Raw genomic sequence first — 57,671 nt, 5'->3', positions numbered from 1 at the left:
ATGCGTACACCCGCCCTCTCCTTTTCTGACTTCGACGTCAATTAAAAGCAGGTCCGGATTAAAAACCGGTACACTAAAATTCCGCGCCCGCAAATAGTATTCAGCAGTCAAGAAGCAAGGCATCTGTGAGCCCATATTATCCGTTATATTTTCATTTTCGATAAAGTACCGCTTATCAATGAGATAAGGTTTATTCAGGAGCTTATCCGCAGCGGTCTTTGCAATCCCCGTTTTATATTGTAACGGGTCCCTTACCTGATCATCAGGATCAAAAGCAATAAAATCGTAGACAATTGCATCGGTTACGGTAGGATCAATGCCAGGGAACCCACTATAATCAGCAATCAGGCCACCTTTCGGATCATAAACTTTTACAATTCCGGAACCGGTTTTAGAAACAGAGAACCTGACATATTCCCCAACGGCCGCCTTTACAGGTATTTTTACGTCAGTTTTGCCTGCAGGCACCGTTACCGTTTTTTCCGTTTCCAGACTTGTTCTAAACTTTACAACCATTGCCTTATCCGGGCTAAATGAGTTATCTACCTCTATAATATATGCATTAGACAAGTCCGGCTCTTCCCGATTATTCGATTTAGAACAGGCCAGCATTAAAAGTGGCGTTACCACAATGAAAATCGCTTTCATTTTTTTCATAACGGTATTAAAGTTGTTTGTATCCAATGTATTAGCAGTAATTTCTTATTAATCAGTACTCCTCACTCAGTTAGTTCAAAAATAATTGTTTTTTCTAAATAATCAAAGTCCAGGCAGAGCGCCCTTTATGCAGGAGAACAGGGCTACCCGTTACAACCATATGGAAGGCTGAGGAATAGGGCTTTAGGCTGCGGTATTTACGCCCCCTTCACAGGCACGCAACAAACCGTTGCACCCGCTAACATTCGTTTCATTTACAGACGATTTCCTATATTTGAATAGACATTAAAAACGCACCTAAAGCTATGAACAACCCAATTACCCGTATAAAAGAAAAACTAACGATCCTGAAGGACTCGGACCCGCAAAGGACCATTTTCGGTTCCTCAAAGCATCAATATAAGCTGAACACATGCTTGCCCATAGAGCAAGTTCGCCAATTTGAGGCGACACATAACATTCAACTACCGGAAGAATTTATTACATTCTATACAACCATCGGGAATAGCGGTGCCGGTCCGTTTTACGGTCTGGAACCCTTTGAAAACATGCTTTTTAGTGACCTGGATTATAAAAGAGAGGACAACCTGTTGAACCCGTCAGCGCCGTTTTTACACACGCAACCGTGGAACATGGAATTTGTTTCAACCGTCAGCCAGAGGGAAAACGAGGTGCTGTATGAAAAGGGACGCGAGGCTTTTTACGATAAATACTACGCAAATGAGCAGAAGCATTGGTCGGAAAAAGAAGCCGCAGCATTTGTGAATTGGGTTTCTGCAATCTTGGCCACTATTCAAAGACACCCGGAGATGTGCAGGCCATCCCACAAAGGATAAAATGTACACATTGGGATTTTAGATAAGCACACTCAAAAGGGTATCACTGTTTGCCCCGAAAAAAGCAAATAGAAGTTCTTTTGTTTTGGGGAATGAAACAGGATCCGGGAAAATTCAAATACTAAACGCAGCAAGAGCGATTATATATATAAGAAAATTTTCGACCAAAAGACCAACTAACGGCTCTCCCATTTACACCGGAATTCCTTACCCAACTTAGGGCTGGGCCCGAACTTCATTAGAAAATTAAACTTAATTTTTTAGAAGGTTACAGAGGTAGTAGTTATACCACGCGCGATTTATGTACCTTCGCCGGCCTTTGAAATAAAACAAGACGTTGATAAACTTGATGATTTTTTCCCAGATGTTGCATTTAATAAAAAACATCCGTCTTAAATAAGCAAAGATAAAATAGTAACTATGAAATCCTTTATTGCTAAAGCCACACTGTTATTTTGCGTTGTTACCGGATTGCCCGGCCTGTTTATTGCTTGTAAAAAAGATGCCGATAAAGGCGAACTAATTGGAGGCAGCACAACATATCAATATTTCAAGCTAAAATCCCTTACTGCCAAAAACGGAGATAAAAGTAATACCACGGGCGAAGCCAAAACGAGTATAAAAAAAGAAGACTATATCATTCGTATCACTAACGAGGTTGAGATGACATCCAAACCTTCTGCAACCACTGCTGTTGCTTCATTTTTTATCAATGCGGCGCACGCCGAGAATCTGGTTCTTGTCAATATAGATACAGTTAAAGCAGTAAAAATTGTGACCCTTAAAAATTTTGACCAAAACCTTTCTGCGGGTAGTGATGTCACAAATAAATTCGGGATTGGTGGAAAAACATTGCAGGATTGGGAAATATTGCGCATACTTAGTGTTAAGCCCCACTCCTTTCTATCAGTTATACCTATCACCCTAATAGGCGTCCCGGAAACTGAAATAAAAGGGGCACAATTCAAAGTTATTTACACGCTTGCCAGCGGCCGCCAACTTGAAGCGACCACTCCTGAAGTGGATTTGCTGTAAAGGTCCTATATCAAAATAGATAGCCCGGCAGGAAATAGTATATACCCCCTAATAAAAAGCAATTATGTAACAGAGGCGCCTGGGGGGCAACTAATTTGAACTGTAAAACAATAAGGAAGGTTGTTCCAAACTCAGGCGATAACCTTTTTACCTTTTGGGACAGGTTTAACCTAATGTCACTAAAATTCGTGACAGGTAAATAATTTAAAAAAAATGGAATACATATTTTTTTTGTTCCCTTTCAAAAGCATTGTAAACCTACTTTAGCTTCCCCGGAGATCGTTACTACCAGTACTGGGGATGCTATCTTTTTAAAGAAAACAAGCCTGCGAAGGTGCTGCATTTGTAAGATAATGATATATACGGGCAGATTTAATTTGCGAGGTCGAATGGCCGTTCTTAGGATCAGCTATTATTTTTAATCGCACGATTGTAGTTAAGGCTTCCACCACTTTTTAAAAACCTGTGTACTGTCCTTTAGTAAAACAGGCTCACCTATCATCGGTGTGATTAAGTTAAAACCATACTTCCCCGACGCATCTGAAATGTTTTCCAGGGGCTCGTACCAAGCATGCCTCCCTAGCGCATATTTGGAATTGTGGACGGTCATTACTTTTTTGGGTTGGAGGTCTTCAACGGCTTTTACCAGGTCATCGGGCATAATATGGATGTATTTCCAGTCCTCATTATACTGTCCATTTTCCAGAATTGCGAAATCAATGGTTCCAAATTTCTTTTTTATGGCAAGGAAATGCTCATCATATCCTGTATCTCCGGATATAAAGATATTACCCAATGAACATTGAAGCATATATGCCGTCCAGAGTGATTGATTCGCCTTTAGTCCGCGACCAGAAAAATGTCTTGCAGGTAACGATGTCAGTTTGATATCGCCATCGAGGTCCAGACTATCACTCCAGTCAACCTCAGTAATCTTTTGAGAATTAAAACCCCAATGTTCAAAATGAGCGCCAACACCTAAAGGGCAAATAACCATTCTGATCCGATCCCTGATCTGTATCATTGTTCCATAATCCAGATGGTCCCAATGATCATGCGTAATCAGTAAATAATCTACCTCAGGTATATTTTCAGGTGTGTATCCGTCTGAGCCTTTGAACGCTTTGTTATAAAAGGAGAAGGGTGAAGCCGAAACAAGTACGGGATCCACCAGTATGCGCTTGCCGTTGGTCTGTAAATAAAGCGATGAATGCCCCATCCATACCAATACATCTTCATCCTTAGCAAATTTTGTAAGGTCGGTCTTTATACTTGGAAGATTGCCTATCGGTCGAAGATCTTTATCTTTCTCAGCAAAAACGGAACCCAACCACGCCTGAAGGATCGATTTATCTCCCACCAACAAAGGAGTATGATTAAGATTCTGAAATTTACCATCTTTGTAATTGGGCGATTTTTTGATCCTTTTAAGACGCTCGCCCGACGGCAGTTTCCCAAAACTCGGCTGGTTTACAACAATAACTCCAATAACACCCATCACCAAAAGTATTACTACAATGCTCCAGAGCATACCCTTCAATATTTTCTTTGTCCTTATTTTCATTTATATATCTCCATTCAATTATTTTCTGCTACCAAGCAAAAGAATATCCCTGGTTTCGAGGATGTTCTTCCCGTAACCCGATTTCGTAACCCAGATCATCGCTTTGCCCACTTCTTCCAAGGTAAGAAAAAAGGATTTGCTGAATAAACGCAGAAAAGGGTATAAAGAATTGATTATTTTATAAAACCCTTTTACATTTTTAGCACCTTTAGTTGGTTTCATAAATGCGGGCCGGAAATTGTAAACAGCTTTGAATGGAAGTTTCATCAGATCATTTTCGGTCATTCCTTTTACTCTTGCCCACATGGTACGTCCTTCCTCCGTGCTGTCTGTTCCTCCTCCTGAAACGTAGCAGAATGTCATTTGGGGATTTATCGACGCCAAAGATGATGCAAAATTCAGCGTGAGGGTGTAGGTGAATTTGGCATATTGCTCTTCACTTAGACCTACGGAAGAAACACCTGCACAAAAACAACAGGCATCATAACCTCTTAATTTTTCAGCTATTTGTGAAATGTCATTAAAGTCGCTATGCAGCAGTTCTTCAACTTTGGGGCCCGAGTATCCACTGGGCTTACGGTTGACAAGCAAGATATTTGTCACCATTGGATTGGCAATACATTCCTGCAAAACCCCTTCACCCACCATTCCGGTGGCTCCTGTAATTATAATTTTCAAATGCTATATTTTAAATTGAGATAAATTTCCTCATGGCTTGCTGAACTGCAACAGGCTATGCTATTTGATTACTTTTGTTGCCAATTGATCCACATACCCCTGGCGTCCCAGTTCTTCGTATTGAGCAAAATGCCGGTTCACATCTTCACCGGCAACATAGCGAAGCTGCTTCTTGCCATCCGTAGCGGCTTCATATACAATATCAGCAATCATTTCAGGGGTGGAAAAATAGCTCCTGAAATCAAATGACGCCATTGATCTGTCAAATGCCTCTTTATATTCTTCCCCGACCGCCCATATTGCATTTTCTCCGAAATGTGATTTGATGATGCCGGGCGCAACTGTTTTTATTCCAATATTGAACAGTCCCAGCTCATAGAACATCCCTTCTGTCCACCCTTCGATGGCAAATTTTGAAGCATTATATATTGTATTGAAGGGAACCGCCATTAGCCCCGCCATTGAGGTCGCGGCAATAAACAGGCCCTGTCTTCTTTCCTTAAAGTGAGGGACAAATGCTTTGGTAACACGTATGGTACCGAGCATATTGGTATCGAACAGCTGCACGATTTCGCTATCTGTCAGGTTTTCAAGTGGGCCACCCAGGCCATATCCGGCGTTATTGAACACTACATCTACCGCTCCCAGCGTCAATGCTTTGGCAGCCGTTTCCCCGATCTGTGCCGGATCGGTTACATCAAGTGAGAGTACGGTAATATTCTCCAGCTTCGCCAGGTCCGATCCTTTGGTCACATCACGCATGGTAGCGATAACTTTCCATCCTTTGGAATGAAATAATAGGGCGGTCGCCTTTCCCAATCCGGTAGATGCTCCTGTAATAAATATTGTCTTCATTTTTCTTATTTCTACTGCTTTAAATAATATTGGCCAGGAAGGCCCTGTAATTTTCAAGATCCTTTTTTGGTGTGCCGTTCTTCACGACATCAAAGCTGTTAAATCCGGGAAGTATGCCTGCGCCACAGAATGCATAGTTGCTGGTAATGTTCAATAGCAGATCGGCAGTTGTCTTTCCTTTCATCAGATTTTGATCACTGTTTCCAAATGCTTCCCCCGGAGCGTTCCAGGTAGCCGATACCATAAATCTTTTGCCATGCAGTTTGCCACCGGAACCATATTGCCTTGTCGGGTCCTGCCGGCTGCGTCCATCGCCTTCCAGAAATTCACGTTTGGCATGACCCGCCTCAAAAAGTTCATCCGCATATTTCTTATAGATCCAGGGAGCGCCGAACCAATTGATCGGTGTCTGGAGTATAATGATGTCCGCTTGCAAATGCTTCCGGACTTCCTCTACCGGATCATAGCCATCCTCCACTTTTGTTTCAAGCACCAGGTACCCATCGGATTTAAAGTAGTCTCTTGCTACTTCCTGCAGAGATGCATTCAGCTTACCTTCAGATCTGTTCGGATACTTTAAATGGGCATTGATCAGCAGTACTGTTTTTTTTCCGTTCCGTTGATTATTTAACTTTATCATTTCTGTGATTTACACAATGGTGTCGTCAAAACAAATAAACCCAGATGACGACTTCCGCCCACCCTATCTGTTTGATACATGTACATGATCTGCGGATTGATCCATCTAAATAATTTTATGTCTGCGCCAACTATTGCCCGGTTTCTTGTTAAACCATTTCCGTTCAGACTTAGATACATTTCGTCATGGACAAACAAGCTTGCCTGCTTTTTGAAAAGGGAGATATAGTGAGCTATTCCCAATCTGTTCCTGTAAAATGACAGGTCCGGGGCATTTTGCCGGAACCTGTGATAGAACATATTACGGTCAGTAATTACCCATTTTTTTCCGAACGGGTAATTTATAGTTACAAAGCTGGTGATCTGATGCTCATTAACGGAATTTCCACTTTCGGGATGGGTATTCACAAATGTATATCCGGGAGTAAGTGACAGGAACCTGTTCATGGTAAAGGTCGATAGTACGATCAGTGCCTTAATATCATCTGTAGGGCTGTATCCGCCATAAACCGTTGTCTTGTTATAGCGATTAATGTCCGCAGAAGCACCTGCAAGAAAGAAACTGGTTTTACCATCAACATCCTGAGCCTTTAGGCCCAAATCTGCAATCAACAGTAAGATTAAAGAAAATAGTATGCGCATAGGTTACTTATTGCTGTATGCACCCATATTTACTAGATCTCCTTTGAAACACCATTGAATACAAATCCTCCCTTTTCATCTTTTGAAACCAGTCCAAAGGAAGGGGATCTGAAATGTGACCCGCCAAACAATATTGGCGTACCCGATAATTCTGAAAGCACTTTTCTTCTGGTTGCTTCCGATTGTTTTTGGTCAGAATCCAGCGCCAATGCCCATTCCGGATGAGCAAACTGACAGGGATGGTGCGCCATATCCCCGCCAATAATAAAGATTTCCTCCCCGGCCTCTATGCGCACACTGATGTGCGAATAGGTATGCCCGGGTGTTGGAAATACCGATATGCCATCACCAAGGTCAGCATCCATATCAATATAATTTACCAGTTCGGCATCAACTACGGGAGTGATGCTTTCCTCGTAAGCAATGGCCATCGCCTTTCCAAAAGCAGTATCCTGGGTGCCGTATTCTTTCCAGTAATCATATTCTTTCCTGGCAAAATGATACCTGGCGTTCGGGAATGTCGGGAACCATCTGCCATCTTTCTTATAAGTATTCCAGCCGATATGGTCAACATGAAGATGGGTACAAAGCACGTCCGTAACGGCATTCCTGTCAAAACCAATACTATCCAGGGTTTCCAAAAATTCAAGCTGAAAAAATTGCCACTGTGGTGCTTCTACCAGGTTTTTGTCATTTCCTATACAGGTATCTACAACCAGGATGCGACTATTGATCTTAACAATGAAGCATTGCGAGCTGGCTGCAAGGCTATAATCGTCATTGCGATAGGGCGCTTTTAACCATCCGATTGATTTTACGTTTTCCGGGGTGGCATCCGGAAGGAGATCCCTGAAGGAGGCGCCGATTTCACATTCTACTACCTGTAGAATTTCAGCTGTTCCAATTTTAGATTTAATGACTTCCAATGGCATAACAAATAGATTAATAGTTAATAAGGTTTAATAAAAAGCCGGCTTATCTCCATAAACTCCGGGCTTATTTACGCCCACGCTTGCTTTTATGTCCTTCTCTGTATGCAGAATGACATCAGCAATATAGGCAGCTACAGCCTTTCTTGCTACTTCGGTTCCCCGGAACGGTTCTCCTTTTTGGGTGGTCTCATAGTCTGTTTCATCCCTATCGGTCAACCACGAGGGACGAACAATGGTATAATCCAACCCCGACTTCTCTACAATGCGCGTTGCTTTGCTGTAGCGTGTCAGATCCGACCCAATCATACGGTTGTTCCATTCGCCAAACTTACCTTCAACCTCATCATAAACGCCGAGGCAGGTCACGAAGATCAGCCGTTTAACCCCATGCTTCTCCATCGTTGCTGAGATCAGCGTTGCCATTTTATCGACATCACCCGCAAGATTGGCATAAACAATATCCTGCCCTTTGATAGCACGGTCCAGATCATTTTGGTTCAATACGTCTCCCTCGAAAATAAGGCTGGATCCGGTATCATTTGTTAGCTGCGATGCATTTCTTGCAAATAGCGTTAGTTCGATATCTTTATTTTTCTCCAGGAAGCCAACAACATGGCGCGCAATGGCGCCACCGGCGCCTAGTATCAAAACTTTTGTTTTCATCTGTATATCTTATTGTAGTGATTAACGATTGTATTGATCCTTTGATACGGGTTCCATCCAATCAGCGACTCCTCTGTCCGTACCTATCAGGATGTTGGTGTGCACCATGCCGGTATTTCTTTTTCTGTGCACATTTTTAATTGAAACTGAACAAACCAATGACTTTACCAATCGATAAAGTCATTGGCGTTATTCATCGTTTTTGATGGTTAAAGATTTTCCTGGTAGAAGGGGATTAATTTACCCAATGCTATCTTCACTGGTTCCGGCTTATCATAAAGATCATAATGTGACCAGCCTTCTACTACCACCAGTTCCTTTTTTATAGATGCAGCGCGACGAACGATCTCAAATCCATCTCTATATGCTCCAAAAGCGCCCGGTTTGCTGCCCACAATTACCAACAATGGTTGCGTTAATAATTTTTCGGCCAGGTTGTAGGCATCCCAGGTCAATGCCGCTGCATTGTGTGAAAACAAGGTTTTGTTTACTCCGTTCGCACTTTCACCGCGCGATGTACGGTAGTATTCGGTTGCTTCCAAAAGGTCAATATCGGCACCTGCTTCTTTTGCCATTTCATAAGTTGGATAGAGCCCCTGGTCAACTCTTAAGGCGGCACCTCTTGCTTCGGCAGTTCTTTGTTCTGCGATGGCTTCAAGGTTTGCGATGGGGTCACCGAACTCACGCATTACGCGACCATAGTTTGCTCCTGTAATTGTGGCTACTGCCTTGATGCGGCGTTCTTTCATGGTAGCATTGATAACATACCCGCCGGCACCACAGATACCTAAAGCACCAATACGATTTTCGTCAACAAAAGGAAGTGTTACCAGATAATCACAGGCATAGCTGTAATCTTCTACACGAAATGAAGGATCTTCCAAAGACCTTGGTTCACCTCCGCTGTTGCCCTGGAAAGAAGCATCCGGAACCAGTACCACAAACCCTGCATCGGCAAATGCCTGCCCATAAACATTGCCTGAAGTCTGCTCTTTGCAACTTCCGATAGGGTGTGTACTGATGATGGCTGGATATTTTTTGTTTTCGTCAAAGTCGGGCGGCAGCAACAGGTCTGCTGCGATATCCCAATAAAGCGCTTTGAATTTTACTGATTTTTTCATTGTTCTAAATTTTTTTCATTTTAATTTGATAAAACAAAGCTACAAAGGCCGAAAGCCGATGCTTGAAAACAAATCACTTTAAAAACGAAACTTTTCACTGATTTCGATACGATTTTGGTGAATCCCTGTCTTTGAACGGAAAAAACGTGTAAAATAGGTAGGATATTCAAAGCCCAGGCTGTAGACTATTTCACCTGGCTGAAATTTGGGCAGGCAAAAACAGCGGCTCACAAAAGAAGAGTACCCACTCCTGAATGTTTCATGACCGTTGAGAATATACGGTGATTTACGTATATGGTATACCGACAGTTCGTTTCTGTTGATTAATACACTACGAACAATTCGTATCTTTATTAAAATATCGTTTGTGAAAAAGTTGTTTTTGGTGTTGGGTTTGCTCTGTTCGTCAATGACGTATTCCCAAATTATTATACACGCTACCGTGAATGGATATGGAAATAAGATGGTTATCGGGTACTGGAAAGACTTCACCTATGTCAGTGATACCCTTCAGCTAAACAGGAATAAAGCTCATTATAAATTCGACTCTTCAGAACCTGTATATTTTAAACTTCAAACAACAGATCCTGACACCTATACCCCGTTTCTGATTGCTTTCCCGGGCGATACCATTTCTATTGAAAAAGATACGAAGCACCTTGTGATAAAAGGCGGAGCCGAAAGTTATAATACCTTTTTGACCCGGCTTGGAGCAGAAATGAGGGCGAAATTTGCCGGAATGCCTCCCGACTACAATGCATCAACACAATATTTGCTGGACCGTTCAGAAGATTTCTTTTCAACGTTTAAACATCCCCAAAAGCAGCTGATTAAGAATATCCATACCCAGTTCATAGTAACAAACTATAAGCTATCCCCAATAATGGTAAAATACAGTAGCGAAGCAACTATAATGAACGGCATCTCTACCATAATAAAAAGTCAGGGTGTGCCCGGGGCAAATGGAGATGCCAATTTGAAGTACCTGGATAGAGTGAATTTCAGTAATCCCAACATTGGCTTCGCAAACTTACCTGATATCATAACGATGAATAATTTAATCAGGATATTGCGCACGCATGCTATAGAAAAGGATACTGCCTTAAAAGATACTGATGAATATGTTATAGAAAACAAAATCATAAAAGAGCTTTTCAAAGAAAGCCGGTATCGTTCAAGACTGCTTGCGTACAATTTGTATTACAGAATCAATCAGTATACGCAATACCCCATGCAACTGGCGGGGGTAGAAGATTTTGTTGCAGGCTTCCGAAAGGAAAATTTCAGCACAGATCTTCTTCCTGCCATTGAAAAATCATATTTAAGTCAGGTGGCTTCAATAGGTGCTCTTTCAAAGGGTGCTGTTGCGCCTGCTTTTAAGTTGCCTGATACGAAAGGGAAATCGGATCTTCAGGTTATGCGCCAGGGCATTAAAATCAATTCCCTGTAGTCTTCTCTTCCGGCCATTAAGTGCTAACGCAAGTTCATCTTTATCATCGGGCATAGCTAATTTTGTGCACAGCAGGTCATATGCAGGTGACAGGATCGTTGCATTGCCAGCTGTGGTAAGAAGCGCAAAATTCTTTGAACTGAAAAGCGCAGCAAAAATAGCGCTGATGATGGATGGAAACTACTTGTTATTTGATCGTCAAAAACAGCGGTAGAAAGCGTAAAAAGTGTTAAAATCTGACAAGCACAAAATAAAATAGCTTTGCAAATCAATGACTTACAAAGCTATTTAGTGCCCAGAACAGGAATCGAACCTGCACTCCGTTGCCGAAACCAGATTTTGAGTCTAGCGCGTCTACCAATTCCGCCATCTGGGCTTATTTTAGTTCCAGGTTTGAAAGTGTAATGTTCAGCATTGAACGCTAACTTTCAATCCGTTCAAACGGGCTGCAATATTACAAAGTTTCGATGGAAAACTGCATTTCCGGAAGATATTTTTTACAATCCCTCCACAGCTATTTGCAACAGCTTTTCTTCGGCAGCAGGATGCTCTTTAAGATGGATACTATTTTATTCAGTACTTTCATTGTCCTATCTGTAAAATTACAATTAAATCCCCTTATTGTTTCATCAAAAAACAGGTGGCCATGAAACAGGTTAAGATCGGGCTCATACGGGAAGGAAAAATTCCCCACGACAGCCGGGTAGCGCTTACCCCGGCACAATGTAAATGGCTGCAGGCCCACCGGCCCGGCCTCTCGCTTGTTGTGCAGCCCTCGCCAGGGCGTTGCTATAAAGATGAAGAATATGAACGGGCCGGGATTCTCCTTACAGAAGATCTGACGGATTGCGACATCCTGCTGGGCATTAAAGAGGTTCCTGTAACCGATCTGATCGGACAGAAAACCTATCTTTTTTTTTCCCATACCAAAAAAAAACAACCGCATAATCAGAAATTGTTGCAAGCGATACTCCAAAAAAAGATCACGCTGATCGACTACGAATGCCTGGAACATGAGGATGGAAAGCGGATCATTGGTTTTGGCTTTTTTGCAGGCATTGTAGGCGCCCATAACGGGCTGATGGCCTATGGCAACCGGACGGGGCTGTTTCACCTGGAGCGGGTATATAAACAAAAAAATTTTAAGGAACTGATCCATACCTATTTTGGACTGCGGCTTCCTAATCTGAAAATTGCCGTTACCGGCAGCGGCAGGGTAGCGCATGGCCTGCTGGAGATCATGAACCTGATGGGTGTGCATGAAGTGGAACCGGATGAATACCTCGAACGGCGGTTCAATTATCCTGTATACACGCAATTGAAAGGCCCGGATCTTTACAGGCACCCGGCAACCGGCACATACAACCGGCTAGATTTTCATGAACATCCGCAACAATATGTAAGCAAATTCCACCCCTATACCCGGCAAACGGATATTTTGCTTAATGGCGTTTATTGGTATGAAGGCGTACCACGCCTGTTTGAAACCGGGGATATCAGGCTGGATGATTTTATTATTGAGACCATTGCCGATGTGTCTGATGATGAAAACGGCTCCGTCCCCATCAACAAACAAACACAAACCATTGATGCCCCCGTTTATGGGATCGACAGGGAAACAGGGGCCGTTACAGCCCCCTATCTGAAAAGCTCCATCGATATTATGGCGGTGGGCAACCTCCCCAATGAACTGCCCAGGGATGCCAGTCGTTATTTTGGCGAACAGCTGATCAAGTTTGTACTGGACGACCTGCTGCATGATGGAAGCACACTCCTGGCAAGAGCTACCATTGCCGGTAACGGAACCCTGGGAGCCTACTATACCTATCTCCAGGACTATGCGGATGGTACAATACAGGAACATCTGTAAGCCGCACCCCGGAAAGGAGCATAAAAAGCGGCTCCTTTTCATTAAATTTGACAGGGCTTCCCCGGCATTAATATGGAAACTTACGGAAAGATATTGTTGATCGCCATTCCCGCATTCCTGCTGCTGGTATTGCTGGAAATGGCCTATGCTTACCACAGGGAACGGAAGGCGATGCGCACCAATGACGTGATCAGCAGCCTGCTCAGCGGGGTCACCAATATTACGAAAGATGTGCTGGGCCTTAGTGTGGTTATCTATTCCTATTCCTGGATGGTGCACCATTGGGCACTGACACATATTCAGCCTGCCGGGATCACCTATGTGGCGGCCTTTTTGGTTCTGGATTTTTCCGGCTACTGCGTTCACCGGATCCAGCATGAATACAACTTCTTCTGGAACGGCCACCTCATTCATCACAGCAGCGAGGAGTTTAACCTCGCCTGCGCGCTCCGGCAGAGCATTTCCGGCTTTGCAAATATCTTCGTTATTTTTCTGCTGCCTGCAGCCCTGCTGGGCGTGCCGGAGCAGGTCATCGCTGTTGTTGCTCCTCTGCACCTCTTTGCACAGTTCTGGTATCATACCACTTTTATAAAAAAAATGGGGATCTTCGAAAAGATCATCGTTACTCCCTCCCTGCACCGCGTGCATCATGCCATTAACCCCGAATACCTTGATAAGAACTATTCCCAGATCTTCATTTTCTGGGACCGGCTATTCGGAACCTACCAGAAGGAACTGGCAGGCACACCCCCTGTGTACGGGATCACAAGACCGGTACAGACCTGGAATCCTGTAAAAATCAATTTCCTGCATATAGGACTCCTGCTGAAAGATGCCTGGCGCACGCGTAGCTGGAGGGACAAATGCCGCATCTGGCTGATGCCCACCGGCTGGCGGCCGGCTGATGTTCGCGAAAGATATCCTGTTTATAAGATAGCAGATGTTTACCAGTTTGAAAAATATGATCCGCCGTTAACCACCAATACCAAAACCTGGCTTTGGGTGCAGCTCGCCGTGCTCCTATTTTTTATTTGCTTCCTGTTCGGGAACATAGCCGCCATCCGTTCCCCCGGCATTTTTTACTATGGGCTTTTCATCTTTCTTTTTGTATACGCGCTGGCCGAACTGATGGACGGGAACCGGCACGCCTGGATATGGGAAATGCTGAAAGCGCTTTGCGGCGCGGGACTGCTTTATGCTTATCAGGACTGGTTTATACTGAAAAGCTATTTCCCTGGCGGATGGCTTTTTGTAGCAGGCTATCTTTTATTTTCCTTTTTAATAACATGTTACCTTTCCAAAAAACATTAAGTTTTTTTGGTAAACTTTTTGTTACCTGACAGGTGTACGATCCGGCCGCGGCCTGTTATAAACGTACATTATTTTAATATTCTTACTCGGCACTTCAATAACCACCTGGTATATGAAAAATACATCTGTCCTTATATGGCTCCTGATCTTGGTCTGCTCCTGCTCAAAAACAACGGATAATCCCACTGCCGCGCGCGAAGCGGCGGTATACAGGGATGTATCTTACGGCGTGGATCCACAGCAGAAAGCCGATATTTATCTGCCGGCCAACCGGACATCCGTTACCACCAGGGTCCTTGTACTGGTCCATGGCGGCGCCTGGGCTGGTGGTGACAAGACAGAATTTGACCCGTTCATCAATAATTACCTGCTTAAGGAGCTTCCGGACTATGCCATCATCAACGTTAACTACCGGTTATATAAAGAAGGCGCCAATCAGTTTCCCACCCAGGAAAAGGATGTAAAAGCCGCCTGTGATTTTTTAAACTCAAAAAGAAAGGAGTATGCGGTCTCTGAAAAAACCGCCCTCCTGGGCACCAGTGCCGGTGGCCATCTTGCCCTGCTCACTGCTTATAAAAACAATCAATCCGGTACTATCCGTGCGGTCATCTCCATTGCCGGCCCAACGGATCTTACCGCTTTGTACGACAGCAATACTGTTGTAGCCAATACCTTATTGGTCCCCGTCATAGGAGGAACACCCGCGCAGGTACCGGATCTTTACATACAAAACAGCCCGATCAGCTTTGCAGGGACGGGCGCAGCCCCCACCCTGTTGTTCCAGGGCGGTAAAGATCCCCTGGTGCCCCAGTCCCAGGCTGAATTGTTGATAAACCGGCTGCAGCAGCTCAATGTCCCGTTCCAGAAAGTGATCTATCCGGATGCCGGCCATGGCTGGGGCGAACCGGAGCTGACAGACACTTTTAATAAATGCCGCGATTTCCTGAAGCAGCACCTGCAATAAGTCGTTCTCCCTGCTAAATAAATTAGTATTATCTTTGAAGGCTAATTCCATTTATTATGACCCCACTGGCAGAGCGGCTAAGACCCCATCGTTTGGAAGACCTCGTCGGACAGGAACATCTTACCGGTAACGGCAGCATCCTTCAGAAGTCGATCGCCACCGGCAATATTCCCAGTATGATCCTATGGGGACCTCCCGGCGTTGGCAAAACGACCATTGCTACCATTATTGCCCATACGGTTAACCGCCCCTTTTTATCATTAAGTGCCATTGCAGCCGGTGTAAAGGATATCCGTGATGCCATTGCCACAGCGCATGCCGCACATGGAGCCATCCTGTTCATAGATGAGATCCACCGTTTTAATAAAAGCCAGCAGGACGCGCTGCTGGGCGCTGTCGAAAAAGGGATTATTACCCTGATCGGTGCCACCACGGAGAATCCTTCTTTTGAGGTCAACAGTGCTTTACTCAGCCGCTGCCAGGTTTATGTGCTGAAAGCACTGGAGGAAAAAGACCTTGTAAAATTATTGCATCTTGCGATGGAGCAGGACGAGCAGATCCGCAATAAAAAAGTGCAGCTGAAAGAAACAGGTGCTTTAATCAATATTTCGGGAGGCGATGCCCGCAAACTTTTAAATCTTTTTGAAATTGTTTGCGAAGCGCTGGAGCCCCCGGCGATTGTTACGGATGAAACAGTGATGCGCATTGCTCAAAAAAAAGTGGCTTTATATGATAAATCCGGCGAGCAGCATTACGATATTATTTCGGCTTTTATAAAGTCCATCCGGGGTAGCGACCCCAATGGCGCCGTATACTGGCTGGCGCGTATGATTGAGGGTGGTGAAGATATAAAATTCATCGCCCGCCGCATGGTCATCTCGGCCAGCGAAGATATCGGCATGGCCAATGCCAATGCTTTATTGCTGGCTAATGCCACATTTGAAGCCGTTAATAAAATAGGGAACCCGGAAGCCCGGATTATTTTATCACAATGCGCCATCTACCTGGCTTCTTCTCCCAAAAGCAACAGCGCATACCTGGCCATTGACAGTGCCCTGGCGGCTGTACGGCAAACAGGCGACCTGCCGGTTCCCCTGCATATCCGCAATGCTCCCACAAAACTGATGAAGAACCTCAATTATGGTAAAGGCTATCAATATTCCCATAGCTATGAAAACAATTTCAGCGAACAGGAATACCTGCCGGAAAGCATTACGGGCACAGCCTTTTATGACCCCGGAAACAACGCCCGGGAACAGGAGCTGCGTCATCATTTAAAAAAATTGTGGAAAGACAAATACAGCTATTAATGCAGCAACAACCGGATATCGGATGGGTATGCAGGTCTTTTGACCAGTTAACGCTTACTGAATTATACGCGATCCTACAGCTGCGCGCAGCGGTATTTGTGGTGGAGCAAGCCTGCATGTACCAGGATGTGGACGGAAAGGATCCCAATGCTTTTCATTTAACCGGCAATTATAACGGAGCCGTTGTAGCTTATACCCGCTTGCTGCCCCCCGGGATCTCCTACAGCGAGCCCTCTATCGGGCGGGTGGTGGTGGCTTCATCGCACCGGGCTTTGGGGATCGGGAAGATGCTGATGCAGCGCAGTATAGAAGAATGCCACCGGCTGTTTGGTGAAAAACCCATTCGTATCAGCGCCCAGTTATACCTGAAAACGTTTTACCGGTCCTTTGGATTTGAGCCTGCAGGTGACATATACGATGAGGATGGCATCCCACATATCGAAATGGTAAAAGGCAGTTAACAGCTCTTCTGCATAGCTGTTGATACTGCACACCGCTATTTATATGGGCAAAGGCCCAAAAACTATTGGCCAACGGGTATGTTTACTATCACAGAACCCGCACGCAAACCTGGCATCAGACCTGCTTAAAAGATCTTATCCGTATCAAGTTTATCATAAATCCTGATCGTATCCCGGACAACAGTTGCCGTCTTTTTTGAGGAAATGGCAGCACCATCTTCCCGCGCCCGGAAAACGATCCGGAACTCGTCTGCTTTTTTCGCAGCCGGGGTAGCCTCAACAGTATAGTTAACAGCAGATCTGAAGGTAACAGCCTTACCGGTAGTCTGCGCCGGTTCTGCCAAACGCACGGTGGTAGCTGCAGCCCCTGCTTTTTCATTTTCCTTATATCCGACCACGGTTACCGCCTGCATTGAGGTTGTTCCCGCAGGCGCAGGCTTCTTGCCCTTTATGCCATAGCCCACTACAACCACCTCGTTCAGTGACTTTACCGGCCTGGAAGCAGGCCTGTCATCATTATTTTTTTTCGTGCGTACCTCAATCACCCCGTTCTTTGCTTTTTCTCCATATTCAGCTTCCTTAACTTTATCTCCTTTAAACACATTAATGGACTGAATATGATCCCCCGGAAGCGCCTCCAGGGATTTTGCCTCCTGCACGTTCCCGTCTACCACATACACTCCTTCAAATTTTCCGGCAGGAGAAACCGCAGCGGCTTCCGAACGTATCACACCGGTTCCGCCGGGCCTATGCTCGCCGCTTGCACTACTCTTTGCTGCGATACGCACGCCGCTGACCCTGCCTTGCAGCGGAAGCCCCCTTAAATGCGATGAGTCGCTGGTATAACGCAGTTCCAACCGGTACCGGGAAGTATCGCTGGTAACGAATGTTCCTTTTTTTGTGGTGATGATTATTACCCCGTTCTTTGCATCTGTTCCATACAAAGACGTTGCAGAAGCGTCTTTTAAAACCGAAATGCTTTCAATTGCTTCGGGCTTCACCCTGCTTATATCAAAATCCTTTGACTGTGTTACCCCATCTAGGACGATCAACGGGTCTATATCCTGCTTTGCCATGATATTTTGCAAACTGCTCTTTGCGCGCGGAATCTGAGAAGCCGGAAGAGTATCCTCCATCGGTTTGTTCTTGGTGGGGAATTTTCCTGTACCGGATAGCAGCAATAAATTTTCTTTAACTCCCAGTGTCTCGTAGGCATAGCGCTTAGGCATAGCGCCTACTCCCTTCAATGTAAACCGGTTGACCTTTTTGTTTGCCTCATCCATCCCTATAATCTTACCATCAAACCATACCTTAAAATCCCCGGGACCTGCAATATCGCTCTTATCAAAATACGCCATAGAACCGTTGCTTATGGCAACTGGTATGCCCTCTACCATCCAGATGGGTTTGGGCGAGTCCCCCGCCAGCTCAAGGGCCTTCGATGCAAGATCATCATCGGCCGGTCGATTTTTTGGCTGATCGTTCGCAGACAGGGTCATTTCCTTTTCCGTACCGATCACTTCCTTCCGGAATGCCAGTAATAGTACCGCTACAACCGGCAGCAGGAATAAAAATTTAGTCAGATGGATCCTTGCCGATTTAATGGTATTCATCATAGCGATCCTGTTTTTTAACGAAGAGAAATTAAAATGATTGGCAAACGCAAATTGTTTGTTGCCCATAACTTTTAGTAATAAATACTGGTACTCCTTTTTATCCATACCGTTCTGAAGCACCTGCTTGTCCGCAAGGAATTCAAGGTTCTGCTTCAGGCTTTTGCGCAGCAGCCATACAAAGGGATTAAACCACAGCAGGATGCATAACAACTCGCTCCAGACAATATCAATGGTATGTTTTTGCCGTACATGCACAAACTCATGACGAATGATCTCTTCCAGTTCTTCCCCGCTGTGCAGTTCGGTGTTGATAAAGATGGCATTCCCAAAGGAAAAAGGACGCATATCTTCATCCAGCTGGTAAATACGGGTGTGGGCATCAGAGATTAGCTGCGCCCTCTTTTTAACCCGTAAAAAGGAAAGGAACATCACAAAAAAGCGCAGCAACAGCACCAATGATCCCAGCGCTGCGGCAATCATGACCCAATCCCAGGCGGATAAGGATTCCAGCAGCGAAGGATCCCCTGCAGCGGATGTAAACCCAAAGGCAGGGATCATTTGTACCCATGCATTGCGGTCCAGTTCCTTCCGCTGTAGTTCCGGCATAATATCAATGAGCGGAATCAGGAAACTCAGCACTCCGTACCCCAACAGGTACCAGCGGTTCCAGTTATAAAAGGTAAGCCGTCTTAAAAACAGCTGGTAAAACAGGTATACAACGGCCAAACAAATACTTAGCTTGAGGATATAATCAATAATGACAGGCATAGTATAGGAGTTGAGATTCGAAAATTGAGATTTGAGATTCCAGATTCCAATAGCTTTTAGCCATCAGCTCACAGCCGAACGTCCAGGGCTCAAAGCTGCTGGCTGACAACTGATAGCTATTTCTTCTTACCGCTTTCAATCATCTTTACAATATCTTTCAGTTCCTGGGCCGACAATTTTTTCTGATCTACAAAAAAACTTACCAGCTCTTTATACGAATTGCTGAAATAGTCTTTTACGACGGAGCCCATGAATTTTTTCTTATACTCCTCCTCCGAAAGGGCCGGCTTGTATACATATACGTTCCCAAATAGCCGCCCGGAAACATACCCCTTTTTTTCCAGGTTCTTAATAGTGGAGGCTACCGTTGTATAAGGAGGCTGCTCCGGCAACTGCTCCATAAACGCTTTTACATTTCCCTCTCCCACCTGCCAAACGGCAATCATTAATTGCTCTTCCTGCGCGGTTAACTTCTTCATCTTTGATACGATTTTGAAGTAAATTTACGAAACATTCGTAATAAACAAAATTTTTTTAGCCTTTTTAAGGCAACCCTCTCAACCGAATCTGCATCCTATTGTTATCTTTGGTAGCATTTATTTTCATAAAATCAACAAGATGAAGTATTTATTATTATTACTGATCACCATTATGAGTTTTGGCACCGCCCGCAGCCAGTCCCTTCCCCCTTATAAACAATACAAGACCATTCCATCCGTACGGTTGCTTTCTGCGGATAGTACCGGCTGGGAGTTAAAAGCCAAACTGCAAAAGAACAAACCCGTAATGATGATTATATTCAGCCCGGAGTGCGACCATTGCAAACACGAAACTGAAGAACTGATCAAGAATATCGATAAGTTCAAAGACATACAGATCGTTATGGCTACCCCCCTTCCTTTAAAAGAAATGGCAAAATTTGCAGCACACTATAAATTGCATCAATATCCGAACATCCTGGTGGGTAAAGATTATGCTTTTGCCCTGCCCACCTATTACGACATCCGGAACCTCCCTTTTCATGCCTTCTATGGCAGCAACAAACAGCTGATCAGTGGCTTTGAGGGATCGATGTCCGTATCAAGTATTTTAAAAGTTTTCGGCAAATAGTTTTTTTAATTGTTTTTTGAAACGAGGGCCTGGTAGAAGAGCGGAAATTCTTTTCTCCAGGCTTCTTCATTATGCCGCCCGCCACTGCGGATAACCGCCGTAAGCCGCGATCCTGGGGCTTTTTGCAGCTCCTGCACCGCTTTTAACAGGTCCTCCGGCATGGTGTCTCCTTCCTGCATCCCTACATAAAAATAAAGCGCGGCCCTTAAGAAGGCGCCATTTTTGCGGATATCCTCATAGATCTTTTTTTCCGTTACCCAAAAGGAAGGAGAAAATACGCCAATACCACCGAATACCCCGGGATATTTTAATGCTGTGTACAGGGAAATAAGTCCGCCCATAGAACTTCCGGCAATAGACGTATGCCGCTTTTCCTTCATCGTCCGGTAATGGCCGTCGATATAGGGCTTTAGCGTCTTTACCAGAAATGCGGCATACCGGTCGCCTTCGGCCCGGGGGATCCGCTTCACAGGGTACGGCTCATACTCATTCAGCCGCAGCCCGCCTCCGTTGTCAATGGCCACTACAATACAGGAAGGCAGCTTTGTATGATCCAGGTACTCATCCACGGCCCACTCCCCTGCATAAGCAGTGTACGCGTCAAAGACATTCTGCCCATCCTGCAGATACAAAACGGGATAGCGCTTTTGCGGCGTGCTGTTATACCCCTCCGGCAAATAAATGCGCAGGTTCCTGCTCCGGCCCAGCTGAGGCATATAAAAATTTTCAACCACCCGAACATTCGGACTTGCCGTATGTCGTTTCTCCGGCAACAGAAAATGATCCTGCCAGCCGGCAACAGTTATCCGTATGACAGAATCGGACACCAATTCGATTTTCCGGTTCGTCATTGCCGCTCCCGCAGCAGTGGTCTCCACTTTCGACCAATCGCCTCTTGTAATTTTAAACTCAAGGGGCCCTGCTAAGCCCGCAATGGTTAACTCATATGCCTGGGCCTTGGTTTTATGAAACCGGTATCCGCCGGCGCCGGGCTGCCAGCCATTGAAATTTCCGGCGACAAAAAACACAGTATCTGCAGCAGCATGCGGGGTAACCGGATCCAGCCGGATGGTGAACCGGTACCCCTGTGCAGCAACAGATCCCGTAAGACAGGCGGCTATGATCAAAAGCAAAAATCGCTGTTCCATATTTTGAAATTATCGAAATTCTGTCAGATGCCACCATTTGTTCAGCCACCCACTGCCCGCAGGCATCTATTGTTCAACTAAACTTTACATAAATGCTATGTTTTATCCCCCCTGTTTCACTATTTTTGGACAAATTGATTATCACGATGAAAAAGATTCACCTTTTACTGATTGCGCTCATTGTTGCCATCGCCGGGTTTGCACAAAACGCGATAAAACGCCCGAAACTGGTTGTCGGCATCGTAGTGGACCAGATGCGCTGGGATTACCTTTACCGCTACGCAGAACGTTACGGCACCGGGGGGTTCAACCGGATGTTAAAGGAAGGATATACCTGTGAAAATACATTCATCAGTCATCTGCCTTCGTTTACTGCCGTAGGGCATACCACTGTGTTTACCGGGTCTGTTCCGGCCATACACGGGATTACCGGTAACGACTGGGTAGACCAGTTAACGGGAAGATCCGTTTACTGTACGGACGACTCTACTGTGCAGGCAGTAGGCAGTAACTCAAAAGCAGGAAAAATGTCTCCCCGCAATAACCTGGCCACCACCATCACGGACGAATTGCGCCTGGCAACCAATTTCCGCTCAAAAGTAGTAGGGGTTTCACTTAAGGACCGGGCATCTATCCTGCCTGCAGGGCATAACCCCACCGGCGCTTTCTGGTTTGATGATGAAAGCCGCCAGTTCATCACCAGTACCTGGTACATGAAAGAGCTCCCCCGCTGGGCAGCACAATTTAATGCCAGGAAAGAGCCCGAGGCGCTTACCTCAAAACCCTGGACCACATTATACCCGGTTAACACCTATACACAAAGTACGGCTGACGATGTAAAATGGGAGGGAAAATTCAAAGGTGAAAAAACCACCGGTTTCCCGCACGACCTCAGTGAAATATTCAAACAGGACCCGGACGTGATCCGCAGTTCTCCCTACGGGAATACCTTAACCCTCAATTTTGCAAAAGCTGCTGTAGAGGGGTACCAGCTGGGAGCGGGATCCTTTACCGATTTCTTGACCATCAACTGTGCATCTACCGACTATGTCGGACATAAATATGGTCCCAATTCTATAGAAGTGGAAGACGTTTACCTGCGGCTCGACAAAGACCTTGACGCCTTTTTTAAATACCTCGATCAAAAAGTAGGAAAAGGGAACTACCTCGTATTCCTGACGGCAGATCATGGCGCAGCGCATGCCATCGGGTTTATGCAGGAGCATCAGATGCCCGCCGACTTCTTCCAGAATGGCAAAGTGATCCGGGAGCTGAACGACCGGCTGAAAGCTGAGTTTGGGGAGGAAAAACTCGTTCGCTCAGGCGCCAACTACCAGGTTCATTTCGATAATGACCGGATCGAAAAAAAGAAGCTTGATTTTGCCGCTATCAAAAAAGCTACCGTTGCATTCCTGCAAAAACAGGATGGCGTGCAGTTTGTGGCAGATGTTGAGAACATTGGCAACGCATCCATACCCGAACCCATAAAAACAATGATCATTAACGGTTATAACCCCAAACGTTCCGGCCCTGTTCAGATTGTGCTGGATCCTGCCTGGTTTAGCGGCAGCCCTGGAGGTACGGGTACTACACATGGCACCTGGAATCCTCACGATACCCATATCCCCCTGCTTTGGTTCGGATGGGGTATTAAACCCGGCAAGCTGACCCGCGAAGTGCATATGACCGATATTGCTCCTACCCTTGCCGCCCTGTTACATATTCAGCGGCCCAACGGATGTATCGGAAGCGTGATCCCTGAAGTAGGACAATAATCATATGAGGAATCAGTTCTGGTCATTGCTGCTTGCCGGCCTCTTGCTTGGCAGCAATGTAACGGCACAAACGGACAGTTCACAGGCCAATGCAATGGGAGTTTCCCCTGCTGACACCCTGGTTAAAGAGGCGGACCATACGGCGTTGGCGGTAAAAGATGAACAGGTTTATCACCTGAGGAAGGGGATCACCCTGATCTACCCCAAACCTAAGAATTTCGGCTTTATAACAGACCTGCCGGGAGATGGCTGGCAATATGTCAAGAACAGTTTTTCACGGGAAAGCATCAAGCCCTGGATCATGATCGCAGGGGCAACCGGTGCGCTGCTGGCATTGGACCAGCCCATTGCGGATGAGCTGCACCGTTTTTCTGACAGGATCCATTTTCACCGTGATAACTCTTATAAAACAGTTTGGGAGGTAAAGATCGGCGGTTCAAAAACCAGCCTGCTGCGGATCCCCAATAACCTGAACAGTGCCTTTTACCAGATGGGACAGGGTTATATAAGCCTGCTGGTGGGCGCCGGTTTATTCACTTATGGGAAAATAGCCAACGACTACCGGTCAAGGAGTACCGCCAGTCAACTGCTGGAATCTTTTTTCCTGATGGGCGCCAGTACCCAATTGGTAAAGCGGATCTCCGGACGGCAATCGCCCTTTATGGCCAGCAACCCGGGCGGCAACTGGCATCCCTTCCCTTCCATAAAAGAATACCAGAAAAATACGCCTAACTACGATGCCTTCCCTTCCGGCCACCTGGCCACTTTAATGAGCAGCGTAACCATACTGGCGGAGAATTATCCCGAAAGCCGTTTTATCAAACCGATAGGCTATAGCATGGTAGCGCTCCTGGGACTTTCCATGATCAACAATGATGTGCACTGGGCCAGCGATTACCCCCTGGCACTGGGCATGGGCTACCTGAGCGCCAAAACCATAGCCAACCGGAGCCGGAAGCTGTTAAAATCGGTGGGCATGAATAAGAATGACCGATCCTCCCTCTCCTTCACATTTGTACGCTTAAACAACCAGCTGATCCCTGGCTTTATCTATTCTTTCTAAGGCGGGTAGATCAACCCCTTCTCGATACCGCGCCGGCTTATTACCGGTGCTTCTTGACGCCAGACAAGAAATTGCCGCCATTGCGCAGCATCACACTACAAACTGTATTTTTAATACCAATAAATCTGCAAAGTATGGAACTCAATCAGCAATTTGAAGCGGCGGTGGCAGCCAGCAAAACCCTGGCCGAAAAACCCTCCAATGATGTGTTACTGCAATTGTACTCCCTGTACAAACAGGCCACCGAGGGTGATGTGCATACAGAAGCGCCTTCCAACCCGTTCGACTTTGTGGCCAAAGCCAAATACAATGCCTGGGAAGAACAAAAAGGAAAGTCAAAAGAAACGGCAATGCAGGAGTATATTGACCTGGTTGGCAAATTGAAGGGGTGATCATCCGAACAGATCCTGCATGGTTACTTCCGATACAATACGCCCGGTGTAGTATCTATTCTGCATAGTACCATAGGTTGTGATCATGGTAGGAAAGATCGTTTTCTTCGTTTTTGTCCGTTCCTTAAAGACACTTACTTTATTGTCAAGCTCGGCTGCATACTTTTTATCAATAACAAACGCTTTGTCCGAAAATTTCATTTCACAGATATTGATACAATGATCCTGTCGATCCAGCAGCAGATCAATTTGAGCGCCGGCTCCCCCCTGTTTCGAGATATATCGCCAACCCGACGCTTCGGTGTATACGCTTCTGATACCCAGGGCTTCCTTTATTTGCGGTACATGTTTTTGACAAATGGCTTCAAAAGCATAACCGCTCCAGCTATTATAAGATTGCCCTGCTGCCATCTTGTGCCAGGTGCCAGAGCCCATAGCACGGGCGCGGTCTACAAATTTCAGGTAAAACAGGGAATATTCATCAGACAGCTTATAGACAGCATCCCTTGAAGTTTTTTCAAATGGTATATATTGAGCAATAAACCCCGATTGTTCCAGTTCCTCAAACAACCGGGTCGTTGTTCCTCCCGTCGTAAATCCGCAAGCTGTTATGACTTCCGTCCGGCTCATTCCACCCGGCTTTTTAGCAAGCTGGCGTACGATCGACTCATGATAACTGGCATTGTTAAACAGCGACCGGTAAAGTACACTAAACTCCGTTTTAAGCATCCCATTCCTTTCAAAGAAGAGCTTATCGATAACCTGGGTTGCACTTTCCCCTTTGTCAACCTGTTTCAGATATTGAGGGATCCCGCCAATTGCCATATAGAGCTGTAATACCTGGTAGCGGTCTAACCGTATGCCACGACTTGCCAGATAAGCTTCGGATTCCCTCAAACTAAAAGGCAGGAGCCGGATTATACGGCTGACCCGGTTATGAAGACCGCCCCGATTATGAAGTACGTTTTCAACCATCCAGGATGCTGCGGAACCGCAGATAACGACTTTTAGTTGCGGCTGACGCGATGCCCAGGTGTTCCACCAATGTCCAAATGCCATTAAAAACCCGGATTTAGGCGTGTGCATCCATGGAAATTCATCAAACAATACAACCACCGGTTGCGCTTTAATTTTTGTTTGTAGGAAATCGCTGAGAAAGGTGAATGCCTGCATCCAGCTATCCGGGGTCGCCGGTGGAATCGCAGACTGCATGGCCTGTTGAAGGGCCTTGCTAAAATTCAATAATTGTTCCGCCAGGCCAGCCTCATGAAGTCCCGTACACTCAAATACAAGCTGTTGCTGATAATACCCCCGCACAAGAAACGTTTTTCCTACCCGGCGGCGGCCCAGGATGGCAATCAGCTCCGCCTCCTTCGAGCCCAGCATGTCTTTCAGTATTTTCTTTTCGGCATCCCGGCCAATGATTGCTTCTCCCATATAGTTACGGACAAATATATTTTTTTATTTTCGTCCATAAATATACTCTCAAATACAGTTATGGACAAATATGCTTTTTTATTTTCGTCCACATCCTAAAAAACCTCATCCTTCTATGATTTCTGAAACCAGCTCCGTCACCCGTTCTGAAGCACTTTTACGGTTACTAACAGCTGGCCAGTATGCCGCATCGTGTGCTCTGCGGCATGAAAACAAAGTCCGATCACTGTTGAAGGAAGTCCGGCTCTTCCTACCGGCCGGGGCTCCGTCAGCAACGGGGAACCAAACTGTTTATAGCGATCGATGGTTGCTGAAATAGCCCGACTGACCTGTTCCAATAAGGCGTCCGTTGTCATTTCATCCGCTACCGGTTCATTTTTCAGGTAGGCCAGTTGCTCCGGCGACAGCATTTTTCCTTCGGCATAGCTGAGCAGCCGGTCCAGTACCCCCGCTATATGTTTTAAGTGAAAGCCAACGGCAGCCACACCAGCCGGCCGCTCCCATAACCATGCATCCGGAAAATCCTTTAACAGGGCCTCCAACTCTTCGCCGGCCTGCAACAATGCATTCGCTGCCGGCTGCAGTTCTGCTGCCACGGAGGGGTCGTTCTCCCCGCGTAACCAAACTTCTTTTTTTGCTTCCAAGATATCCTCCTTTGTTTGAACCACTACAGATCGGCACCCAACCCGGGCCGTTTATAAATGTACGGTATTTACTACAACAAGCAAAAGCCCGCTCCTTTCGGAACGGGCCTCTGCTTAAAGCATCTTTTATAATAGAAGATTATACTCTGAAGTGTGCAAATGCCTTGTTGGCCTCTGCCATACGGTGAGTGTCTTCTTTCTTTTTGAAAGCAGCACCTTCACCTTTACTGGCCGCAACGATCTCGTTGGCCAGTTTATCTGCCATGCTACGACCGTTCCGGTCGCGGCTATAGCGGATCAGCCATTTAATGCTCAATGAAATCTTACGATCAGGACGCACCTCCGCAGGGATCTGGAAGGTAGCACCACCAATACGACGGCTGCGTACTTCAACCGCTGGGGTTACGTTGGCCAAAGCCTTTTTCCAGATTTCGTACCCATCTTCATTGGTTTGCTTTGCAACTTTATCCAGGGCATCATAAAAAATAGTGAATGCTCCACTTTTTTTACCCTCCCACATAAGGTTGTTTACAAAACGGGTAACCAATTTATCGTTGAACTTGGGATCCGGTGCTAACGGAAGTTTCTTGGCTTGTGCTTTACGCATCTTTTATAATTTATATCTAATGTCTAAAATCTAATGTCTAACGTCTAAAAATTACTTTTTAGCTTTTTTAGTTCCATACTTGGAGCGGCTCTGCTTACGGTCTTTTACGCCGGCAGTATCCAGGCTTCCGCGTACAATATGGTAACGTACACCCGGCAGATCCTTCACACGACCACCCCTGATCAGCACGATTGAGTGCTCCTGCAGGTTATGTCCTTCACCCGGAATGTAAGCGATCACCTCTACCTTATTGGTCAAACGTACCTTAGCTACCTTACGCAGCGCAGAGTTTGGCTTTTTAGGGGTTGTAGTATAAACACGGGTACAAACACCACGACGCTGCGGACACTGATCCAAAGCCCTGGATTTGCTTTTTGCCCTTATAATTTCTCTTCCTTTACGAACTAACTGATTAATAGTAGGCATTCTTTAATGCTTTAAATTTAGGACGGCAAAGGTAGCATTTGTTGATGAACTTACAAAAATAATTCTCATTTTTTCTGCCCTGCCCTTATTTTTTAACCGGCAGCAGTAATCCTGCTCGTCTTCGTTGTGTCACTCCCTTGTACTGCAGAATTCCTAATCATCTGTTTCTCAAAAAATTACAGACTATCAGTTTGCAAAGTTAATACATTCCTGCCCCTGGATAGCGTGCCGGCCCGGTTGTATCCCGGAACACCCGCAGCAAATTGGCCTTCCCTTAAAAGCGGCATTTCAACACCACATTGCGTTCCTGCCGGTGTTTTTGAAATAACCGCTCCCGGTTCCGGAACAAACCGGTCTTTAAAAGGAATTGCGCCTCCCTGTTATAAGACGGGTTGCCCTCAAGCCCCCGGCCAGGTTTACGCCCCGGGAAGGATGTTTAATAAAATCCAAAGGGCATATTATATAATTAACAAAAAACGGGGCCGGAATTGAGTTCCCGGCCCCGCCCCATGATCAAAAAGGATCATTTATACGCTTTCCAGCCAGCCATAAGGATCACCATGTTTGTGCTCCTTATAATCCAGCAGGTATTTTTTCATCTCCGCGGAAATAGTCATGCTGTCCACATCAAATTCCATCACAAAGTCCTTATACTTCAGCTCTTTTACATGAGAAATAGTGGCTGCGGTCCCGCATCCGAATACCTCTTTTAAATGGCCGGCTTTATAGGCTTCGATCAGCTCATCGATCGATACTTTACGTTCTTCCACTTTAAAGCCCTGGTCGCGGAACCGCTCCAGCAGGCTCAGGCGGGTAATACCGCTCAAAATAGTTCCGTCTGTAAGATCCGGGGTCACCAATGTATCTCCGATGATGAACATGATATTCATCGCGCCCACTTCCTGCACATATTTATGCTCCAGCGCATCCATCCACAATACCTGGTCGTAGCCCTGCTTTTTTGCTTCTGCTGACGACAGCAGGGATGCCGCGTAATTACCGCCGGTTTTGGCAAAGCCCGTTCCGCCGGGAGCCGCCCTTGTGTACTTTTCTTCTACATAAATACGGGCCGGCGCCGAAAAATAAGAACCGGCTGGGCCCGTAATGATCAGGAATTTATAGGAAGAGGATTCTTTTACCCCCAGTGTTTCTTCCGTGGCAAAAAGAAAAGGACGAATGTATAGCGACTCATCATAACCGGAAGGAATAAACGCCTTGTCCAGTTCCACCAGTTGTTTCATTCCATCTATAAAAATCTCCTCGGGAACAGCGGGCATGGCCAGGCGCTCTGCCGAGCGGTTCATCCGCTTCCAGTTCTCATGCGGCCGGAAGATATGAATGTTCCCGTTCTCGTCTTTATGGGCCTTTTGTCCTTCAAATATCGTTTGGGAATAATGTAGCACCGATAGGGCTGGTAGGAAGCCGAGCGACTCATAAGGGCGGATATTGACATTTGTCCACTGACCATCCACATAATCCGCTTCCAGCATATGGTCAGAAAAATACTTACCAAAACCCAGGTGGTTAAAATCCACCTGCTCCAGCTTGCTTTTACCGGTTTTCGTTACCGGTATACTCATTGCTTCCACCATAAAATATTATTTTTGATCCCGATACCGCTCGGGAGTATAGCGAAGGTACGAACAGCGCTGTTAGGAAAAAAGTAAAACGTATGAGTCTGAACAAAATTGATCTGTCGCCCCGGTTGATCGCGCGATTGTATCCAAGGTCCCTTTCTATAGATCTCACAACCCAGGCCCCGCCTGCTTCACAGCCCGGGCCGCCTGCTACGGTTCCCGGTGCAGAGCCCCCGGTGGTAGCAGCCATGACCGACTGGAAATCGCTGGGCGGCAATAAGAAGCACATCCTGGTAGTGGTGGACTACCCGGACGACCTGCATCTTCCGGACACCTCGTTCCAGTTCCTCTCGCAGCTGCTCAACGCCTGCCGGCTGACGCCCAACGACGTGGCGATCGTTAACCGCAGTAACTACCTGCAGGTCGATCACCGGGAGTTTATCGGTCATTTTGAGAGCACCACCTTATTGCTGTTCGGGACCACAACAGCGGCATTCGGATTACCTTTTGAGATCCCCCCCTACCAGGTGCAAACTCATGCGGAGCTGACCGTGGTTCATGCCCCGGCACTGCATGAGCTTAAAGAGGACAAACCTGCAAAGACCCAGCTATGGGCCAGCCTTAAAAAAATTTTCAATATATGATCGAATTGATCTTTGCCACTAATAACGAAAACAAGGTGCGCGAAATCCGGCAGGCCCTGCCTGGAGGATTTGCTATTATCAGTCTTAAAGAAGCCGGTATCCTGAAAGAAATACCGGAACCCCATCCTACCCTGGAGGCCAATGCTACGGAAAAATCGACAGTGATCTACCAGCTGACCGGCAAGAATTGCTTTAGCGAGGACAGTGGCCTGGAAACAGAAGCGCTCAACGGCGCCCCGGGTGTCCTGAGTGCCCGCTTTGCCGGTGGTGAACCGGAGTACGCTTCCAATACAGAAAAACTCCTGGCCCTGTTAAAGGACCAGGAAAACAGAAAAGCCCGGTTTAAAACAGTTATCTCAGTCATAATCAACGGAAAAGAAGAGCTTTTTGAGGGACTTTGCAGCGGCACCATTGCCCCTGAACCAAGGGGGAACAATGGCTTTGGATATGACCCCGTTTTTATTCCCGAAGGGAGCAGCAAAACATTTGGCCAAATGACCCTGGAGGAAAAACAGGAATTTAGCCACCGAAAGAAAGCAGTTAAAAAACTGGTGGTATATTTGACGAGTCTTGTGGATAGCTGACCGGTTCAAAAGTGTACAGGTTTGCAGGAGAAATACAGCCTGCTACTGGTAAATGCATCAGCCGGTTAACCCAGATACAAGCCACTTTTTAAAAAATTTAAAAATTTGAATACAGAAAGCAACCATATCATACCCGACAGCGACTTAATAAAAGGATGTATTGACGGAGATCGAAGGATGCAGGAAGAGTTGTACCGCCGCTTTGCTCCGAAAATGTACGCTGTTTGCCTGCGTTATGCTTCCAATGCTGAAGAAGCACAGGATATATTGCAGGACGCGTTCATTAAGGTATATAAAAAGCTGGACAGTTTCAGGGGCGACGGGTCATTTGAGGGGTGGGTGCGCCGTATTTTTGTGAACACGGCCATTGAACATTTCCGCAGAAAGAAGTACCTGCAACCGGTAACAGAAAAGGAAGAGAATACTATTGAAGGGAAATACGTTTCCGTACTGGACGAACTAGCTGAAAAGGATATTTTACAACTGATCACGCAATTATCTCCCGGCTACCGGACGGTGTTCAACATGTATGTAGTGGAAGGCTACTCGCATAAAGAGATCGGCGATATGTTGGGCATCAGCGAGGGGACCAGTAAATCGCAGCTTTCGCGTGCAAAAGCGATCCTGCAGGACCTGGTAAGAAAATACATTGAGAATAAAGATAAAATGGACACGGTAAGCAATGAACAGCCAACATAAATTATATGATTACCAGGTAACGCCACCGGCTGAGGCATGGACCAACATCGCCGCAGAATTAGAGGAGTTACAGGCGTTAAGACCATTGGGGCAAAAATTGCAGGTACTCGAAACCGTACCACCTGTTGCCTCCTGGGATCATATCTTCCAACATCTCGAGGAAGAAGATTCATTCAGCCATCTTTCCGAGCGGCTGCAGGCGCTTGAAGTAGCGCCACCTGCTATAGCCTGGGATAAAATAGATGCGGAACTGGGTACGGCCAGGCCAGCATCAAAACTGGCCCCGGTAAAAAAAGGCAGCTTCAACTGGTCGAAGTACGCTGTGGCCGCCTGTATTGTGGGGCTGCTGGGATTCTCTGTCTTCCATCTTGTTGAAAAATCCAACAGGGATTCCAAGAATATTATCGCCGACCTGTTTGAAAAAAAGGACGATTCCAGCAAATCCCCTGTGGCCCTGCAGGCTCCTAAAACAAAGCCCACTATCAAACCCCATACAGAAACAGGTACAGACCTGGCCCTTAATGAGCCTGTTAAACCGATACAGATCAAAACAGCCTCCGGCAATACCTATAAAACAACGGTAGAAAAAAACAAAGCCATCCAGGGCCGCTATATCATGCTGATGACCGAAGACGGGAATGTAGTACGGATGTCTAAAAAACTGGGGAATATGGCAGATTGTGTTGCCGGTGAAAATACCAGCAGCGACTGCAATTACCAGATTGAGCAATGGCAGAAAGAGATGGCCAAGGCGCCCGTAGCTGCTACCCCGGATAATTTCCTTGATATACTGGAAATGGCCCGGTCGGAAAATTCGGGTCTCTAAGAATAGGAAAATCAGCATCCCGCACCTGCACAGGAATCATAAACGGCAGGTTTAAACATGCGATATGCCCAGGATCAGGATTACGTTACCCCAAGCATTTCATTTTTCCTGTACCATACCGGTACGGGTTACCGACATTAATTATGGCGGCCATGTTGGCAATGACAGCCTGCTGGGCATGATCCATGAAGCCAGGGTTCAATTCCTGCACCGGCTTGGATATACCGAGCTTTTGATGGAAGGAGTTGGCCTCATTATGGCCGATGCCGCCATTGAATTTAAGAGTGAGGCTTTTATGGGCGAATCGCTGATTGTGTCCGTAACAGCCGGGGATATCCACCGCGCCGGGTTCGACCTCTATTATTTACTGGAGAAGGAGGTTGCAGGCAAAAAAGTGCGGGTTGCGGTTGCAAAAACAGGAATGATCTGTTTTGACTATGCGCTCCGGAAGATAGTCCCCCTGCCCGATGCTGCCTTGCAAAAACTGGAAACGGTTGCTTTGCCCTGACTTCATAGCAGCAGCCAAAAACAGGCTTTTCCCTTCGCAGAGAAGCGCAGATCTAAAATATGTTATCCTGCAGTTATCCCCGCAGCCATCGCATACACATGCCAGGGTCAGGTTTTGACCGGCGCCTTAATCAATGCGAAAGTGACAAGGAGCTGCACTGAAGGGTCAAATTTTCCATTGGCGGAACGGCAGCCGGGATTTACAGCACCAAGATCCTAAATTCCAATTCTTACTGCTCCGTATGGATCAATGCGTTTATAGCGGTGTTTTATGATAGGTCTAACCTTTGTCTACCCGGCACCAGACACCTGCAGCGCAGGAAATGTCTTACACCGGTTTTAGCATTTGATTTTTAAACCGGCCGCTATTTGAATCTTTGTCCATCTCAATGCTTTTACGATTGGGGCATTATATCAACAACCCACAATGAGGTCATTCCCCGGCCGGCTCTATATTAAGCAGCCGCTTCCTCCTCTGCCTGGTCTATCTCCACTACCAGGTTATCAATAATAAACTCCTGGCGATCCATGGTATTCTTACCCATATAGTACTCCAGCAATTGCTGAATATGATCGCCCTGCTCCAGCCGCATCAGCTGTTTCCGCATATCACCGGCAATAAACTGGGCAAATTCTTCCGGACTGATCTCCCCCAGCCCTTTAAAACGGGTCACTTCCGGTTTGCCGGTCAGCTTTTTCATCGCCGCTTTTTTCTCCGTTTCGCTGTAGCAATAGATCGTTTCTTTTTTATCACGCACCCGGAACAAGGGCGTTTCCAGTACATATACTTTTTCCTGTTTTACCAGTTCCGGAAAAAATTGCAGGAAAAAAGTCATGATCAGCAGCCTGATATGCATGCCGTCCACATCCGCATCTGTGGCAATAACAATATTATTGAAGCGCAGGCCTTCCATTCCCTCTTCAATGTTCAACGCATGCTGTAACAGGTTAAACTCTTCGTTTTCATATACCACTTTCTTGGTAAGCCCAAAGCTGTTCAAAGGCTTTCCCCGCAAGCTGAAAACCGCCTGGGTCTCCACATTCCGGGCCTTGGTTATGGAGCCGCTGGCACTGTCGCCCTCGGTAATAAAAATCGTGGTCTCATTTTGCTTTGCGATAAATTCTTCCTTTCCTTTGGAAGGAGCGTCGTCATTCAGATGATAACGGCAATCGCGCAGCTTTTTATTATGCAGGTTGGCTTTTTTAGCCCTTTCATTGGCCAACTTTTTAATACCTGCAAGATCTTTGCGCTCCCGCTCGCTCTGCTCTATCCGCTTTTTAAGCGCCTCTGCAGTTGAAGAGTTCTTATGCAGATAGTTATCCAGCTCCCTGGAAAGAAAATCACCTATAAACTGCTTCATACTGGGGCCGTTAATGTCTACGTTCTGCGAACCCAGTTTTGTTTTGGTCTGGCTTTCAAACACCGGTTCCACTACCCTTACCGCTATGGCGCCAACAATAGCGCCCCGGATATCTGAAGCATCATAATCTTTTTTATAAAACTCGCGAATGGTCTTTACAAACGCCTCCCTGAATGCCTGCTGATGGGTACCTCCCTGTGTGGTATGCTGGCCGTTCACAAAGCTGTACAGTTCCTCTCCGTAATCGTTTCCGTGGGTAACCGCCAGTTCAATATCCTCTCCCTTTAAATGAATGATCGGATACCGGATCTCATCCTCATTGGTCTTGCGTTGCAACAGATCCAGCAAACCATTGCGGCTAATATAGGTTTTACCATTGAAAATGATCTTTAGACCCGCATTCAGGAAACAATAGTTCCAGATCAGATTTTCGAGGAACTCGGGATGAAATTTAAAATTTTTGAAGATGGTATCATCCGGAATAAATGTCACCAGGGTACCATTGTCTTCACCCGTTTTGGCCTCTTTGCTCTCTTTTACCAGCACTCCGCGCTCAAACTCAGCACATTTATCTTTTCCATCACGCACCGCGACCACTTTAAAATAATTGCTCAGCGCGTTCACTGCCTTGGTACCTACCCCGTTCAACCCCACTGATTTCTGAAAAGCACGACTGTCATATTTGGCCCCGGTATTGATCTTGCTTACCACATCCACCACTTTACCAAGGGGTATCCCCCGCCCATAATCCCTTACCGTTACGGTATTGTCTTTAATGGTCAGTTCAATGGCCTTACCATAACCCATCATGTATTCGTCAATACAGTTATCCATCACCTCCTTCACCAATACATAAATCCCGTCATCCGGGCTGCTGCCATCTCCCAGTTTTCCGATATACATTCCCGGGCGAAGCCGGATGTGTTCTTTCCAGTCCAGACTTTTAATACTGTCTTCATCATACGTTACGCCTGCCTTAGGTGCTGCAATGTCTTTTGCCATGAATCAAATCCTTTTTTAAAATGCTTCGCCGGTACTAAACGAAGCGTTCAAACTTACATAAAATTTTCCATTCAGATAATTCAGGGCACTATCACATTGGCATTTTTCCAAGCCCCGCTTTCAGGGATTTTATCAAAAAAACGACAAAATGAAAAAAAACAAAACAAAATGTCGTATATTTGGAGAAATGGGTCAAAATGAAAAAAGAATCAAAAATAAAACCTTACCCAAAAGGTGATGATGATCCTATTTCTGTTGTTAACGAGCCCGCACCGGCACTTCAGGATTCTGCCAATAATTTGCGCGTCATACTTGGCGGAAGCAAGGCCGTAAAGCAGCCGCTTTCCGGAGATCTTGATCTGATTGCGCTTACGCGAACAGGTATCAAAAAGGCTACTTTAAAATCCCTGGCTACCTATATGGGTATTAATATGGAGCAATTGAGCAGCCTGTTGCATTCCTCTCACCGCAATATTCAACGCAAGCAGGATGATGAGCTTTTGGATACCCTTAAAACCGAAAAGGTATTGGAACTGGCAGCATTTGCACAGCGGGGTATAGACGTGATCGGCTCTAAAGAGTATTTTGCGGAGTGGCTGCAAAGTCCTTTGCCAGCCCTTGACAACAAAAAACCGATCGACTTTCTGGATACCACTTTCGGTATTCAAATGCTTAATAAAATACTAGGCCGTTTAGAATACGGGGTGTATTCATAGCCTTTTTAACTTTTGCAATTTGCACATTTACAGGATAGCCCAGGAATCTTTTGCCATGGACCTCTCAGGAAAGGGTGCATGGATGAACGGCGGGCGCTGGAACAGCGAGGGCCGCTTTTCGCTATATGCATCTGCAAGCCGTGCACTGGCGCTCCTGGAAATACTGGCGCACGCTCCTGCAAAGATGCTGACTGTTAAACCCTATATATTATTAACGCTTGAAGTTGCAGATACGGTGCAGACGGAACAGATATTTCCGGAAATGCTACCCGCAGACTGGGAGGTATCCGAAAGCGCGCAAACAACGGCACAATTGGGGGATCGGTTCTTAAAAAGAGGCGAAGCGCTTTTGCTGATGGTGCCCAGCGTCATAATGCCCGAAGAACGGAACTATGTATTAAACCCGCTACACGCCGACATGAAAAAAGTGAAGATCGTTCACCAGCGAAGAGTAGTTTTTGATAAACGGCTGTTTTAATTTCCCAAAACTCCCATACCGGAATGAATACCCAATCGATACTTTAAGAAGTGATCTTATTTTTTTCGGCGTAAGAATCAATGACCGCTCCGATTGATTTTACTTCCTCATCACTCAGATCGCCCCAGATCTGTTTCCAAAAGCCCTCATCATTACGGATCTGCGTAATTTCACCGGATCCCACGCTGCATTTGTAAAATGTAACTCCGTCTGTTGTTTCTGCAGGTGTTACCTGTATCTGGGTTCGCTTACCATCGATGGTCGCTTCAATCGAAAACTGTTTATTTCCCGTTTCCATAACATCCTTTTTAATGATGAAAAAGCCGGGCAGTGCCGACAGGTATCCCTGAAAAACTACCAAGATCAGGCCAAAGAGCTTCTTTGATTGTGCTGTCCTCTGCCCAAACGGTCAGTTTTTGAATAATCGGATGCTATCATAAAATACTTCCGCCTTTTTATTATGGAACTGATATCTGAAAGTGTGGTATCCCTTCCCTTTGAACAACAACCCTTTCTGCAATACCCGGCGGTTTGCCCAAACCCTGAAATATCCCTGCGGGTCGGTTTTGCCGGTAAGCTTTCCTGATGGTTCGCAGATCCGGACACCGGGAAGTCCACGCCCCAGCGAATCGCTGACAAGCCCATAAAAAACGATCTTACCTGCTAGGGAATCACAGACCGGTTCCGACCAGGAAACGGGGTAATCTTTAAGCGCCTCTTTTAATGGGCTCAACCCTACCGCTTTCCTGCGCACATCCAGATGCAGCATGTCTTTCACCGGCCATAATATCGGATTTCCCGCATAATCGCCCCCCAGCTGGGTTCCATAAAACTGAAACCGCTCCCGGAACATCTGCACCCGGTCATACAGATATGCCGCATATACTTTGGAGGCCTTTCCTTCAGAAGCCGCCTACTCCAGCACGGGCAGGTATTGCTCACGGGTAAGGGAGTCCGCATGCTGAATAACAAGCCATAATGCTTTTGAGGCTTCCGGCGAAATCAGCCGCTGATCGGGCCAGCCATATTGTTCAATGATCCGGGAAACCCTTCTGGTATTGAATGAATCCGTCTTATTGAGGTATGCCCAGTAACGGGTTACCGTATCGGCATTGGCGCCGTATTTTGCGGCTAATGCATTTAAGGTGTCCCGGGGCCCTTGATCTTTTACCAGTACCTCCGCTAATTCCCGGGAAATGCGATCATATGGGATTGCTTCCTGGCCCGGCATTTCCCCGTGGAAAAAAAAGAATAAAAAGCACCAAAACAATCGTGTACTGTACCGCCGCATATCAGCTGGAACAACCAGGTCACTTAAAAGTTCAGATACCGGCTAAAAAACGCAGCCGGTGCCCAATGCTTTTCATGATTGCCGTCTACCAGGTTTCACAAAACAACTGTCCTACAACAGGATTACTTTTGAGCCCAAAGTGATACTTCCGGGGATTCCTGTTGCGTCTTGCCGGCACGCCCCGTCTTAAATAAGAAACTGTTTTGTATGAGTAAGATATATTTCCTGATTGCTTTGGGTATAATCATTTTACCAGGCTGTAAAAAAGACAAACCGGAGCCTGATCGCTGCAAAAACTGCAGGATCGCTTACAAGCCGAATGTGTACCTCTATCCATTAAAAGAAACGGATCTGCAGGTGGAATTGAGCTTCCCCCTGGGTGGCTCGGTCATTGCATCCATCCCCGCCTACCATACCGGCTGGAAGGTAAGGGTGGCGCCGTCTGGCAAAATCGACGGGCAATACGATTATCTTTTTTATGAAAGCCAGCAGCCCGACAACTGGCAAAAGAATGCGGGCCATGTAGTATCGCGTGACAGCCTGCAACAATTTTTTGAAACGGATATGGCGGCCTGTCAGTTTAAACCTAAAGAGATCAGCGATTTTATCAATTACTGGATCCCGAGGCTAAAAGAGGCTCCTTATTATGCGGTTTATCCACAGGAAAAATCAATAATTGACAAGTTGATCCGATTGCATTTTTCTGAGCAGCCGGATGCCGTTTTAAGACTATTCTACCTCGTAAAGGCACTTGACAGGCCTATAAAGCTATCTCCCTATAATAAAAGAGAAACGGTCCTACGGCACGGTTTTCATGTGGCAGAATGGGGCGTCATACTTGAACCATAAGATAACTTTGTATTGATCAAAATAAAGCTGGAATCATCATGAAAAAATGGGCGCTGCTTATAGGAATAATAATGCTCCTCATGGGCTGCAAAAAAGAGGGGTTCGATATCAATAATCCTAATGCCGAAACGTTTGTGCAACAACTGAAAAACGGAACCTATAACGAATATGAACACGATGAAAAAGGGGAGCGCCTCTGGCTCCAGATGCCCCGGTTCCGGCAGGAACATATTGGGGCGCTCATTGCTTTATCTAAAGATACCACGCATATACAAAAATTCCCCACCAATCCCCTTTCTTCACACAGCCCGCTCCCTGAAGGCAGAAACTATTTTATTTTAGGGGAATGCCTGTTATGGATCGTGGATGGCATCAGGGGCGCTTCCCCGCTTGATGCGTATCTGATAGATATTTCTAAAGAGGTGAACGAAAGACGTAGTGGTATTACGACTGCTGAAATATTGATGATCAGCGACAGATACCGGTAGTGGTGGAACGAAAATAAAAATGGCAATTGGAAAACAGTTAATCCTTTAGCCGGCACATCGTACCGGTGGAGGTAAAGCAGCCGGCAGATGGATTGGCAGTTGTTGCATCCTGAGGGCAGAACAGGTTACCTGGATTTTATTTTGTTATATCGCTAAAAGAACGGGTATAAAAGCGCCCGGTTTATACCGGGTAACTGCCCTGGTCCCTTAAGGATTATTTATCCGACGCCCGTGTTTCCCGCGCCGGCCGTTTGGTTTCTTTTGATACACCGATCCCTCCATTTACCTCCATACCAGGCAGTACCCGGGTCCGAACCCGGCAGGTAAAGAATATTTCCGTCCCTGTTTATCCCTCCGTCATGGTCACATGATCCTTATCGCTGTTTTCTGTCCAGCGTACCAGTACCTTCTGCGTTTCAAAAGAGTCGATGTACTTACCCACATAGTCGGCCTGTATCGGAAACTCCCGGGTAAACCGGCGATCGATCAGCACACAGAGTTCTACTTTCTTTGGCCGGCCATAGTCCAGCAGGGCATCGAAGGCCGCGCGCGTAGTGCGGCCGGTGTACAGGACGTCATCGATCAGGATCACATCTTTCCCTTCGATCGAAAACGGGATATCCGTTTCATTGGCCGCATGCAGCTCGTTACGAACATCATCCCGGTAAAAAGTGATATCCAGCTTCCCGTAATCAATCGGCTGCCCTTTTGATATTTTCTGTATTTCGGTATAGATGCGGTTCGATAAAAAAATACCTCTCGGCTGCAGGCCGATAATGGCGATCTTCGAAAAATCATCATGATTCTCCACGATCTGGTGTGCCAGCCGCCGGATAGTGATCGCGATCTCTTCGGGTTTTAGAATCAGTTTCAAGATTAAACGGTTTCAGGTTTAACGTTTCAAGTTCCAAACTTTAAACAACTATTATTCCTCTGCCATAAACGGGTACCGGTAATCTACCGGTGGGTTAAAGGTCTCTTTAACCGTGCGTACGCTCAGCCAGCGATAGAGGTTCAGGATCGATCCGGCCTTATCATTGGTCCCTGAAGCACGGGCGCCTCCAAATGGCTGCTGCCCTACTACTGCCCCTGTGGGTTTATCATTGATATAGAAATTACCTGCAGCATTGGAAAGGCGTTTTGTAGCCGTTTCTATCGCTGCACGGTCGGTAGCTATGATGGAACCGGTTAACGCGTAAGGCGAAGTGCTGTCCACCAGGTCCAATGTCTTTTCAAAACTTCCGGCAGGATATACGTACACAGTTAATACCGGGCCAAAAATCTCCTCGCGCATCGTAATAAATTGCGGGTCCCTGGCTTCGATCACCGTGGGCTGAATAAAGTATCCTTCACTTTTATCGCAGTTACCGCCCGCTACAATACGGGCCTTCGGATCTTTCCTGGCTTTATCGATATAGCCTTTGATCTTATCAAAACTTTTTTCGTCAATTACCGCGTTGATGAAATTACTGAAGTCTTCAACCGACCCCATTTTAAAGGAATTCACCCCTTCAACCAGCAGCGCCTTTACCTCCTTCCAAAGGTTTGACGGGATGTATGCACGGGATGCAGCGGAGCATTTTTGTCCCTGAAATTCAAAAGCGCCTCTCAGCAGCGCCGTTGCAACCACGTCCGGGCGGGCACTTTTATGCACCACCACAAAATCCTTACCGCCGGTTTCGCCTACAATACGCGGGTAGCTTTTGTATCTGGGGATATTTTTCCCGATGGTTTCCCACATGTGATTAAAGACCCCTGTTGAACCTGTGAAATGTACACCGGCAAAATCCCTGTGACTAAAACACACATCCCCCACAACCGGACCGTCCACATAGATCAGGTTGATGACTCCATCCGGAAGCCCGGCTTCCTTCAAAATGCGCATAAAGAGTTGTGCCGAGTAGATCTGGGTATGAGCAGGTTTCCAAACCACCACATTGCCGCACATGGCCGCAGAGGTAGGCAGGTTACCGCCGATCGCCGTAAAATTAAAAGGGGTAATTGCCAGTACAAAACCTTCAAGTGGCCGGTATTCCAGGCGATTGTGCATGCCGGGGCCACTTACCGGTTGCTGTTTATAGATCTCACTCAGAAAATGAACATTGAAGCGTAAAAAGTCGATCAATTCGCAGGCGCTGTCGATCTCCGCCTGGTAGGCATTTTTACTTTGTCCCAGCATGGTGGCTGCATTCATCTGTCCGCGGTATTTGGTTGCGATCAGATCCGCCGCTTTGAGAAAAATGCCGGCGCGGCTTTCCCAGGTCATGGCCTCCCAGCCTTTCTTTGCAGTCAATGCCGCGTTTACCGCCTGTTGTACATGTTTTTTTTCACCGATGGAAAACTTTCCCAATACAAACTGATGCGCATGGGGCGGGCGCAGGGGCTCTTTTTTTGATGTGCGTATTTCATCGGCACCGATATACATGGGCACATCGAGTTTCTGACTCTTCAGCAACGCAATCGCTGCTTTGAGGCTTTCCCGTTCTTTACTTCCGGGGGCGTAGTTCAGTACCGGTTCGTTGGCCGGTAAAGGATAGGAAAATGATCCCTGGTGCATATTATCTTAATTTGAAGATTTGAAAAATTTTAATCTGAAAATACAGTTCCCGGTATTTCCAATCATTGTTTATTTCTTTTCGGATCCCCGGTTCGTTCCCAGGGCCGATGGAATGCCGGTCGCCGCAAAAGGATCAGACCGTTTCTTTCCGCTGCATCAGGTAGGCCTTGATAAAGCCGTCCAATTCCCCGTCCATCACCGGCTGCACGTTCCCCACTTCGTATTCGGTACGGTGATCCTTGATCATTTTATAGGGGTGAAACACGTAGCTGCGGATCTGGCTGCCCCATTCAATTTTTTTCTTGTTGGCGTTTGCTGCATTTTTCAGCTCCTCGCGTTTGCGCAGCTCTTCCTCATATAACCGGCTTTTCAGCATCTGCATGGCCTTTTCCCGGTTCCCCATCTGGGTCCGTTCGGTTTGACAAACCACTACGATACCCGTGGGAATATGGGTCAGGAACACTTTCGTTTCTACCTTGTTCACATTTTGTCCGCCGGCACCACCACTGCGTGCTGTTTCCATTTTTACTTCGGAATCCTTGATCTCAATATCAATGGTATCATCCACGAGCGGGTACACAAATACCGATGCAAAAGAAGTATGCCTCCGGGCATTGCTGTCGAACGGAGAAATGCGCACCAGCCGGTGCACGCCGCTCTCAGCTTTTAAAAAGCCATAAGCAAAGGGTCCTTCAAACTGCAGGGTGGCCGTTTTAATACCGGCGCCATCCCCCCATTGCCAGTCCAGCTCGGTTATTTTCCAGCCCTGCTTTTCGCCGTACATCCGGTACATCCGGGCGATCATTTCTGCCCAGTCCTGGCTTTCGGTACCACCCGCACCTGAGTTGATCTGGATCACCGCCGGTAATTCATCCTCGGCTTCGTTCAGCGTGCTTTTAAATTCAGCATCCTCCAGTACGCCCAGCGCATGGTCATAGGCTTCCTGGGTTTCGGCTTCGGTGGCATCGCCCGCCTTCCAGAAATCGAACAAAACCGCAAAATCCTCTACTGCTGTTTCGGCTTCGCGAAACAGGTTCATCCAGTATTCATTGGTCTTTAAGTTCTTTAAAATCTCCGTGGCACGCTGATTATCGTCCCAGAAGCCGGGACTTAGCGAAAGCTGTTTATCTTCATTTATTTTCTGTTGACGGTTCTCGACGTCAAAGAAACCTCCTTATCCCGAGAACGCGGGACCGCATATCCTGTAATTTTTCCTGTGTCATAGGCAGCAAAGATACGTTCTATTTCGGATTTGTAACCGGTTGCACAAACGATTGTTCAATAAGGCAGCGAAGCCGTTTGCAGGTTGCTTATAAAAGGGAACCTATTTTATCTTAATTTACTGGCCGGGCACCGGTACTGCTATCGGGCCTTGCTTGCGTCGCACTGTTCAGCGGCAGTGCTGCTATCTTCCCTGGGGACATGGGCAACTGGTGGGACGTGGAAGTACGTTTATGGTCTTCCCTATGGGAAAAACCGGGTACTACTTATTAATAACAAAGACCTCGTTGAAGCTCCGGGGCGTAGTTACAGCCTTACCATTTATCCAGAATTGCTTCAGCGTATATTCGGTTTTACAGACATTAGACCGGTCGGCCCTGGCCATTATTTTTAACGTATCGATATCCGAAGCGTCATATTTGATATAAAAATCCCTGGATTGGCTAAAAACCGGATGATCAATATCCAGATCAACAGCTACTGTATCCCTGGGCATGTTCGGAAGCCCTCCCATATGATACAGGGTGTCATACTTTCCGGGAGCGCTCTCGTAAAAAAGGCGTACGTCCTCCTGCTTATAAACACCTTTTGTAATAAGGTTCTCGGATGTATGTTTATCCCTAATTACAAATTGCAGGGTACGGAGATAGCCAAGAGCCGTGCAATTGAACAGTCCGGACCGGGGAGGATCGCAACTATATATGCTCAAAATAAACGGGAAGCAGCAGGTAAACAGGATACTATACTTTTTCATATGCTGTATGGTTTTATCCGGTTAAACGGGGTTACTCTTTAAAATGCAACAACCGCGGTCTTCTTTCATTTTAGCATTTCAACAAAATTGCTCGCCGGCATAGGACATTGGGAAACTACGGGTGCTGGTGGTACATCCGTTGCTTTTATTCAATTGGTTTCATCACATGGTTAAACTATCTTTGCCAATGCCGTTGACCTACGGTTCATTTTTTAAACCAATCCATATATTATGGATGACTTTATTGCAGCGCGGTCGCAGATGGCGCTCTCACTGGGCTTTCACATTATCTTCTCCTGCATCGGTATGATCATGCCGTTCTTTATGGCGGTTTCGCATTTTAAATGGCTCAAAACAGGAAATATTGTTTACCGCAATGTAACCCGGGCCTGGAGCCGTGGTGTGGCCATTTTTTTTGCCACCGGCGCCGTTTCCGGCACCGTATTATCTTTTGAACTGGGATTACTCTGGCCGGAATTTATGAAGCACGCCGGTCCTATTTTTGGCATGCCGTTTTCCCTGGAAGGAACCGCTTTTTTTATCGAAGCCATTGCACTTGGGTTTTACCTGTACGGATGGAACAAATTCAATAAATGGTTCCACTGGTTTACCGGCGTCATCGTTGGCGTTAGCGGGCTGGCCTCCGGCATCCTGGTGGTGGCGGCCAACGCATGGATGAACAGTCCGGCAGGATTTGATTATGTGAACGGGCAATACCTGAATATTGATCCCATTGCGGCCATGTTTAATGATGCCTGGTTTTCGCAGGCCCTGCATATGATCCTTGCCGCGCTTACAGCCACGGGATTTGCAGTGGCCGGCGTGCATGCGCTCATGATCCTGAAACGCAAGAACGTCCTGTTTCATACAAAAGCCTTCCGCATTGCCGCGGTGTTTGCCTGCGCGGGTGCTATCCTGCAGCCTCTCAGCGGTGATATCTCTGCCAAAGATGTAGCAAAGCGCCAGCCGGTAAAACTGGCAGCAATGGAAGCTCATTTTAAAACAGAAGAAAAGGCGGCGCTCATCCTGGGTGGCATCCCCGACGAGCAGAACGATACGGTGCATTATGCACTGAAGATTCCTGGTGCGTTGAGCTTCCTGGCTCACGGTAATTTTAAAACGCCGGTTACCGGACTGGAAGCATTTCCGAAAGATGTTCGTCCTCCTGTTGCCATTACGCACTATGCGTTCCAGCTAATGGTGGGCCTGGGGATGCTGATGCTGCTGATTGCCGTTTTTTATTTTTTTACTTTATGGAGAAAAAAGAAATGGCTGGAAAAACGATGGCTCCTGAAACTTTTTGCCGCCGCGATCCCCGTTGGCTTTATTGCCGTAGAGGCCGGCTGGACGGTAACAGAAGTGGGCCGGCAACCCTGGATCATCTATGGCATTATGCGCACACGTGATGCCGTTACGCCCATGCCGGGTATTGTCTATTCCTTTTATATTTTTACGGCCGTTTATGTTTCGCTGAGCGTTGTTGTAGTGGCGCTGTTGTACCGGCAGGTAAGGATGGTAGGTAAATTGTATGATGTATCATAAAAATTTGATGTCTGCGGTTTATCGTTTGACGCCTGAGGTTAACGACAAACCAGAACAATAAATAATAAAACATGCTTTATGTAGTTATGGCATATTTGTGGGCATCGATCCTTCTTTATGTATTAATGGGAGGGGCCGATTTTGGCGCAGGTATCCTTGAGTTTCTTTCTACAAAGAAAAGTAAGGAGCAGACCCGGAAAGCCATGTACCGCGCCATTGGCCCTATATGGGAGGCCAATCATATGTGGCTGATCATTGCGATTGTGATCCTTTTTGTTGGCTTCCCCGTCATCTATTCCACGGTATCCATCTACCTCCATATTCCATTGGTTATTATGCTGCTGGGCATTGTGGCAAGAGGCACCGCCTTCAGCTTCCGGAACTATGATGCGGTACAGGATAAGATGCAGACCGTTTATTCCAAAACATTTATGTACTCCAGCATCATCACCCCCCTGTTCCTGGGCATCATTGCCGGCAGCGCCGTTTCGGGGAGGATCGATCCCCTGGCTACCCATTTCGCGGATGCTTATATTTTCAGCTGGCTGGGGTTGTTTCCAGTAACGGTGGGCATCTTCACCGTCACTATCTGCGGCTTCCTGGCAGCCATTTTTATCATTGGGGAAACCAAAACAGAAGCAGAGCGGCAGCGCTTTATCCAAAAGGCCAAACATATGAGCCTGGCGGCGATAGCCGCTGCCTTGCTGGTGCTCATCGCGGCACAACGGGACGGGGTTCCCCTCGCAAGCTGGCTCTTCGGAAACCCCATAAGCATAACCTGCGTGGTATTGGCAGCGCTTTCATTAATATGGATGTGGGTTTCACTCTTCCGCCAGTCTACAAAATGGCTGCGGATCATTGCAGGGGCGCAGATCTCATTGCTGCTGGTAGCGATTACGTATGAGCACTATCCAGTGCTGATCAACCTGAAAAACTCAGACGGCTTATCCCTGCTGATACACAAGGGTACCGACAAAACGATCCATGCACTGGCGGTTGCGCTTCTGGCAGGAAGTGTGTTTATTTTGCCGGCGCTTTTTTACCTGCTTTACAGCTTTAACAAACAGGAAGAAGCCTAAGAACCCTGCTACAGTGGCCGGGCTTTTCTCCATACTTTATCTTCCCATGGGATAAAAGCCCCCAATGTTCCGCGAAAACGCCGAAAAACCCCTTCCCGATCCAGTATTGAACGGAAAGGCTGTACATAGGCGGGGGCCGGATCAATAACCACTTCCACCGGGTTGCGCTTCCTGAGCGTATCTACCATAAAGGGAATATGGATGATCCGGGTGCCGAACTTACGCCTGGTGAAACCCTTCATCATCGATGACTGGAAGGGATCCGTTACCAGTGCAATGGATTTAAATCCCTGTTGACGCGCAATCTGATAGGAATAAAAAACGTTTTCAGTACTATGCTCCGCCTTTGTTTCATAAAAAATATGCGCTGCCGGTATCCCCAGTTGCTGCGCATAAAGGCCCATAATCCTCGCTTCAGCATAGGGTGTATAAACAGCGCCTCCTGAAAATATAATATTTCGGATAATGCCCTGTTCATATAAGCAGATGGCCCAAAGGACCCTTCCCTTCATTATCGAATCCCATTTTCCATCTTTAAACGGATAACCGGGAACAATGCCTGCGTCAAAGGTCATTTTTTTTGAAAGTACGTCTTCATACAGACGTGTCGGGCGCTTCCTGTACGAAACAATACATCCGCTTATAGCAACGATCATTAACAAGAGTCCCAGCGCAGCGATTATTTTTTGCAACATCGGGATTAAAAATACGGCAAAGTTTCTGATTGGGGGAGATGAGATTTGCGATTCGAAACAGGAGCATTGAGTGTTGGGATTCGGAAGATGAGGCATATCAGCGCCCAGTCATCAGCCCTGTTCCCGGGCACAACCTCAAACCGGGAACATGAAACCTGAAATTCGCCCCGTCAATGCATCATCTCTCCCATATCCATTTTTTCCTGTTTTCCCTTTCTCTTTTTAATAAACAGGATAAAGGGGATGCAGATCAGGAACATCAGTCCCAGGTAGAGGAACACATCCATATAAGAAAGGACCGTGGCCTGCCTGGTCACCGTAAAATCCAGGATCTTATGTGCCGACTCCAGGGCCGCATCCGGGGGCATGCCTTTTGCCGTAAAACTATGTTGCAACGCATTCACCCGCTGCTGCACGTTCAGATCGTTTACATCCAGCTTCGATACCAGGTCGTTGCGGTAAAGCATATTCCGGTTAGCGATAAATGTTGTAATAGCTGCTACACCAAAAGAGCCGCCTAACTGGCGCATCATACCGGTAAATGCAGCCCCCTGGCCAATTTCCTGTCCCTTAAGGGTAGAGAGTGCCAGTGTGGTAATGGGAATAAACAGCAATCCCAACCCCACCCCACGTACAATGAGCATCCAGAAAAATGCATCCTTTCCCGTATCAGGGGTGATGATCTTGTATCCCCAGAAGCTATAAATAAAGAAAAGGAACAGTCCCGTGGCCACCATATACTGCTGGGGCACGCCTTTGGCGATCATCCGCCCGATAAAGGGCATCATAAAGGCTGTTGCCAGCGTGGCAGGTATCATCAGCATGCCCGCCTGCAGGGCCGTCCAACCCAAAATACTTTGAGTATAAAGCGGTACAATAAAGGTTGAACCATAGAGCCCGAAGCCCAGGATAAAGGACATCACGGTACCAATACGCAGGTTCCCGTTCCGGAGCACCCTCAATTCTACAATAGGGTTTTTATAGGTAAGCTCCCGCCAGATAAAGAAGAACAATCCTAAAACAGCCGTGATCGTCAGCACAACGATCGCTTTGCTGGAAAACCAGTCGTCCTCATGCCCCCGTTCCAGGATGTACTGAAGAGACCCTACCGTGGCGCTCAGCAGAAATATACCCAGCCAGTCAATTTCATGTGCGGCCTTCTTCTCGGCAAACTTAGGACTGCGTACAAACTGCAAGGTCAGCAGTGTTGCAATGATACCCAGCGGTATATTAATGTAAAATATATACGGCCAGCTGAAATTATCTACGATATAACCTCCGAGGGGTGGTCCCAGCGTAGGGCCCGCAATCACACCCAAACCATAAATAGCCTGTGCCATTCCTCTCTTCTCAATCGGGTACGACTCTGTGATGATCGTTTGGGAGGTTACCAGCAAAGCGCCGCCACCCACACCCTGCAGGAAACGGAATGCCACCAGCTCCCATATATTGGTAGCGTTACCACAAAGGAAGGAACAGATCGTAAACAATACGATCGAAACCGCAAAGTAGTTCCTTCGCCCAAACTGTTGCGAGAGCCAGCTGGTCATGGGCACAACGATCACATTCCCGATAGCATAGGCAGTAATCACCCATCCCACTTCCGACAGGGTTGCACCCAGGTTCCCCTTCATGTCGTTCAGCGCCACGTTTACAATGGTACTGTCTACAATTTCAAGCAGCGCACAAATGATCGCCGTAACCGTAACGATCACGCGCCGGGCACCATATTCTACAAGAGAATCCTGTTGCATAAACTGATATCTTTTTATTGAGGAAAGTGAAATTTAATTAGTGAGAAGTGAAAAGTTGGATAGTGAAACAATCTGCTTCCCCTTTTATCCTTCCACATTTCACTATCCAACTTCTCACTAACTAACTTCTCACTATCCAACTTCTCACTAATTAAGATGAACATCTACCAGCACATTCATGCCGGCGCGTAATTTTTGTATCAGGGAATCGTTCTTATTCACAAATTCAATTCTTACCGGAACCCGCTGTACCACTTTTACAAAATTGCCACTGGCATTATCGGCGGGGAGCAGCGCGGACACAGAGCCTGTTGCCGGTGAAAAGGAGCTTACCACTCCCTCAAAATCATGTTTGGGAAATGCATCTACACTGATGGCCACTTTCTGACCGGTCACCATCCGCGACAATTGTGTTTCCTTAAAGTTGGCCACCACCCATTTATCATTGTCGAGGATAATACTGAACAGCTGTGCCCCGGCCTGGATAAACTGTCCCGTCTGTACCGGAACTTTGGAAACCACACCATCTTCGTGCGCCACAATAACGGCATAGCTCAGGTTCAGTTTGGCATTCTCCACATCTACCTCGCGCTGGTGCACCATGGCAGATGTAACACCGATCTGCTCGGATGTAGCTTTCGATTGTGAGCTCACCGCACCGGTTTGTGCAGCTGCCTGGCTCCGCTGCTCTTTCAGGATCGCCAGTTGCCGGTCTGCCGTTTGTTTGGCCGCCAGCGCCTGCTCATATTGCTGCTGGGTTATGGAGTGATCTTTTATCAGGTTCTCATAGCGCTTGAGATCTTCCGTCGTACGCCATACATTTACCCGGGCTGCCTCTATCTGCGCATCGGCGGTAGCCACCGCTGCATTTGCGGTACTGATACTTTTGTGGGCTGCTTCAGTTCCTGCGCGGGCCGCCGCAACATTGCTCTGCGCCGTTCCCAGCGCGGCTTCTGCCTGCTCCAGCGCCATCCTCAGATCCCTTGTGTCCAGCACCACGAGGGTATCTCCCTTATGCACAAACTGATTGTCTTTTACTTTTACTTCTGCGATGTAGCCGGAGATCTTGGATATAACCGGGTTTACATTGGCGGCAACCTGGGCGTCGTCCGTATCTTCATGATGCTTGCCGTAGATATAGGATTTAATCCCAAAATAACCGCCGCCCACTATCAGCGCCGCCAGTATGATAAAGAATACGGGGCTTCTTTTTTTCTTTTGATTGGTTTCGTTTGGTTGAACCTGAACTTGTTCCTTTGCCATTGTGTAACGATTTAAATAAGCTTTTTACAAATTATTGAAACAACATACCCGAGCTTTCCAGCAATTTCTGATAGGCCAGGGCCGCGTCGGCTTTTGCATTTAACACATTTATCTTAGATGACAATAATGCTACATTGGCATCCAGCAGATCTGTAATGGTAACCAGGCTATTGTCATATTTATTTTTGGTGATGCGGTAATTCTCCTCTGCCTGTATGAGCGACTTATCATGCACTTCAATTTTTTTCTTTGCCAGTAATGCATTCTGATAGTCCCTGTTGATCTGAAGACGAATATTATCGGACAGCATTTCCCTCGAAGCGGATAGCTGCAGCGCCTGTGCCTTTGCCTTTTTGACCGCAGCCCCCGTCTTCCAAAGGCTGGAAAGGCTGTATTGAACGCCCAGCCCGGCATTTACCGCATTGGTCACCGACAAAAAACCAGGTATATTCAACGCTACATACCCCCCTGTAAGCGCCAGTGAGGGAAGATAACCCGCTTTTGCCGCCCTGATACCCAGGTCGGCCGCTTTCTGCTGATAGCCCAGCGCCTTCATATCCTGCCGGCCTTCCACCGCCTTCTCTTCATAATACGTATAGGGCTGCTCCTGTGGTACCTCATTGATAAAAGCCGGATCCACCGCTATCACCGTATTTTGCGGCAATCCCAGCAGCAGGTCCATATTTACATTGGCTATATTATAATTACTCTGCGCTTCCAGCAGCTGCAATTCAATACCGGAAGTCTGCAGCTGTGCTTTTAGCCGGTCGTTGCGGGCCATCAGCCCGTTATTTTCCAGGCGGATAAAATTGGAATCCCTGCTTTCGGAGGCCGCCAGGTTTTCTTTGATCACATCAATGACCTGCGCCGCCTTAAACAGGTTTGTATAGGCGGCTATAAGATTATAGACAATTCCGTTCTGATCATTACCGGCATTAAGTTTTTCGGCCTCCAGCAGGTACCTGGCAGACTGGATGCCATACCGGATCTTTCCCCCGGCATATAACGGGAGCGACAGGTTGGCCATACCATACATTGCCTGGGAGATTTTGGGAACCCCGCCACCGGAGCCGCTTCCGGAAGACGCGTCCTGGCTCTGCGCGGTTTTCATATCGATCTTTGCCGTTGTCAAACGCATATAAGACCCGCTGATCTTAAAGTCCGGCAGCTGGCGGTCTTTTGCCTCTTCCAAAGCGGCATCAGCCTCCAGCACTTTGGCCTGATCAATCTTTAAATGTTTGCTGCTTTGCAAACCCAGCGCTACTGCTTCCTTTACCGAAAGCTTTCTTACTTCCTGTGCAGAAAGACGATTGCCCGCCACCACCAGCATTGAAAACAGCGCTGCAATGGCTGTTATTTTTTTATTCATATACAAAATCAGCTTTTACGAAACTTTCAATTTATTTATCCGACTCTTTCACCAGCAGGTAACTTCTGACAACTTCTTTCAGGTGTGTTTTCAGCCGCGGGATGATCACTTTTAAAAACTCTGCCTCGTTTTCCGGGTTGATGCGGTATTGCTCGCAAAGGAACCGCTGGGTGTTAAAGGCCTGGTTAATGGTCCCGAACACAGTCAGCCCCAGAATAGTGATATCGACGTTCTTTTTAAAAATGCCCGCCTTGGCACCTGCCTTTATCGCGCCTTTTATCAACGAAGTATTTTTTAGTTTCAGGCTCTTTACACCATCATACATAATCTTATTTTTCATCACCCCCTGCTCTCTTACCATCAGCAAATGAAAATGCCGGTTAGCGGCAATTGTGTCAATATAGGATTCAAGGATCCGGTCAATCTTTTCGGCGGGGGTCACATTGCTGGCAAAAACAATTTCCTCCAGCTTTGCCCGCATGGTGGTTATATACTTGATGAAGATGGCTTCCAGCAGCTTTTCCTTTGAACCAAAATAATAGGAGATCATGGCCACATTGACCCCGGCAGCTTTTGCAACATCGCGTACCGATGTATTGTCGAACCCTTTGCCGGCAAAAAGCCGCACTGCGGCCTCCATAATTTCTAATTGCTTTTGTGTAAACGCTGCTGACACTTTTTTTAAAATTTTCCTTCACAAAGATATTAAACAAGTGTTTAATTAATCAAACACTTGTTTAATTTTCATTAAAAAGCAGGAAAATCTTAACCCATGTCAAGCCGTGAGGCTCAGACACTTATATCAATTCCAACTTGGTCATAAAAGCAAAATCCTTCCTATTTGATTGAAATACAAAATTCAGCACGCCGCACACAGGGGTTGGGGATCATAGTTTTGACAACCGATGATCCAATAAAGAAATTGCCGGCAGGCATAAACGTTAGCCGGCAAACGCAAGGTTCAATAAGCCGGCTCACCTAAAGGCGGAAGCTTATTCCATTGATGAAAACGGGGATTGGTATAACCCGGTGGTTACTGCAGCTGGTAACGGTGCCGGTAACGGTCGTACAATTGCTTGTGCTTATTATTAAGGTCGATCTTCCGGCCCTGGATATAGGCTTCGGTCACTGCGCTTTCTTTCATATCCAGGAGATCACCGGCGGCTATAACAATATTGGCATCCTTGCCGGCCTCAAGCGATCCCGTGCGGTCGTCGATCCCCAGGATACGGGCGGCATTTAAGGTAATGGCCTGCAGGGCTTCCTCCTTTGAAAGCCCGTAGGCAGCAGCCGTACCGGCAAAAAAAGAAAGGTTGCGATAGCGGGACGAGCTCTCATCGTCGTTGAGCGCAAAAAGCACTCCTGCTTTCTGCAATAATGCAGGGGTCTTAAACGGCTGGTCCACATCGTCATCCTCCAGGGTAGGCAGCGCATGTATGGCATTCAGGATTACCGGAATATTGTTCTGCCTGAGCAGGTTGGCAAGCAGGTAGCTATCACTTCCGCCAACGATCACCACCCGGATGTCGAACGTTTTTGCAATATCGATCGCCATCAGGATCTGCCGGGAGATATTGGCATTGACGAACAATTTCTGTTTTTTTGCAAATAAGGGCCGTAATGCTTCAAATTTCAGGTTAACTTCTTTTTGCGCTGTGGACCCGGCGTAGGCTTTTGCTTCCTGTAAAAACGCTTTCAATGCCTCGATCCGTTTTATCCCTTCTTTTACAGGGTCGGAGGCCCCGGAACGCGGTGACTTCAGCAACATCGGTAAGTTCAGGAACATTCCGTTGTCTGCCTTGTAGAGGGCGTCTTCCCAGGTCCAGGCATCCAGTTGTACCACAGATGAGGATCCCGTCAGCAGACTGCCGGAAGGAACGATATTTGCCAGCAGGATCCCGTTTGAACGCAGCGTATTGATGATCCGTGAATCCGTGTTGTAAGCGACAATGGAACGAACATCCGGATTGTAATCACCCAGCTCATAAAAATCATTGCTGCCTCTTACGCCACTCATGATCTCCCGCAATCCCAGGTCTGTGCTGGCCAGGATCAAACCCGGGTAAATATGTTTACCGGCAGCATCTACCACCGTAGCTCCCGGAATCGTTGCAGCTGGTGCACCCACACTCTGGATCTTCCCGTCTTTAATAACAATAACACCCTGCGGGATCACCTGCCCGGTGCCGGTATGAATAATGCCGTTGCGGATCACCAGGACACCCTCCTGCTTTTTTGCGGGGTACACATCATCCTGCGCCATTGCCGGCAGCGCGAGGAACCATAAAATAACGTATGCTAAGCTCTTCATCGAGTTTGGTTTTAAGAATTAGAATTCAAATGCATCCGCCGCAAGCACGCCATCGGCCTGCTCGTGGTCTTCGCAATGTAATACCACCTGGGCTGTTGGTTTTGCCGGCACTACAGGCGCCCCGCCTTTTGCTGCCGAAAGCATTTTCTGTATCAGGCGGTTCCGTTCTGCAGCCCTGTGCTCCTGATTCCCGCTGTCCTTTTGCCGGTCAAAATAAACGGCACCATCTACCAATGTATACAATGCCCGGGCATAAATGCTCAGCGGGTTATCGCTCCATAATACCAGGTCCGCATCTTTTCCTGCCTTAATACTTCCTACACGATTATCAATATGTAATGCCTTTGCCGGGTTCAGTGTTACCATTTTAAAGGCATCCTCTTCCGATACCCCGCCATACCGGATCGTTTTTGCAGCCTCCTGGTTCAGCCGGCGGGCCATCTCTGCATCATCACTGTTAATACAAACATTCAGCCCCAGCTGATGCATGAGCGCCGCATTGTAGGGTATGGCATCTTTTACTTCGTTCTTATAGGCCCACCAGTCGGAAAAAGTAGACACGTTAGCTCCATGCTGTTTTATCCGGTCTGCTACTTTATAGCCCTCCAGTATATGCGTGAACGTATTCACTTTAAAACCATATTTTTCGGCCACGTTGATCAGTCCCAGTATTTCACTTTGCACATAACTATGGCAGGTAATAAATCTTTTGCGATCCAGGATCTCTACAAGCGCATCCAGCTCCAGATCCCGCCGCACCGTTTTATCGCCTGATCGTTTGGCTTTTTCATATTCGCGGGCGCGCTGAAATGCATCATTCAATACTTCATAAACCCCCATGCGTGTGTCCGGATAGCGGTTGTTGCCCAGCGTGGAAGCGGTCCGTTTTACATTTTCGCCCAACGCAAATTTGATAAAGGGATCTGCTCCTTTAAATTTAAGTCCTTCTGCATCTGCCCCCCAGCGTAATTTGATCAGCTGGCTTTGCCCGCCGATCGTATTCGCCGATCCGTGCAATATCTGCGAGGTGGTTACGCCGCCACTTAGCTGCCGGTAAATATTGATATCATCCGGGTTCAGATTATCGCCGATCCTTACTTCTGAGGTTACCGACTGTGCCCCTTCATTGATGGAAAAGGTTGCAATATGTGAGTGCTCATCTATGATGCCGGGCGTAAGATGTTTGCCGGTTCCGTCGATCACCCGGGCCCCTGCAGCGGAAAGAGACTTTCCGACCTGCGCTATCTTCCCGGCTTTTACCAGTACATCGGTCTGTTCCTGTCTTCCGCCCGCCTCGTTGGTCCATACAGTGGCATTTTTTATCAGGATGGTTTCCTGCTGCGGCAGCCCGGCCGTTCCATAAATGCTGAAGGGATAAACCATTTGGGCTTCCGGTTTCACAAAAGTTTGTCTGGATGAATCTTTTGTTACTGCTGCTGCGGTGGTCAGGGTGGCGACCCAGCTTACCGGGGCACCTCTTTCATTGGCCCCCACTCCCTGCCAGGAGCTTCCGTAGTTTACCCCGCTAAGCCGGACCAGTTCCCCCGCCTGCCGGTTTTCAAAAACGGAATCCTTTTGTCCTGTACCAATCACTTTGGTTGTAGGTTTTAACGAAAAGCTGATCGAGACCAGGCTTCCATCCACGCTGAACTTTGTGGTAAGCGCTTCTTTGGTCTTAACAGTGGCCAGCGTATTGCTCTTTACTTCCAGCTGGTATTGCGTAACCGTATTTCCTTCGGTAATGGCCAGGGCATATTGCCCCTTCAGTTCAGTACTGTTCTTTGCGTTGATATCATACCGTTCGCCCTGGATCCAGTTTTCGAGTATGCTCGTTTTTTCCGCAAACAGGTTGCCGGTGGTAACCAGGAAGTTGGCCAGGTATCCCGGTTCCAGGCTTCCTACTTTATCTGCTATATTCAAAAGGCTGGCCGGCGTTTTTGTCAATGCTTCCAGTGCCGCTCTTTCCGATAGCCCGTTCTGAATGGCTTTACGAAGATTGGGCCAAAAGGCTTTGGTATCTTTAAGATCTGCCGCTGTGAGCGCAAACGGGATCTTTGCTTTTTCAAATGCGGCAGGGTTGGTAGGCGCAAGCTCCCAATGTGCCAGGTCGCTCCACGCAATAAACCGGGCGTCGGCCGGGTCCTCCACTTTTTGCGCATCCGGAAAATTCAGTGAAACGATATAGGGTGCTTTGGTGGCTGCAACCTCTCTGATCCGCTGGTACTCATCTCCGCCGCCTTTTATGATGTACTGCACACCAAACTCGTCACCGATCCCGTCTGCCCTCAAACCACTCCATTTGTCGGTTGTTTCGAAGATCTGGGGCAAGGATTGCAGGGCATTCCAGGCTTCCAGTGTTTTATTAACCCCTTCTTTTGGGGGGCGGGTCTTATACCACTGCGCATCCAGGTAATTCTGCCGCAACAATGCTACAGCGCCCATCATGCTGGTAGGATAACTTTGCTTCGATGATCCTTTTTTAAAAGAATAAAAGGCAGCTGCCCTTTCTTTTATAATCGCCAGGTTCTCTTTCTTTGCAGATAAGGTCGCTACCAAACCCGTCCCCCTTGCAATCCCGTCCTTTTCATGCACCAATACAGTTCCAAAACCCATTTCACGCAGTGGCTGTGCCTTTGCGTCGTCTGTACTGAAAAGATCGGCAGCATTCACCTCACTTTTAATGGCCTGGTTCCAATTATAAGCGCCTTTTGTTGCACTGTTAAACTGCTGCGGCCTCCCGTAATCAAATGCCAGGTCCACTGTGCGTTGTGCAATGCCATAGTCGCTGTAGATGTCGATCAGCGACGGATAAATATATTTACCCTTGCAATCGATCACCACGGCATCGGGGGGTATATTGCCACTACCCACGCTGACGATCTTTCCTTCCCTGATCACCAGTGTGGCATTCTGAATGGTGGTGGAGGGATCTTTTACGATGGTGGCATTGGTCAGGGCAAAACTCCCGGAGCGGGGATCTGCAACCCCATTTACCGGGAAGGTGGTTTGAGCTACAGCTATCAGTCCCGGGAGCAGCCCCAGGAGCAACAACAATTTTTTCATCCGCAAATAATTTTTCAGGAAAATAGGGAAAATAATCGGTATCCCTGCTATGAAATTGCATTGTCCTGAAATAGTTGTAGGAGACCCTGTGGCCTCCTACGGTACTCCTGCATCCTTGCAGCAGTATTATTAAAAGGGTGTTTATAAACTTTCCCCGTGTTGCGACCGGTCCAGCCCCTCCAGTTCTTCATCCTCGCTGGCCCGCAGCGGCGTGATCAGGTCGGTCACTTTCAAAAGTATAAAGGACATCACCAATACAAAAACAATCACTCCCAGCAATACCAGCACATGGGTGGTAAACAATTTGGTTTCGCCAAAGAAGAGCCCGTTGCCGGTGGCGTTGGCGGTATTGATCGCCTTGTTGGCAAAAACACCCGTAAGCAACATTCCAACCATTCCTCCTACACCATGGCAGGGAAATACATCCAGCGTATCATCAATACCGGTTTTTGTTCTCCATTCTACCATCATGTTGCTGATAATAGCGGCTACCACACCAATTACCAATGCATGCGGAAGACTTACAAAGCCCGCCGCCGGGGTAATGGCCACCAGGCCCACCACAGCACCAATGCTGGTGCCCATTGCAGATGGCTTTTTCCCTCTTAATGCATCAAAAATAATCCATGCGAAAGCTGCTGCTCCGGAAGCCACGGCTGTTGTAGCCAGGGCCGATGCCGCCAGGGCATTGGCAGCCATTGCAGAACCACCGTTGAAACCAAACCAGCCAAACCAAAGCAAGCCGGTACCTAATAATACATAGGTAATACGGGCCGGTTTATTTTCGCTGGTATCCGTACGTTTCTTCAGATAGATAGCCCCGGCCAGGGCAGCCAGGCCAGCGCTCATATGAACCACGGTTCCACCGGCAAAATCGAGTACCCCCAATTTGGCCAGCATCCCATCCGGGTGCCAGGTGGCATGCGCCAGCGGGCAATAGATGAAGACAATAAACAGGCATATAAAGAAAATATACGAAGTAAACCGGATGCGTTCAGAAAATGCCCCCGTTACCAGGGCCGGGGTAATGATGGCAAACTTTAACTGAAAAAAGGCAAAAACCACCA

At 47.0% G+C, this 57,671-nt stretch carries 56 protein-coding genes and 1 tRNA gene (2 of these 57 cut by a window edge); 23 read left to right on the top strand and 34 right to left on the bottom strand.

Annotated elements, in window-relative coordinates:
- On the bottom strand, positions 1–657 hold the 5' portion of the coding sequence (locus tag BLS44_RS00560) for a hypothetical protein (RefSeq protein WP_143019617.1). 228 nt of this gene lie to the left of the window's left edge; the window shows 657 of its 885 coding nt (coding positions 1–657); it begins with the start codon at positions 655–657; the stop codon falls past the left edge of the window.
- A 305-nt stretch (positions 658–962) separates the two neighbouring features.
- Here BLS44_RS00560 and BLS44_RS00555 point away from each other — a divergent pair, with 305 nt between their 5' ends.
- Positions 963–1,493, top strand: a complete 531-nt coding sequence (locus BLS44_RS00555; RefSeq protein ID WP_090388094.1) for an SMI1/KNR4 family protein — start codon at positions 963–965, stop codon at positions 1,491–1,493.
- A gap of 420 nt (positions 1,494–1,913) precedes the next feature.
- Positions 1,914–2,528 (top strand): DUF5034 domain-containing protein, encoded by a 615-nt coding sequence (locus tag BLS44_RS00550; protein ID WP_090388093.1) that lies wholly within the window; start codon positions 1,914–1,916, stop codon positions 2,526–2,528.
- A 436-nt stretch (positions 2,529–2,964) separates the two neighbouring features.
- Here the strand turns inward: BLS44_RS00550 and BLS44_RS00545 are convergent, their stop codons facing one another.
- From BLS44_RS00545 to BLS44_RS00510, 8 genes are all read right to left on the bottom strand, one after another.
- Positions 2,965–4,059 carry an MBL fold metallo-hydrolase gene (locus BLS44_RS00545; protein ID WP_090388574.1) on the bottom strand — a complete coding sequence of 365 codons (1,095 nt, stop codon included), beginning with the start codon at positions 4,057–4,059 and terminating at the stop codon, positions 2,965–2,967.
- A 51-nt stretch (positions 4,060–4,110) separates the two neighbouring features.
- The gene (locus BLS44_RS00540) at positions 4,111–4,770 is read right to left on the bottom strand and encodes an NAD-dependent epimerase/dehydratase family protein (protein ID WP_143019616.1); all 660 of its coding nucleotides are present in this window, start codon (positions 4,768–4,770) and stop codon (positions 4,111–4,113) included.
- 60 nt (positions 4,771–4,830) lie between these two features.
- Positions 4,831–5,625 carry an SDR family oxidoreductase gene (locus BLS44_RS00535; protein ID WP_090388091.1) on the bottom strand — a complete coding sequence of 265 codons (795 nt, stop codon included), beginning with the start codon at positions 5,623–5,625 and terminating at the stop codon, positions 4,831–4,833.
- Positions 5,626–5,644: 19 nt separating this feature from the next.
- Positions 5,645–6,265 (bottom strand): NAD(P)H-dependent oxidoreductase, encoded by a 621-nt coding sequence (locus BLS44_RS00530; protein WP_090388090.1) that lies wholly within the window; start codon positions 6,263–6,265, stop codon positions 5,645–5,647.
- Positions 6,262–6,906: a DUF2490 domain-containing protein gene (locus BLS44_RS00525; RefSeq protein ID WP_090388089.1), complete on the bottom strand. Its 645-nt coding sequence runs from the start codon at positions 6,904–6,906 to the stop codon at positions 6,262–6,264. The genes BLS44_RS00530 and BLS44_RS00525 overlap by 4 nt, the downstream gene beginning before the upstream one ends.
- Before the next feature lie 32 nt (positions 6,907–6,938).
- A complete protein-coding gene (locus tag BLS44_RS00520; RefSeq protein ID WP_090388088.1) occupies positions 6,939–7,838 on the bottom strand; it encodes an MBL fold metallo-hydrolase in 900 nt (299 codons plus the stop codon).
- A gap of 27 nt (positions 7,839–7,865) precedes the next feature.
- Positions 7,866–8,501, bottom strand: coding sequence for an NAD(P)H-binding protein (locus BLS44_RS00515; RefSeq protein WP_090388087.1), 636 nt, complete (start codon positions 8,499–8,501; stop codon positions 7,866–7,868).
- Between the two features lie 209 nt (positions 8,502–8,710).
- Positions 8,711–9,622 (bottom strand): alpha/beta hydrolase, encoded by a 912-nt coding sequence (locus BLS44_RS00510; RefSeq protein ID WP_090388086.1) that lies wholly within the window; start codon positions 9,620–9,622, stop codon positions 8,711–8,713.
- Positions 9,623–9,989: 367 nt separating this feature from the next.
- On the opposite strand from BLS44_RS00510, the gene BLS44_RS26170 reads away from it, so the two are divergent.
- Entirely contained in the window at positions 9,990–11,072 is a 1,083-nt protein-coding gene (locus tag BLS44_RS26170; protein ID WP_143019615.1) for a hypothetical protein, read from the top strand.
- Between the two features lie 292 nt (positions 11,073–11,364).
- On the opposite strand, the gene BLS44_RS00500 is transcribed toward BLS44_RS26170, so the two are convergent.
- A tRNA-Leu gene (locus tag BLS44_RS00500) sits at positions 11,365–11,448 on the bottom strand.
- Positions 11,449–11,718: 270 nt separating this feature from the next.
- Between BLS44_RS00500 and BLS44_RS00495 the strand changes: the two genes are divergently transcribed.
- The 5 genes from BLS44_RS00495 to BLS44_RS00475 all read left to right on the top strand — a co-directional run bounded on the left by BLS44_RS00495 (position 11,719) and on the right by BLS44_RS00475 (position 16,988).
- Positions 11,719–12,942 carry an NAD(P)-dependent oxidoreductase gene (locus BLS44_RS00495; RefSeq protein ID WP_090388084.1) on the top strand — a complete coding sequence of 408 codons (1,224 nt, stop codon included), beginning with the start codon at positions 11,719–11,721 and terminating at the stop codon, positions 12,940–12,942.
- Between the two features lie 72 nt (positions 12,943–13,014).
- A complete protein-coding gene (locus BLS44_RS00490; RefSeq protein WP_090388083.1) occupies positions 13,015–14,253 on the top strand; it encodes a sterol desaturase family protein in 1,239 nt (412 codons plus the stop codon).
- 112 nt (positions 14,254–14,365) lie between these two features.
- On the top strand, positions 14,366–15,217 hold the full coding sequence (locus BLS44_RS00485; RefSeq protein ID WP_090388082.1) for an alpha/beta hydrolase: 852 nt from the start codon (positions 14,366–14,368) through the stop codon (positions 15,215–15,217).
- 56 nt (positions 15,218–15,273) lie between these two features.
- Positions 15,274–16,527, top strand: coding sequence for a replication-associated recombination protein A (locus tag BLS44_RS00480; RefSeq protein WP_090388081.1), 1,254 nt, complete (start codon positions 15,274–15,276; stop codon positions 16,525–16,527).
- Entirely contained in the window at positions 16,527–16,988 is a 462-nt protein-coding gene (locus BLS44_RS00475) for a GNAT family N-acetyltransferase (RefSeq protein ID WP_090388080.1), read from the top strand. The genes BLS44_RS00480 and BLS44_RS00475 overlap by 1 nt, the downstream gene beginning before the upstream one ends.
- Before the next feature lie 125 nt (positions 16,989–17,113).
- On the opposite strand, the gene BLS44_RS00470 is transcribed toward BLS44_RS00475, so the two are convergent.
- Both BLS44_RS00470 and BLS44_RS00465 read right to left on the bottom strand, forming a co-directional pair.
- Positions 17,114–19,372 (bottom strand): M56 family metallopeptidase, encoded by a 2,259-nt coding sequence (locus BLS44_RS00470; protein WP_090388079.1) that lies wholly within the window; start codon positions 19,370–19,372, stop codon positions 17,114–17,116.
- 116 nt (positions 19,373–19,488) lie between these two features.
- Positions 19,489–19,851 (bottom strand): BlaI/MecI/CopY family transcriptional regulator, encoded by a 363-nt coding sequence (locus BLS44_RS00465; protein WP_090388078.1) that lies wholly within the window; start codon positions 19,849–19,851, stop codon positions 19,489–19,491.
- Positions 19,852–19,990: 139 nt separating this feature from the next.
- Here BLS44_RS00465 and BLS44_RS00460 point away from each other — a divergent pair, with 139 nt between their 5' ends.
- Complete coding sequence (locus tag BLS44_RS00460; protein ID WP_090388077.1) at positions 19,991–20,482, top strand: TlpA family protein disulfide reductase; 492 nt, start codon at positions 19,991–19,993, stop codon at positions 20,480–20,482.
- Between the two features lie 5 nt (positions 20,483–20,487).
- On the opposite strand, the gene BLS44_RS00455 is transcribed toward BLS44_RS00460, so the two are convergent.
- On the bottom strand, positions 20,488–21,630 hold the full coding sequence (locus tag BLS44_RS00455; RefSeq protein ID WP_090388076.1) for an alpha/beta hydrolase: 1,143 nt from the start codon (positions 21,628–21,630) through the stop codon (positions 20,488–20,490).
- A 146-nt stretch (positions 21,631–21,776) separates the two neighbouring features.
- On the opposite strand from BLS44_RS00455, the gene pafA reads away from it, so the two are divergent.
- The 3 genes from pafA to BLS44_RS00440 all read left to right on the top strand — a co-directional run bounded on the left by pafA (position 21,777) and on the right by BLS44_RS00440 (position 24,860).
- Entirely contained in the window at positions 21,777–23,405 is a 1,629-nt protein-coding gene (gene pafA, locus BLS44_RS00450) for an alkaline phosphatase PafA (protein ID WP_090388075.1), read from the top strand.
- 4 nt (positions 23,406–23,409) lie between these two features.
- On the top strand, positions 23,410–24,468 hold the full coding sequence (locus tag BLS44_RS00445; RefSeq protein ID WP_090388074.1) for a phosphatase PAP2 family protein: 1,059 nt from the start codon (positions 23,410–23,412) through the stop codon (positions 24,466–24,468).
- Between the two features lie 134 nt (positions 24,469–24,602).
- Complete coding sequence (locus BLS44_RS00440; protein WP_090388073.1) at positions 24,603–24,860, top strand: acyl-CoA-binding protein; 258 nt, start codon at positions 24,603–24,605, stop codon at positions 24,858–24,860.
- On the opposite strand, the gene BLS44_RS00435 is transcribed toward BLS44_RS00440, so the two are convergent.
- The 5 genes from BLS44_RS00435 to BLS44_RS00410 form a co-directional block, all read right to left on the bottom strand.
- The gene (locus BLS44_RS00435) at positions 24,861–26,297 is read right to left on the bottom strand and encodes an AAA family ATPase (RefSeq protein ID WP_090388072.1); all 1,437 of its coding nucleotides are present in this window, start codon (positions 26,295–26,297) and stop codon (positions 24,861–24,863) included.
- A 137-nt stretch (positions 26,298–26,434) separates the two neighbouring features.
- Positions 26,435–26,941 carry a DinB family protein gene (locus tag BLS44_RS00430; RefSeq protein ID WP_090388573.1) on the bottom strand — a complete coding sequence of 169 codons (507 nt, stop codon included), beginning with the start codon at positions 26,939–26,941 and terminating at the stop codon, positions 26,435–26,437.
- Between the two features lie 139 nt (positions 26,942–27,080).
- Entirely contained in the window at positions 27,081–27,548 is a 468-nt protein-coding gene (gene rpsG, locus BLS44_RS00425) for a 30S ribosomal protein S7 (protein WP_090388071.1), read from the bottom strand.
- A 51-nt stretch (positions 27,549–27,599) separates the two neighbouring features.
- Positions 27,600–27,974 (bottom strand): 30S ribosomal protein S12, encoded by a 375-nt coding sequence (gene rpsL / locus BLS44_RS00420; RefSeq protein WP_026310044.1) that lies wholly within the window; start codon positions 27,972–27,974, stop codon positions 27,600–27,602.
- A gap of 527 nt (positions 27,975–28,501) precedes the next feature.
- Positions 28,502–29,566: a branched-chain amino acid aminotransferase gene (locus BLS44_RS00410; RefSeq protein ID WP_090388069.1), complete on the bottom strand. Its 1,065-nt coding sequence runs from the start codon at positions 29,564–29,566 to the stop codon at positions 28,502–28,504.
- Positions 29,567–29,646: 80 nt separating this feature from the next.
- On the opposite strand from BLS44_RS00410, the gene BLS44_RS00405 reads away from it, so the two are divergent.
- The 5 genes from BLS44_RS00405 to BLS44_RS00385 all read left to right on the top strand — a co-directional run bounded on the left by BLS44_RS00405 (position 29,647) and on the right by BLS44_RS00385 (position 32,812).
- Positions 29,647–30,195 (top strand): hypothetical protein, encoded by a 549-nt coding sequence (locus tag BLS44_RS00405; protein WP_090388068.1) that lies wholly within the window; start codon positions 29,647–29,649, stop codon positions 30,193–30,195.
- Positions 30,192–30,779, top strand: a complete 588-nt coding sequence (gene rdgB, locus BLS44_RS00400; RefSeq protein ID WP_090388067.1) for an RdgB/HAM1 family non-canonical purine NTP pyrophosphatase — start codon at positions 30,192–30,194, stop codon at positions 30,777–30,779. Before BLS44_RS00405 ends, rdgB begins: the two co-directional genes overlap by 4 nt.
- Before the next feature lie 105 nt (positions 30,780–30,884).
- Complete coding sequence (locus BLS44_RS00395; RefSeq protein ID WP_090388066.1) at positions 30,885–31,478, top strand: RNA polymerase sigma factor; 594 nt, start codon at positions 30,885–30,887, stop codon at positions 31,476–31,478.
- Positions 31,462–32,304: a hypothetical protein gene (locus BLS44_RS00390; protein ID WP_090388065.1), complete on the top strand. Its 843-nt coding sequence runs from the start codon at positions 31,462–31,464 to the stop codon at positions 32,302–32,304. The genes BLS44_RS00395 and BLS44_RS00390 overlap by 17 nt, the downstream gene beginning before the upstream one ends.
- A 64-nt stretch (positions 32,305–32,368) precedes the next feature.
- Entirely contained in the window at positions 32,369–32,812 is a 444-nt protein-coding gene (locus BLS44_RS00385; protein WP_090388064.1) for an acyl-CoA thioesterase, read from the top strand.
- A gap of 454 nt (positions 32,813–33,266) precedes the next feature.
- On the opposite strand, the gene BLS44_RS00380 is transcribed toward BLS44_RS00385, so the two are convergent.
- Positions 33,267–35,174 (bottom strand): DNA topoisomerase IV subunit B, encoded by a 1,908-nt coding sequence (locus BLS44_RS00380; protein WP_090388063.1) that lies wholly within the window; start codon positions 35,172–35,174, stop codon positions 33,267–33,269.
- Positions 35,175–35,371: 197 nt separating this feature from the next.
- Between BLS44_RS00380 and parS the strand changes: the two genes are divergently transcribed.
- Positions 35,372–35,890 (top strand): type II RES/Xre toxin-antitoxin system antitoxin, encoded by a 519-nt coding sequence (gene parS, locus BLS44_RS00375; RefSeq protein ID WP_090388062.1) that lies wholly within the window; start codon positions 35,372–35,374, stop codon positions 35,888–35,890.
- Between the two features lie 19 nt (positions 35,891–35,909).
- Complete coding sequence (locus tag BLS44_RS00370; protein WP_090388061.1) at positions 35,910–36,368, top strand: RES family NAD+ phosphorylase; 459 nt, start codon at positions 35,910–35,912, stop codon at positions 36,366–36,368.
- Positions 36,369–36,411: 43 nt separating this feature from the next.
- Here the strand turns inward: BLS44_RS00370 and BLS44_RS00365 are convergent, their stop codons facing one another.
- From BLS44_RS00365 to BLS44_RS00355, 3 genes are all read right to left on the bottom strand, one after another.
- Entirely contained in the window at positions 36,412–36,666 is a 255-nt protein-coding gene (locus tag BLS44_RS00365; RefSeq protein WP_245729046.1) for a hypothetical protein, read from the bottom strand.
- Positions 36,667–36,777: 111 nt separating this feature from the next.
- Positions 36,778–37,227, bottom strand: a complete 450-nt coding sequence (locus BLS44_RS00360) for a hypothetical protein (protein ID WP_176954266.1) — start codon at positions 37,225–37,227, stop codon at positions 36,778–36,780.
- A gap of 54 nt (positions 37,228–37,281) precedes the next feature.
- Positions 37,282–37,599 carry a hypothetical protein gene (locus BLS44_RS00355; RefSeq protein ID WP_090388058.1) on the bottom strand — a complete coding sequence of 106 codons (318 nt, stop codon included), beginning with the start codon at positions 37,597–37,599 and terminating at the stop codon, positions 37,282–37,284.
- A 267-nt stretch (positions 37,600–37,866) separates the two neighbouring features.
- Between BLS44_RS00355 and BLS44_RS00350 the strand changes: the two genes are divergently transcribed.
- Together BLS44_RS00350 and BLS44_RS00345 are read left to right on the top strand one after the other, a co-directional pair.
- Positions 37,867–38,508 (top strand): hypothetical protein, encoded by a 642-nt coding sequence (locus tag BLS44_RS00350; protein ID WP_090388057.1) that lies wholly within the window; start codon positions 37,867–37,869, stop codon positions 38,506–38,508.
- 80 nt (positions 38,509–38,588) lie between these two features.
- Entirely contained in the window at positions 38,589–38,996 is a 408-nt protein-coding gene (locus BLS44_RS00345) for a DUF4943 family protein (RefSeq protein ID WP_176954265.1), read from the top strand.
- Positions 38,997–39,342: 346 nt separating this feature from the next.
- Here BLS44_RS00345 and pyrR read toward each other — a convergent pair whose 3' ends face one another.
- The 4 genes from pyrR to BLS44_RS00325 all read right to left on the bottom strand — a co-directional run bounded on the left by pyrR (position 39,343) and on the right by BLS44_RS00325 (position 43,528).
- Positions 39,343–39,870 (bottom strand): bifunctional pyr operon transcriptional regulator/uracil phosphoribosyltransferase PyrR, encoded by a 528-nt coding sequence (pyrR, locus tag BLS44_RS00340; RefSeq protein WP_090388055.1) that lies wholly within the window; start codon positions 39,868–39,870, stop codon positions 39,343–39,345.
- Between the two features lie 51 nt (positions 39,871–39,921).
- On the bottom strand, positions 39,922–41,553 hold the full coding sequence (pruA, locus tag BLS44_RS00335; protein ID WP_090388054.1) for an L-glutamate gamma-semialdehyde dehydrogenase: 1,632 nt from the start codon (positions 41,551–41,553) through the stop codon (positions 39,922–39,924).
- Between the two features lie 133 nt (positions 41,554–41,686).
- A protein-coding gene (gene prfB, locus BLS44_RS00330) for a peptide chain release factor 2 (RefSeq protein ID WP_143019614.1) occupies positions 41,687–42,776 on the bottom strand; the annotation gives its coding sequence in 2 pieces (ribosomal slippage) (positions 41,687–42,715 and positions 42,717–42,776; 1,089 coding nt in all).
- 260 nt (positions 42,777–43,036) lie between these two features.
- The gene (locus BLS44_RS00325; RefSeq protein WP_090388052.1) at positions 43,037–43,528 is read right to left on the bottom strand and encodes a hypothetical protein; all 492 of its coding nucleotides are present in this window, start codon (positions 43,526–43,528) and stop codon (positions 43,037–43,039) included.
- A gap of 231 nt (positions 43,529–43,759) precedes the next feature.
- Here BLS44_RS00325 and BLS44_RS00320 point away from each other — a divergent pair, with 231 nt between their 5' ends.
- Together BLS44_RS00320 and BLS44_RS00315 are read left to right on the top strand one after the other, a co-directional pair.
- Complete coding sequence (locus BLS44_RS00320; RefSeq protein ID WP_090388051.1) at positions 43,760–45,070, top strand: cytochrome ubiquinol oxidase subunit I; 1,311 nt, start codon at positions 43,760–43,762, stop codon at positions 45,068–45,070.
- An 86-nt stretch (positions 45,071–45,156) separates the two neighbouring features.
- Positions 45,157–46,149, top strand: coding sequence for a cytochrome d ubiquinol oxidase subunit II (locus tag BLS44_RS00315; protein WP_245729045.1), 993 nt, complete (start codon positions 45,157–45,159; stop codon positions 46,147–46,149).
- Between the two features lie 8 nt (positions 46,150–46,157).
- Here BLS44_RS00315 and BLS44_RS00310 read toward each other — a convergent pair whose 3' ends face one another.
- From BLS44_RS00310 to BLS44_RS00275, 8 genes are all read right to left on the bottom strand, one after another.
- A complete protein-coding gene (locus BLS44_RS00310) occupies positions 46,158–46,844 on the bottom strand; it encodes a YdcF family protein (RefSeq protein WP_176954264.1) in 687 nt (228 codons plus the stop codon).
- Between the two features lie 170 nt (positions 46,845–47,014).
- Complete coding sequence (locus BLS44_RS00305) at positions 47,015–48,598, bottom strand: DHA2 family efflux MFS transporter permease subunit (protein WP_090388049.1); 1,584 nt, start codon at positions 48,596–48,598, stop codon at positions 47,015–47,017.
- A 147-nt stretch (positions 48,599–48,745) separates the two neighbouring features.
- Positions 48,746–49,861, bottom strand: coding sequence for an HlyD family secretion protein (locus tag BLS44_RS00300; protein ID WP_090388048.1), 1,116 nt, complete (start codon positions 49,859–49,861; stop codon positions 48,746–48,748).
- A gap of 31 nt (positions 49,862–49,892) precedes the next feature.
- Positions 49,893–51,230: a TolC family protein gene (locus tag BLS44_RS00295; RefSeq protein WP_090388047.1), complete on the bottom strand. Its 1,338-nt coding sequence runs from the start codon at positions 51,228–51,230 to the stop codon at positions 49,893–49,895.
- Between the two features lie 31 nt (positions 51,231–51,261).
- Complete coding sequence (locus BLS44_RS00290; RefSeq protein WP_245729044.1) at positions 51,262–51,906, bottom strand: TetR family transcriptional regulator; 645 nt, start codon at positions 51,904–51,906, stop codon at positions 51,262–51,264.
- A 357-nt stretch (positions 51,907–52,263) separates the two neighbouring features.
- Positions 52,264–53,541, bottom strand: a complete 1,278-nt coding sequence (locus tag BLS44_RS00285) for an amidohydrolase family protein (RefSeq protein ID WP_090388045.1) — start codon at positions 53,539–53,541, stop codon at positions 52,264–52,266.
- 18 nt (positions 53,542–53,559) lie between these two features.
- The gene (locus BLS44_RS00280) at positions 53,560–56,604 is read right to left on the bottom strand and encodes an amidohydrolase family protein (protein ID WP_090388044.1); all 3,045 of its coding nucleotides are present in this window, start codon (positions 56,602–56,604) and stop codon (positions 53,560–53,562) included.
- 141 nt (positions 56,605–56,745) lie between these two features.
- A protein-coding gene (locus BLS44_RS00275; protein WP_090388043.1) for an ammonium transporter crosses the window boundary here: on the bottom strand, positions 56,746–57,671 show its 3' portion. The gene runs 394 nt beyond the window's last position; only the last 926 of its 1,320 coding nucleotides appear in the window; the start codon falls outside the window, past its right edge; the stop codon is at positions 56,746–56,748.

This window comes from Niabella drilacis, assembly GCF_900101395.1.
GTDB classification, from domain to species: domain Bacteria; phylum Bacteroidota; class Bacteroidia; order Chitinophagales; family Chitinophagaceae; genus Niabella; species Niabella drilacis.
This window is presented reverse-complemented; position numbering and strand designations above follow the sequence as displayed.

Bases quoted from the DNA above. Each gene is read 5' to 3' on its own strand.
- BLS44_RS00555 (WP_090388094.1), top strand. From the start codon at position 963: ATGAACAACCCAATTACCCGTATAAAAGAAAAACTAACGATCCTGAAG.
- BLS44_RS00550 (WP_090388093.1), top strand. From the start codon at position 1,914: ATGAAATCCTTTATTGCTAAAGCCACACTGTTATTTTGCGTTGTTACC.
- BLS44_RS00545 (WP_090388574.1), bottom strand. From the start codon at position 4,059: ATGCTCTGGAGCATTGTAGTAATACTTTTGGTGATGGGTGTTATTGGA.
- BLS44_RS00535 (WP_090388091.1), bottom strand. From the start codon at position 5,625: ATGAAGACAATATTTATTACAGGAGCATCTACCGGATTGGGAAAGGCG.
- BLS44_RS00530 (WP_090388090.1), bottom strand. From the start codon at position 6,265: ATGATAAAGTTAAATAATCAACGGAACGGAAAAAAAACAGTACTGCTG.
- BLS44_RS00525 (WP_090388089.1), bottom strand. From the start codon at position 6,906: ATGCGCATACTATTTTCTTTAATCTTACTGTTGATTGCAGATTTGGGC.
- BLS44_RS00520 (WP_090388088.1), bottom strand. From the start codon at position 7,838: ATGCCATTGGAAGTCATTAAATCTAAAATTGGAACAGCTGAAATTCTA.
- BLS44_RS00515 (WP_090388087.1), bottom strand. From the start codon at position 8,501: ATGAAAACAAAAGTTTTGATACTAGGCGCCGGTGGCGCCATTGCGCGC.
- BLS44_RS00510 (WP_090388086.1), bottom strand. From the start codon at position 9,622: ATGAAAAAATCAGTAAAATTCAAAGCGCTTTATTGGGATATCGCAGCA.
- BLS44_RS00495 (WP_090388084.1), top strand. From the start codon at position 11,719: ATGAAACAGGTTAAGATCGGGCTCATACGGGAAGGAAAAATTCCCCAC.
- BLS44_RS00490 (WP_090388083.1), top strand. From the start codon at position 13,015: ATGGAAACTTACGGAAAGATATTGTTGATCGCCATTCCCGCATTCCTG.
- BLS44_RS00485 (WP_090388082.1), top strand. From the start codon at position 14,366: ATGAAAAATACATCTGTCCTTATATGGCTCCTGATCTTGGTCTGCTCC.
- BLS44_RS00480 (WP_090388081.1), top strand. From the start codon at position 15,274: ATGACCCCACTGGCAGAGCGGCTAAGACCCCATCGTTTGGAAGACCTC.
- BLS44_RS00475 (WP_090388080.1), top strand. From the start codon at position 16,527: ATGCAGCAACAACCGGATATCGGATGGGTATGCAGGTCTTTTGACCAG.
- BLS44_RS00470 (WP_090388079.1), bottom strand. From the start codon at position 19,372: ATGCCTGTCATTATTGATTATATCCTCAAGCTAAGTATTTGTTTGGCC.
- BLS44_RS00465 (WP_090388078.1), bottom strand. From the start codon at position 19,851: ATGAAGAAGTTAACCGCGCAGGAAGAGCAATTAATGATTGCCGTTTGG.
- BLS44_RS00460 (WP_090388077.1), top strand. From the start codon at position 19,991: ATGAAGTATTTATTATTATTACTGATCACCATTATGAGTTTTGGCACC.
- BLS44_RS00455 (WP_090388076.1), bottom strand. From the start codon at position 21,630: ATGGAACAGCGATTTTTGCTTTTGATCATAGCCGCCTGTCTTACGGGA.
- pafA (WP_090388075.1), top strand. From the start codon at position 21,777: ATGAAAAAGATTCACCTTTTACTGATTGCGCTCATTGTTGCCATCGCC.
- BLS44_RS00445 (WP_090388074.1), top strand. From the start codon at position 23,410: ATGAGGAATCAGTTCTGGTCATTGCTGCTTGCCGGCCTCTTGCTTGGC.
- BLS44_RS00440 (WP_090388073.1), top strand. From the start codon at position 24,603: ATGGAACTCAATCAGCAATTTGAAGCGGCGGTGGCAGCCAGCAAAACC.
- BLS44_RS00435 (WP_090388072.1), bottom strand. From the start codon at position 26,297: ATGGGAGAAGCAATCATTGGCCGGGATGCCGAAAAGAAAATACTGAAA.
- rpsG (WP_090388071.1), bottom strand. From the start codon at position 27,548: ATGCGTAAAGCACAAGCCAAGAAACTTCCGTTAGCACCGGATCCCAAG.
- rpsL (WP_026310044.1), bottom strand. From the start codon at position 27,974: ATGCCTACTATTAATCAGTTAGTTCGTAAAGGAAGAGAAATTATAAGG.
- BLS44_RS00410 (WP_090388069.1), bottom strand. From the start codon at position 29,566: ATGGTGGAAGCAATGAGTATACCGGTAACGAAAACCGGTAAAAGCAAG.
- BLS44_RS00405 (WP_090388068.1), top strand. From the start codon at position 29,647: ATGAGTCTGAACAAAATTGATCTGTCGCCCCGGTTGATCGCGCGATTG.
- rdgB (WP_090388067.1), top strand. From the start codon at position 30,192: ATGATCGAATTGATCTTTGCCACTAATAACGAAAACAAGGTGCGCGAA.
- BLS44_RS00390 (WP_090388065.1), top strand. From the start codon at position 31,462: ATGAACAGCCAACATAAATTATATGATTACCAGGTAACGCCACCGGCT.
- BLS44_RS00385 (WP_090388064.1), top strand. From the start codon at position 32,369: ATGCCCAGGATCAGGATTACGTTACCCCAAGCATTTCATTTTTCCTGT.
- BLS44_RS00380 (WP_090388063.1), bottom strand. From the start codon at position 35,174: ATGGCAAAAGACATTGCAGCACCTAAGGCAGGCGTAACGTATGATGAA.
- parS (WP_090388062.1), top strand. From the start codon at position 35,372: ATGAAAAAAGAATCAAAAATAAAACCTTACCCAAAAGGTGATGATGAT.
- BLS44_RS00365 (WP_245729046.1), bottom strand. From the start codon at position 36,666: ATGGAAACGGGAAATAAACAGTTTTCGATTGAAGCGACCATCGATGGT.
- BLS44_RS00355 (WP_090388058.1), bottom strand. From the start codon at position 37,599: ATGCCGGGCCAGGAAGCAATCCCATATGATCGCATTTCCCGGGAATTA.
- BLS44_RS00350 (WP_090388057.1), top strand. From the start codon at position 37,867: ATGAGTAAGATATATTTCCTGATTGCTTTGGGTATAATCATTTTACCA.
- BLS44_RS00345 (WP_176954265.1), top strand. From the start codon at position 38,589: ATGGGCTGCAAAAAAGAGGGGTTCGATATCAATAATCCTAATGCCGAA.
- pruA (WP_090388054.1), bottom strand. From the start codon at position 41,553: ATGCACCAGGGATCATTTTCCTATCCTTTACCGGCCAACGAACCGGTA.
- BLS44_RS00325 (WP_090388052.1), bottom strand. From the start codon at position 43,528: ATGAAAAAGTATAGTATCCTGTTTACCTGCTGCTTCCCGTTTATTTTG.
- BLS44_RS00320 (WP_090388051.1), top strand. From the start codon at position 43,760: ATGGATGACTTTATTGCAGCGCGGTCGCAGATGGCGCTCTCACTGGGC.
- BLS44_RS00315 (WP_245729045.1), top strand. From the start codon at position 45,157: ATGGCATATTTGTGGGCATCGATCCTTCTTTATGTATTAATGGGAGGG.
- BLS44_RS00310 (WP_176954264.1), bottom strand. From the start codon at position 46,844: ATGTTGCAAAAAATAATCGCTGCGCTGGGACTCTTGTTAATGATCGTT.
- BLS44_RS00305 (WP_090388049.1), bottom strand. From the start codon at position 48,598: ATGCAACAGGATTCTCTTGTAGAATATGGTGCCCGGCGCGTGATCGTT.
- BLS44_RS00300 (WP_090388048.1), bottom strand. From the start codon at position 49,861: ATGGCAAAGGAACAAGTTCAGGTTCAACCAAACGAAACCAATCAAAAG.
- BLS44_RS00295 (WP_090388047.1), bottom strand. From the start codon at position 51,230: ATGAATAAAAAAATAACAGCCATTGCAGCGCTGTTTTCAATGCTGGTG.
- BLS44_RS00285 (WP_090388045.1), bottom strand. From the start codon at position 53,541: ATGAAGAGCTTAGCATACGTTATTTTATGGTTCCTCGCGCTGCCGGCA.
- BLS44_RS00280 (WP_090388044.1), bottom strand. From the start codon at position 56,604: ATGAAAAAATTGTTGTTGCTCCTGGGGCTGCTCCCGGGACTGATAGCT.